This is a genomic window from Spirosoma knui, from assembly GCF_054780635.1.
This window is the reverse complement of record NZ_BAAGVY010000008.1, coordinates 1-56,228: the sequence shown is the minus strand read 5'-3', so window position 1 is coordinate 56,228 and position 56,228 is coordinate 1. Positions and strand designations below refer to the sequence as shown.

General features: G+C 51.5%; 56 protein-coding genes. 27 read left to right on the top strand and 29 right to left on the bottom strand.

The genetic code is table 11. The features are described from left to right. Positions 1–75: 75 nt before the first annotated feature. From moaC to ACYVIY_RS16965, 3 genes are read left to right on the top strand one after another with little or no spacing between them, the layout of a single operon-like run. Entirely contained in the window at positions 76–546 is a 471-nt protein-coding gene (moaC, locus tag ACYVIY_RS16975) for a cyclic pyranopterin monophosphate synthase MoaC (RefSeq protein WP_460977570.1), read from the top strand. After that, positions 539–1,111: a molybdenum cofactor guanylyltransferase gene (mobA, locus tag ACYVIY_RS16970; protein ID WP_460977569.1), complete on the top strand. Its 573-nt coding sequence runs from the start codon at positions 539–541 to the stop codon at positions 1,109–1,111. Before moaC ends, mobA begins: the two co-directional genes overlap by 8 nt. Positions 1,112–1,152: 41 nt before the next feature. Next, positions 1,153–1,755: a DUF6992 family protein gene (locus ACYVIY_RS16965; protein ID WP_460977568.1), complete on the top strand. Its 603-nt coding sequence runs from the start codon at positions 1,153–1,155 to the stop codon at positions 1,753–1,755. Positions 1,756–1,789: 34 nt separating this feature from the next. Here ACYVIY_RS16965 and ACYVIY_RS16960 read toward each other — a convergent pair whose 3' ends face one another. Further along, complete coding sequence (locus ACYVIY_RS16960; protein WP_460977567.1) at positions 1,790–2,224, bottom strand: YybH family protein; 435 nt, start codon at positions 2,222–2,224, stop codon at positions 1,790–1,792. A 195-nt stretch (positions 2,225–2,419) separates the two neighbouring features. On the opposite strand from ACYVIY_RS16960, the gene ACYVIY_RS16955 reads away from it, so the two are divergent. The 3 genes from ACYVIY_RS16955 (at position 2,420) to ACYVIY_RS16945 (ending at position 4,444) form a co-directional block, all read left to right on the top strand. After that, positions 2,420–3,205, top strand: coding sequence for a nucleotidyltransferase domain-containing protein (locus ACYVIY_RS16955; protein ID WP_460977566.1), 786 nt, complete (start codon positions 2,420–2,422; stop codon positions 3,203–3,205). Positions 3,206–3,235: 30 nt separating this feature from the next. Further along, positions 3,236–3,712, top strand: a complete 477-nt coding sequence (locus tag ACYVIY_RS16950) for a nucleoside deaminase (RefSeq protein ID WP_460977565.1) — start codon at positions 3,236–3,238, stop codon at positions 3,710–3,712. Between the two features lie 69 nt (positions 3,713–3,781). After that, positions 3,782–4,444, top strand: a complete 663-nt coding sequence (locus ACYVIY_RS16945) for a thiamine diphosphokinase (RefSeq protein WP_460977564.1) — start codon at positions 3,782–3,784, stop codon at positions 4,442–4,444. 57 nt (positions 4,445–4,501) lie between these two features. Here the strand turns inward: ACYVIY_RS16945 and ACYVIY_RS16940 are convergent, their stop codons facing one another. Beyond that, positions 4,502–4,927 carry a globin domain-containing protein gene (locus ACYVIY_RS16940; protein ID WP_460977563.1) on the bottom strand — a complete coding sequence of 142 codons (426 nt, stop codon included), beginning with the start codon at positions 4,925–4,927 and terminating at the stop codon, positions 4,502–4,504. Positions 4,928–5,182: 255 nt separating this feature from the next. On the opposite strand from ACYVIY_RS16940, the gene ACYVIY_RS16935 reads away from it, so the two are divergent. Continuing rightward, on the top strand, positions 5,183–5,959 hold the full coding sequence (locus tag ACYVIY_RS16935) for a LytR/AlgR family response regulator transcription factor (protein WP_460977562.1): 777 nt from the start codon (positions 5,183–5,185) through the stop codon (positions 5,957–5,959). After that, complete coding sequence (locus ACYVIY_RS16930; protein ID WP_460977561.1) at positions 5,944–8,991, top strand: ligand-binding sensor domain-containing protein; 3,048 nt, start codon at positions 5,944–5,946, stop codon at positions 8,989–8,991. Before ACYVIY_RS16935 ends, ACYVIY_RS16930 begins: the two co-directional genes overlap by 16 nt. Positions 8,992–9,081: 90 nt before the next feature. On the opposite strand, the gene ACYVIY_RS16925 is transcribed toward ACYVIY_RS16930, so the two are convergent. Continuing rightward, on the bottom strand, positions 9,082–9,381 hold the full coding sequence (locus ACYVIY_RS16925; protein ID WP_460977560.1) for a hypothetical protein: 300 nt from the start codon (positions 9,379–9,381) through the stop codon (positions 9,082–9,084). Positions 9,382–9,471: 90 nt separating this feature from the next. Continuing rightward, entirely contained in the window at positions 9,472–9,963 is a 492-nt protein-coding gene (locus ACYVIY_RS16920; protein WP_460977559.1) for a DUF3592 domain-containing protein, read from the bottom strand. A 376-nt stretch (positions 9,964–10,339) separates the two neighbouring features. Here ACYVIY_RS16920 and ACYVIY_RS16915 point away from each other — a divergent pair, with 376 nt between their 5' ends. Both ACYVIY_RS16915 and ACYVIY_RS16910 read left to right on the top strand, forming a co-directional pair. Continuing rightward, on the top strand, positions 10,340–10,858 hold the full coding sequence (locus tag ACYVIY_RS16915; protein ID WP_460977558.1) for a hypothetical protein: 519 nt from the start codon (positions 10,340–10,342) through the stop codon (positions 10,856–10,858). Between the two features lie 25 nt (positions 10,859–10,883). After that, on the top strand, positions 10,884–11,213 hold the full coding sequence (locus ACYVIY_RS16910; RefSeq protein WP_460977557.1) for a hypothetical protein: 330 nt from the start codon (positions 10,884–10,886) through the stop codon (positions 11,211–11,213). 44 nt (positions 11,214–11,257) lie between these two features. Here the strand turns inward: ACYVIY_RS16910 and ACYVIY_RS16905 are convergent, their stop codons facing one another. The 3 genes from ACYVIY_RS16905 to ACYVIY_RS16895 all read right to left on the bottom strand — a co-directional run bounded on the left by ACYVIY_RS16905 (position 11,258) and on the right by ACYVIY_RS16895 (position 17,308). Continuing rightward, a complete protein-coding gene (locus tag ACYVIY_RS16905) occupies positions 11,258–12,343 on the bottom strand; it encodes an acyltransferase family protein (protein ID WP_460977556.1) in 1,086 nt (361 codons plus the stop codon). Next, on the bottom strand, positions 12,343–16,335 hold the full coding sequence (porU2, locus tag ACYVIY_RS16900; protein WP_460977555.1) for a putative type IX secretion system sortase PorU2: 3,993 nt from the start codon (positions 16,333–16,335) through the stop codon (positions 12,343–12,345). The genes ACYVIY_RS16905 and porU2 overlap by 1 nt, the downstream gene beginning before the upstream one ends. A 106-nt stretch (positions 16,336–16,441) precedes the next feature. Continuing rightward, positions 16,442–17,308 (bottom strand): tetratricopeptide repeat protein, encoded by an 867-nt coding sequence (locus ACYVIY_RS16895; RefSeq protein ID WP_460977554.1) that lies wholly within the window; start codon positions 17,306–17,308, stop codon positions 16,442–16,444. A gap of 250 nt (positions 17,309–17,558) precedes the next feature. Here ACYVIY_RS16895 and ACYVIY_RS16890 point away from each other — a divergent pair, with 250 nt between their 5' ends. Continuing rightward, positions 17,559–17,963 (top strand): PadR family transcriptional regulator, encoded by a 405-nt coding sequence (locus ACYVIY_RS16890; RefSeq protein WP_460977553.1) that lies wholly within the window; start codon positions 17,559–17,561, stop codon positions 17,961–17,963. 22 nt (positions 17,964–17,985) lie between these two features. Continuing rightward, positions 17,986–20,511, top strand: a complete 2,526-nt coding sequence (locus ACYVIY_RS16885) for a PspC domain-containing protein (RefSeq protein WP_460977552.1) — start codon at positions 17,986–17,988, stop codon at positions 20,509–20,511. A gap of 81 nt (positions 20,512–20,592) precedes the next feature. Here ACYVIY_RS16885 and ACYVIY_RS16880 read toward each other — a convergent pair whose 3' ends face one another. From ACYVIY_RS16880 to ACYVIY_RS16860, 5 genes are all read right to left on the bottom strand, one after another. Continuing rightward, positions 20,593–20,811: a hypothetical protein gene (locus ACYVIY_RS16880; RefSeq protein ID WP_460977551.1), complete on the bottom strand. Its 219-nt coding sequence runs from the start codon at positions 20,809–20,811 to the stop codon at positions 20,593–20,595. 184 nt (positions 20,812–20,995) lie between these two features. Then, positions 20,996–22,063 (bottom strand): AI-2E family transporter, encoded by a 1,068-nt coding sequence (locus tag ACYVIY_RS16875; RefSeq protein WP_460977550.1) that lies wholly within the window; start codon positions 22,061–22,063, stop codon positions 20,996–20,998. A 95-nt stretch (positions 22,064–22,158) separates the two neighbouring features. Beyond that, on the bottom strand, positions 22,159–23,544 hold the full coding sequence (locus tag ACYVIY_RS16870) for an L-serine ammonia-lyase (RefSeq protein WP_460977549.1): 1,386 nt from the start codon (positions 23,542–23,544) through the stop codon (positions 22,159–22,161). 129 nt (positions 23,545–23,673) lie between these two features. Continuing rightward, the gene (locus tag ACYVIY_RS16865) at positions 23,674–24,453 is read right to left on the bottom strand and encodes an oxygenase MpaB family protein (RefSeq protein ID WP_460977548.1); all 780 of its coding nucleotides are present in this window, start codon (positions 24,451–24,453) and stop codon (positions 23,674–23,676) included. A gap of 73 nt (positions 24,454–24,526) precedes the next feature. Continuing rightward, the gene (locus tag ACYVIY_RS16860; RefSeq protein ID WP_460977547.1) at positions 24,527–25,219 is read right to left on the bottom strand and encodes an OmpA family protein; all 693 of its coding nucleotides are present in this window, start codon (positions 25,217–25,219) and stop codon (positions 24,527–24,529) included. 261 nt (positions 25,220–25,480) lie between these two features. On the opposite strand from ACYVIY_RS16860, the gene ACYVIY_RS16855 reads away from it, so the two are divergent. The 4 genes from ACYVIY_RS16855 to ACYVIY_RS16840 all read left to right on the top strand — a co-directional run bounded on the left by ACYVIY_RS16855 (position 25,481) and on the right by ACYVIY_RS16840 (position 29,789). After that, a complete protein-coding gene (locus tag ACYVIY_RS16855) occupies positions 25,481–26,158 on the top strand; it encodes a response regulator (protein WP_460977786.1) in 678 nt (225 codons plus the stop codon). Beyond that, positions 26,158–27,540 carry a sensor histidine kinase gene (locus ACYVIY_RS16850; RefSeq protein WP_460977546.1) on the top strand — a complete coding sequence of 461 codons (1,383 nt, stop codon included), beginning with the start codon at positions 26,158–26,160 and terminating at the stop codon, positions 27,538–27,540. The genes ACYVIY_RS16855 and ACYVIY_RS16850 overlap by 1 nt, the downstream gene beginning before the upstream one ends. A 75-nt stretch (positions 27,541–27,615) precedes the next feature. After that, positions 27,616–28,569: a hypothetical protein gene (locus tag ACYVIY_RS16845; protein ID WP_460977545.1), complete on the top strand. Its 954-nt coding sequence runs from the start codon at positions 27,616–27,618 to the stop codon at positions 28,567–28,569. A 32-nt stretch (positions 28,570–28,601) separates the two neighbouring features. Beyond that, positions 28,602–29,789: an endonuclease/exonuclease/phosphatase family protein gene (locus tag ACYVIY_RS16840; protein ID WP_460977544.1), complete on the top strand. Its 1,188-nt coding sequence runs from the start codon at positions 28,602–28,604 to the stop codon at positions 29,787–29,789. A gap of 71 nt (positions 29,790–29,860) precedes the next feature. Here ACYVIY_RS16840 and ACYVIY_RS16835 read toward each other — a convergent pair whose 3' ends face one another. Beyond that, positions 29,861–30,220 (bottom strand): iron chaperone, encoded by a 360-nt coding sequence (locus ACYVIY_RS16835; RefSeq protein WP_460977543.1) that lies wholly within the window; start codon positions 30,218–30,220, stop codon positions 29,861–29,863. 50 nt (positions 30,221–30,270) lie between these two features. Further along, positions 30,271–30,678, bottom strand: coding sequence for an OsmC family protein (locus tag ACYVIY_RS16830; RefSeq protein ID WP_460977542.1), 408 nt, complete (start codon positions 30,676–30,678; stop codon positions 30,271–30,273). 271 nt (positions 30,679–30,949) lie between these two features. Between ACYVIY_RS16830 and ACYVIY_RS16825 the strand changes: the two genes are divergently transcribed. From ACYVIY_RS16825 to ACYVIY_RS16815, 3 genes are all read left to right on the top strand, one after another. Continuing rightward, positions 30,950–31,453 carry an RNA polymerase sigma factor gene (locus ACYVIY_RS16825; protein ID WP_460977541.1) on the top strand — a complete coding sequence of 168 codons (504 nt, stop codon included), beginning with the start codon at positions 30,950–30,952 and terminating at the stop codon, positions 31,451–31,453. Positions 31,454–31,455: 2 nt separating this feature from the next. Next, positions 31,456–32,109 carry a hypothetical protein gene (locus ACYVIY_RS16820; RefSeq protein ID WP_460977540.1) on the top strand — a complete coding sequence of 218 codons (654 nt, stop codon included), beginning with the start codon at positions 31,456–31,458 and terminating at the stop codon, positions 32,107–32,109. A 162-nt stretch (positions 32,110–32,271) separates the two neighbouring features. After that, the gene (locus ACYVIY_RS16815) at positions 32,272–33,480 is read left to right on the top strand and encodes an acyl-CoA dehydrogenase family protein (protein WP_460977539.1); all 1,209 of its coding nucleotides are present in this window, start codon (positions 32,272–32,274) and stop codon (positions 33,478–33,480) included. A gap of 24 nt (positions 33,481–33,504) precedes the next feature. Here the strand turns inward: ACYVIY_RS16815 and ACYVIY_RS16810 are convergent, their stop codons facing one another. From ACYVIY_RS16810 to ACYVIY_RS16800, 3 genes are all read right to left on the bottom strand, one after another. Continuing rightward, the gene (locus ACYVIY_RS16810) at positions 33,505–33,894 is read right to left on the bottom strand and encodes a VOC family protein (RefSeq protein ID WP_460977538.1); all 390 of its coding nucleotides are present in this window, start codon (positions 33,892–33,894) and stop codon (positions 33,505–33,507) included. A gap of 14 nt (positions 33,895–33,908) precedes the next feature. Then, positions 33,909–34,352, bottom strand: coding sequence for a DUF3224 domain-containing protein (locus tag ACYVIY_RS16805; RefSeq protein ID WP_460977537.1), 444 nt, complete (start codon positions 34,350–34,352; stop codon positions 33,909–33,911). A 104-nt stretch (positions 34,353–34,456) separates the two neighbouring features. After that, positions 34,457–35,419 carry a helix-turn-helix transcriptional regulator gene (locus tag ACYVIY_RS16800; protein WP_460977536.1) on the bottom strand — a complete coding sequence of 321 codons (963 nt, stop codon included), beginning with the start codon at positions 35,417–35,419 and terminating at the stop codon, positions 34,457–34,459. A 94-nt stretch (positions 35,420–35,513) separates the two neighbouring features. On the opposite strand from ACYVIY_RS16800, the gene ACYVIY_RS16795 reads away from it, so the two are divergent. Further along, entirely contained in the window at positions 35,514–35,825 is a 312-nt protein-coding gene (locus tag ACYVIY_RS16795) for a GNAT family N-acetyltransferase (protein ID WP_460977535.1), read from the top strand. Between the two features lie 24 nt (positions 35,826–35,849). Here the strand turns inward: ACYVIY_RS16795 and ACYVIY_RS16790 are convergent, their stop codons facing one another. The 4 genes from ACYVIY_RS16790 to ACYVIY_RS16775 form a co-directional block, all read right to left on the bottom strand. After that, positions 35,850–36,296, bottom strand: coding sequence for a VOC family protein (locus ACYVIY_RS16790; RefSeq protein WP_460977534.1), 447 nt, complete (start codon positions 36,294–36,296; stop codon positions 35,850–35,852). 67 nt (positions 36,297–36,363) lie between these two features. After that, positions 36,364–37,191 (bottom strand): subclass B1 metallo-beta-lactamase, encoded by an 828-nt coding sequence (bla, locus tag ACYVIY_RS16785; RefSeq protein WP_460977533.1) that lies wholly within the window; start codon positions 37,189–37,191, stop codon positions 36,364–36,366. Next, complete coding sequence (locus ACYVIY_RS16780; protein WP_460977532.1) at positions 37,178–37,993, bottom strand: DUF3667 domain-containing protein; 816 nt, start codon at positions 37,991–37,993, stop codon at positions 37,178–37,180. Before ACYVIY_RS16780 ends, bla begins: the two co-directional genes overlap by 14 nt. A 262-nt stretch (positions 37,994–38,255) precedes the next feature. Then, the gene (locus ACYVIY_RS16775; RefSeq protein WP_460977531.1) at positions 38,256–38,504 is read right to left on the bottom strand and encodes a redox-active disulfide protein 2; all 249 of its coding nucleotides are present in this window, start codon (positions 38,502–38,504) and stop codon (positions 38,256–38,258) included. 510 nt (positions 38,505–39,014) lie between these two features. On the opposite strand from ACYVIY_RS16775, the gene ACYVIY_RS16770 reads away from it, so the two are divergent. After that, on the top strand, positions 39,015–40,067 hold the full coding sequence (locus ACYVIY_RS16770; RefSeq protein ID WP_460977530.1) for an LLM class flavin-dependent oxidoreductase: 1,053 nt from the start codon (positions 39,015–39,017) through the stop codon (positions 40,065–40,067). Positions 40,068–40,154: 87 nt separating this feature from the next. Here ACYVIY_RS16770 and cobA read toward each other — a convergent pair whose 3' ends face one another. From cobA to ACYVIY_RS16755, 3 genes are all read right to left on the bottom strand, one after another. Further along, positions 40,155–40,913 carry a uroporphyrinogen-III C-methyltransferase gene (gene cobA / locus ACYVIY_RS16765; RefSeq protein ID WP_460977529.1) on the bottom strand — a complete coding sequence of 253 codons (759 nt, stop codon included), beginning with the start codon at positions 40,911–40,913 and terminating at the stop codon, positions 40,155–40,157. A gap of 66 nt (positions 40,914–40,979) precedes the next feature. Further along, complete coding sequence (locus ACYVIY_RS16760; protein WP_460977528.1) at positions 40,980–43,133, bottom strand: nitrite reductase; 2,154 nt, start codon at positions 43,131–43,133, stop codon at positions 40,980–40,982. Positions 43,134–43,327: 194 nt separating this feature from the next. Next, on the bottom strand, positions 43,328–43,576 hold the full coding sequence (locus ACYVIY_RS16755; protein WP_460977527.1) for a hypothetical protein: 249 nt from the start codon (positions 43,574–43,576) through the stop codon (positions 43,328–43,330). Positions 43,577–43,667: 91 nt separating this feature from the next. Here ACYVIY_RS16755 and ACYVIY_RS16750 point away from each other — a divergent pair, with 91 nt between their 5' ends. Next, positions 43,668–44,693: a tetratricopeptide repeat protein gene (locus ACYVIY_RS16750; RefSeq protein ID WP_460977785.1), complete on the top strand. Its 1,026-nt coding sequence runs from the start codon at positions 43,668–43,670 to the stop codon at positions 44,691–44,693. Between the two features lie 64 nt (positions 44,694–44,757). On the opposite strand, the gene ACYVIY_RS16745 is transcribed toward ACYVIY_RS16750, so the two are convergent. From ACYVIY_RS16745 to menD, 3 genes are all read right to left on the bottom strand, one after another. Then, positions 44,758–45,795 (bottom strand): alpha/beta hydrolase family protein, encoded by a 1,038-nt coding sequence (locus ACYVIY_RS16745; protein ID WP_460977526.1) that lies wholly within the window; start codon positions 45,793–45,795, stop codon positions 44,758–44,760. A 68-nt stretch (positions 45,796–45,863) separates the two neighbouring features. Continuing rightward, entirely contained in the window at positions 45,864–46,433 is a 570-nt protein-coding gene (locus tag ACYVIY_RS16740) for a Crp/Fnr family transcriptional regulator (RefSeq protein ID WP_460977525.1), read from the bottom strand. A gap of 69 nt (positions 46,434–46,502) precedes the next feature. Next, positions 46,503–48,239 carry a 2-succinyl-5-enolpyruvyl-6-hydroxy-3-cyclohexene-1-carboxylic-acid synthase gene (menD, locus tag ACYVIY_RS16735; protein ID WP_460977784.1) on the bottom strand — a complete coding sequence of 579 codons (1,737 nt, stop codon included), beginning with the start codon at positions 48,237–48,239 and terminating at the stop codon, positions 46,503–46,505. Positions 48,240–48,409: 170 nt separating this feature from the next. Between menD and ACYVIY_RS16730 the strand changes: the two genes are divergently transcribed. From ACYVIY_RS16730 to trmB, 3 genes are read left to right on the top strand one after another with little or no spacing between them, the layout of a single operon-like run. Next, positions 48,410–49,354, top strand: a complete 945-nt coding sequence (locus ACYVIY_RS16730; RefSeq protein ID WP_460977524.1) for an energy transducer TonB — start codon at positions 48,410–48,412, stop codon at positions 49,352–49,354. Beyond that, entirely contained in the window at positions 49,354–50,640 is a 1,287-nt protein-coding gene (locus ACYVIY_RS16725; protein WP_460977523.1) for a bifunctional folylpolyglutamate synthase/dihydrofolate synthase, read from the top strand. The genes ACYVIY_RS16730 and ACYVIY_RS16725 overlap by 1 nt, the downstream gene beginning before the upstream one ends. Positions 50,641–50,642: 2 nt before the next feature. After that, positions 50,643–51,305 (top strand): tRNA (guanosine(46)-N7)-methyltransferase TrmB, encoded by a 663-nt coding sequence (gene trmB / locus ACYVIY_RS16720; protein WP_460977522.1) that lies wholly within the window; start codon positions 50,643–50,645, stop codon positions 51,303–51,305. Between the two features lie 91 nt (positions 51,306–51,396). On the opposite strand, the gene gap is transcribed toward trmB, so the two are convergent. After that, complete coding sequence (gene gap / locus ACYVIY_RS16715) at positions 51,397–52,389, bottom strand: type I glyceraldehyde-3-phosphate dehydrogenase (protein ID WP_460977521.1); 993 nt, start codon at positions 52,387–52,389, stop codon at positions 51,397–51,399. A gap of 1,099 nt (positions 52,390–53,488) precedes the next feature. Between gap and ACYVIY_RS16710 the strand changes: the two genes are divergently transcribed. Both ACYVIY_RS16710 and ACYVIY_RS16705 read left to right on the top strand, forming a co-directional pair. Next, positions 53,489–54,304: a 2,3,4,5-tetrahydropyridine-2,6-dicarboxylate N-succinyltransferase gene (locus ACYVIY_RS16710; protein WP_460977520.1), complete on the top strand. Its 816-nt coding sequence runs from the start codon at positions 53,489–53,491 to the stop codon at positions 54,302–54,304. Between the two features lie 170 nt (positions 54,305–54,474). After that, positions 54,475–54,942, top strand: coding sequence for a helix-turn-helix transcriptional regulator (locus tag ACYVIY_RS16705; RefSeq protein ID WP_460977519.1), 468 nt, complete (start codon positions 54,475–54,477; stop codon positions 54,940–54,942). A gap of 1,026 nt (positions 54,943–55,968) precedes the next feature. Here the strand turns inward: ACYVIY_RS16705 and ACYVIY_RS16700 are convergent. Further along, positions 55,969–56,228: integrase core domain-containing protein (locus ACYVIY_RS16700; RefSeq protein ID WP_460977518.1), on the bottom strand; the 260-nt coding region annotated here is incomplete at its 5' end.

Here is a 56,228-nt window from a genome sequence, read left to right as displayed (position 1 = left end):
GAACACTAAATAATGCCCGTGAAGTTACATCTTTGCCGTCAGGCACGTATATGTCTCTTCGTTAATACTGATTTTATGAGCTTTTCCCATCTGAATGCCGAAGGTAATCCCGCGATGGTCGATGTAGGCGGTAAAACCGTTACGCGCCGGACTGCCCGCGCCCAGTCTGTGGTGGCACTAGGCCCCGAGATTTCCCGCCACCTGACTGGCAACGATATCCAAACCAAAAAAGGACCGGTGTTTCAGACCGCTATCATTGCCGGTACGATGGCGGCCAAGCGCACCGACGAGTTGATCCCGCTTTGTCATTCGCTGGGGTTAGACAACTGCCAGATTACCATCAGACTGGACGGAACGGATGCTGTGATCGATTGTCTGGTGTCGACCGAAGGCAAAACAGGCGTCGAGATGGAGGCTCTGGTGGGCGCGTCGGTGGCTGCGTTAACCATTTACGACATGTGCAAAGCGTTCTCGCACGACATCGTTATCCGCGAAACGAAACTGATGGAGAAGACCGGGGGTAAACGCGATTTTCGCCGTGACTAAGCCCAATGGACTAATTCTGATCGGTGGGCGCAGTTCCCGGATGGGGCAGGATAAGGCTATGTTGCACTACCACGGCAAACCCCAGCGCGACTACCTCATTGATCTGCTAAGCCCGTACTGCGAACGGGTGTACTGGTCGGTGAATGCCGATCAGGCGCGTGAACTCGTTGGTGCCGAACAACCCTGTATTGTGGACGGGTTTGACGTAGCGAGTCCGCTCAACGGCATCCTGTCGGCCTTTCAGCAAGCACCCGAGCAGGCCTGGCTGGTTGTTGCCTGCGATATGCCCCTGTTGACCAGTCAATCGCTCGATGCACTGGTCGCTGGCCGCAATCCGGCAAAGCTGGCTACGGTATTTTACGACTCCGACGGGCGGGAACCCGAGCCTCTGCTTGGTGTTTACGAACCTCAATTCTGGCCTATAATGCAAGCGGCCGTCGCTCGGGGTGAATACTCACCGCGTCGACTTTTGCAACGTAATGACGTTCAGATGCTCAATGTGCCGGATAGGCGCGAACTGGCCAACGTAAATGACCCCCAAACGCGGGCGCGGCTAGGCTTGTGAAACATCCGAACGGAACAGGAGGTTGAGCCTCTATGATCACGATGAATCCCTTCCGACGGATGCTGCTGACAGCCGGGTCAGTACTGCTGGGCAGTGCTACGTTGGCGCAGCGTGCAACCCCAGCCGCCGACCTACGCCAATTCAGTGAGCAGCGGATACGACACCAGAAAACGCTGGGCCTGACATTGGGCTCTTACGCCCTGGTCAATATTGGCGTAGGAGCCATTGCCGCTGGGCAGACAACGGGCGAGACGAAGTATTTTCACCGCATGAACCTCTATTGGAACCTGGTCAACCTCGGCATTGCGGGCCTGGGGCTGCTCGGTTCGCGAAAGTCGGCTGACGAAACGTTAAGTCAGGCGGTTCGGCAGCACGAGAATTTTAAGCAGGTGCTGCTCGTAAATGCGGGCCTGGATGTGGCCTACGTCTTGGGCGGTGCCTATTTGCAGGAACGGGCGAAAAACAGCCCCGCCCAGGCCGATCAGTTGCGCGGCTATGGGAAGTCGATCATGCTGCAGGGTGGCTTTTTGCTGGCCTTCGACCTGGTCAATTATTTTATTGTCAAGAATCGGGGCGACAAGCAGGAAATGCAGCTGATCAGCGCGTCGCCGATGGGTTTGGGCGTAGCGATTCCTATAAAGTAGTACTTGACCAGATTGTAGTGCTGATCAATACCAACTAGGAGTGGTCGAAGATCATTCGCCAGCCGTCTTCGGTCTTCTCCCAGACCGTAGTGAACCAGCCGGTCCGGTCGGGTTTGTTGGCGCCACTGAGTACAAACTGACCCGTAACCAACGCGTTGCGTTTGCCCAGCATCCGCACATTGACGTGTTCGTAACGGAGCTGCTGTAGGGGACGCCCTGTTTTCCAGAAGCCGTTCTTCATCGTGTTTTCGATGACCTCCACACCCCCTCTTGGCCCGTTGGGACCCATTTCCTGCGCATCGGGCGTGTACGCGCCCAGGTACTGCTCTAATTTTCCTTTGTTCCAGCCCGCCGAGGTTGAGTCGAGGGCCTGCCGAATCTGTACTTCATCCGGGCTGGGCTTCGGTTTCGCCAGCAGGATTGTCGACACAAATAGCAACAACGTAGCAAGGGTATACAGTCGAATCATATGAAACCGGGTAAGAATTGTTAGAATAGGAGGTAAGCTACCATTTTTTGCGAATTCCTGAGTACTCGTTCGGGCAGAATTATCCACTGGTTTACGTATGCTGAACCAAACAGCGTATTCCCGAAAATCGCCTGAACGGCTGAACTAATTTCAAAACCGGGCCGTTCTGCGATAATTTACTAATCGCAACCAGCCATGCCGTCTCATCTTTTACCGTTCCAATCGTTCCTTGATCAAGTCATTAACACCATACAACATGATCCCCAAACCATTGGTCTCGCAGCCGGTGGGTCGTGGGCTTCGGCCGAACTGGATGCGTATTCAGACCTCGATCTTGTCGTCGTGACTACGGCTAAAATTGCACCTGACCTCGACCGGATGCGGGCGTATGCTGACCGGCTGGGAACGATGCTGGCTTCGTTTCGGGGTGACCACGTGGGGGAGCCGCGTCTGCTTATTGCCCTCTACGGACCACCGGTCCTGCATGTCGATATCAAGTTTCTGACCCTCGATGAATTTTTTCACCGGGTCGAAAATCCCGTTATTCTCTGGGAACGGGCGGGGCAGCTGACCGCCGTTTTAGATCAATCCACCGCTCATTACCCGGGCTTTGACTATCAGACAACCGAGGATCGCTTCTGGATCTGGATGCATTATGCCTTATTGAAGATTGGCCGCGGTGAGTATTTTGAAGCGCTGGATTTTATCTCGTTCGTGCGAAGTATGGTGATTGGACCGATGCTCCAGCTTAGTCAGGGAGCCCTGCCCAGGGGCGTGCGTCGGATCGAAACCGTACTCGATGCGGACCGACTGAACCGGTTACGGAAAACGGTGGCTACACCGGACCGGGACTCCCTGATGGCGAGCCTGACCGAAATCGGTCAGCTATACGAAGAGTTGCGCGATACGCTCGCACCAGCGACATTGCAGAAAAACACCGACGCCCAGCTAGCCGTTAATGCATACAGAGCTACGCTTTAAGCGTTGATAACAGATTACAGAAGTTAATTCATGCTACATCAGGACGAACACTTTTTGCGCGAGGCCATCCGACTGGCCCGCGAAGGTATTAACACCGGACAGGGCGGCCCATTTGGCGCCGTGATAGTTCGCGGAGGTGAAATTGTCGGGCGGGGGTGTAACCAGGTAACGTCTACCAACGACCCAACCGCTCATGCCGAAGTGGTGGCCATTCGGGATGCCTGCCGTAACCTCAATACGTTTCAATTAACCGATTGCACGCTCTATGCGTCCTGCGAACCCTGCCCTATGTGCCTCGGTGCCATCTACTGGGCGCGTCCGGGACGTATCGTGTACGGTGCTTTTCATACCGATGCAGCCGAAGCCGGTTTCGATGATCAGTTCATCTACGAAGAGCTTGATAGGCCCCGCGAACAGCGACATATTCCCATGCAGCAACTGTTACGCGACGAAGCCGATGCGGTTTTTCAGGAGTGGATCGCCATGGAGAATCGGAAACACTACTAACCGGATACGTACTACGTGTTTGCTTGCATCGTGTGTTCTTACATCGCTTAACTGGCTACTAGCCAATCTATGTCCTCTCATCATATTGTCCGCGACAAGCAGGAGCCTGCTTTATTGATTGCCAACGGCGAAGCCTGCGACCCTGAACTGCTGGGTCAATTACTGGAATGGAGCCCGTTTGTGGTTGTGCTCGACAGCGCCGTCTGGCGGGTTCTCGACTTGGGTATAAAGCTAGACGTCCTGCTCGGTGATTTCGACGGGAGCCTGGACCTGGATAACATCCGGGCGCAGCAGTACCCGTTGGAGATCGTTCATACGCCTGACCAGAACAAGACCGACCTGGAAAAAGGAATTGAGTTCCTGATCAGCCGGGGATTCCCAGCTGTGAATATTGTCTGGGCCACGGGTCGACGGGCCGATCACAGCCTGACGAACATGACCAACCTTGTCCGGTACAAAGACCAGATTCGGCTGGTTATGCTCGACGACTATTCCAGGATTTTTCCGCTGGTTGGTCGTTTTGAAAAGTGGTACGAAGCTGGTACGCCCATTTCACTCATTCCGGTAGGCACCGTAACGGGGCTGCATACCAGCGGACTCAAATACAACCTGACCAACGATACGCTCACGCTGGGCTACCGCACCGGCAACAGCAACGAAGTCGCAGCGGATGGGTTCGTTCGCATCTCGGCCGAAGAAGGCGATCTGCTCATTATGGAGTGCTGGGACTAACCAACACACTACATTGTTTTAGGGTGTTAGGGTGTATTTGTTGAAATGGCAGTGAGGCTAGGCGTCAGCTTTCGTCGCTGACAGCATCAACTGAGTAAGCGCCTGGTAGCAGCAGTGCCAGGCGGTTTTGGCTTCGGTCGTCCAGTCCTTACCCAGGCCGCGTTCGAGGGTCCACAGCAGGGCGTCGCCTACAGCATCGTAGTGGCTGGGCCTGACTCCGTAAGTAGCATGCCGCTGGCCTAACGTCTGAACGTTCGCCAGCATGGTTGCCGGTTGCTCAATTCCGACTACGATGGCGTTGAGCATCGCCACGAACTTCTGATATTGGGCATCCATTGGACCCGTGAACAGGCGACGTAGGTTGGGATTCTGAATGAACAGGTATTCGTAGAATACTTCGCCCAGAAGCGCTGGATCAATATGACGTAGTAATCGCCAGGTTCGTTTGATGAGTGCAATTTGTTCGATTGTTAATGAATTCATAGGTTAGATGCTTATCGCGTTCGACAAGACGAAGCACTTTATTCTGGCCCGCATTTACTAAAATTTTGCGGTGAATCGTCAAATTCGGACTGTCAATCGTCGGGGGACACGTACCGGTTGCGTGGCTTCAATTCGAATATTCTGCGATTCGTGACCGGTTCTGCGTCGTTGGCGGCCTACTTCGAGCCGTTGACAATGACTTTTTTGCCTGAACCCCTTAAAATCGGAAGCTTTACCCCGTTGACGCTTCGTACCATGAATGCACTCATTATTGAAGACGAAAAACTGGTAGCTCAGGAACTGATTGCCAGCATCGCTGAAGTTGATTCCAGCGTAAAGATTATTGGCACCGTGGGGAGCGTAAAAACCGCCCTGCGTTGGTTTGCCGATAACGCCGAGCCAGACGTTATTTTCGCCGATATTCAACTGTCGGACGGCGTTAGCTTCGATATTTTTGAGAAATACCAGCTGTCCTGCCCTGTTATTTTTACTACTGCGTACAACGAGTACGCGATTCGGGCTTTTAAAACCAACGGCATTGATTATCTGCTTAAACCCGTCGACTGGGATGAACTCAAACGCGCCATTGAAAAGGCCCGTACGCTAACCCAAACCCAGGGGAAGGTCGCCATTGACGTGCGCAAGCTGATGGAGGTGATCAGCCACTCGCCATCGGCGGTTAAGCCTACATACAAAGAGTATTTCCTAGGCACGTTACGTAATAGTCTGGTACCGGTTAAGGCAACTGACATTGCGTATATTGTTCGCGATCAGCTTATTTTCATGGTTACGTTGACCGGTGAGCGGTACATTATCGACTACGATTCGCTGGACGAAATCGAAGCCCTGCTCGACCCTACTCAATTCTACCGGGCTACCCGGCATTGTCTGGTGAGTTTACAGGCAGTACAGAGTCTCAAAGGGTTAGCTAATTTAAAACTTCACCTGAGTTTAAAAGCACCGAACCACCAATTTACCGTCGAAATCAGCCGGGATAAGGCCCCTTCGTTCAAGAAATGGCTGGAAAAATGAGTGGGCAATCACTCGGGCGGATGCTGATTCTGCTGGCGTTTCTGAGCGGGTTCGGCCGGGGGATGGCTCAGCAGCGATCCGCTCAGTTCGAATTCCGGCATATTCAGGAGAATGATGGGCTGTCGTTTAACCTGATTAACTGTTTTCTTCAGGATCGCGATGGCTTTCTTTGGGTCGGTACGTTCGACGGGCTGAACCGCTACGATGGTGGACACTTTATCACCTTCAAGCACCAACGGAATAATCCCAACTCGCTGCTGCATAATACCGTACACGACTTATGCGAAGATGGCGAGGGCAATATCTGGATGGCCGTCGAAAACGGAATCTGCTGTTACGTAAAAGCAACGGGGCAATTCCGGAATATCGTCCAGGTTGATAAGCGACCGCTGGGGTTCTGCAACAATGTGCTCGCCGACCGGAACGGCGATGTGTGGTTCACCAGCTACCTGATGGGCTTGTACCGGTACCAGACCAAAACCGGAATCATTACCTGTGTGTCGCAGACCCGGCAAAACATGCCCCTGACCGTTGCCAGCCGAATCTCCAAAAACGGGCTGGTTCAGGACCCCATCCGAAACGGGCTGTGGATGGCCGATCGGAGTGGGTTGCAGTACATCGATGTGGATCACCTGACCTTTCAGAACCACCGGAACAACCCGCAGCAGTTGCCCATTCTTCAGGATCATTACACTTCTGCCCTGGCCCTAGACGGTGAACGATTGATTTTTGCCGACAATACCGACCAGCAGATTATTACGTATGACCTCCGTACGCGGCAGATCGTTCGTCAATACAGGCCGGTGACCCAATCGAAACGGGATGTGTTTGACATCGCCACCATCTTCGTAGACCGGCAGCATAATTTGTGGACCAGCTCATGGAACTACATCGTATTTCATATCGAAACCAGCACCGGTCGGATGACGCAGCTCCGGCACGATGGGGCGCAGGCTACGTCGATTGCCGCCGATTTCTTCTGGGCGGGCTGGCAACAGCACGACGGCTCCATCTGGCTCGGCACCGTCAACGGCATATCGTGTACCAACCCCGAGCAGGCGTTTTACGATGTATATGATCTGGGGGCTTTGTTTCCTCCGCTGAATGACGAACGCGGTATTGTGCAGATTCTGGAAGATTCGGATCGGTCGTGGTGGCTCGGTACGTCGATTCGCGGGTTACTGCATTACGTCTCCCGAACGAATCAGCTGACCGTTTATAAGCTGCCCGATGCAACGGCTAAGTACCCCTACGGTCTGCCGGTGGTGGGACTGGTTGAATACAAAGACGATTTGTACGTAGGTACTCAGAACGCCCTGTTCCGCTTCAATAAGCAGACTAAAACGTTTACCAATATTCCGCTGCCGCCCGGCACGAACCCGAATTGGCGCAGCTTTTTACGGCAGCAGAACCGGCTTTGGGTATCGGGAAAAGGCAAACAGGTGCTTTGCTACGACCTCGATACGGGGCTATGGACTTCGTATTCCATCCGCTCCACGTCCGACGATCCACGGTTTGCGGTGCGCTATGCACTTGTCGATCGGCAGGATAATGTATGGCTCGAACTGTATCCGGAAGGATTTGCCCGTTTTTCAACGAAGCAGAAAGCGTTTTTACTGGAAGGTCAGCCTGAGCATGCTGATTCCGAACGTGAAATCGCGTCGTTTACGCAGGACCGGAACGGGTATTTCTGGCTGGCAACCAACGGCTATGGATTAATACGGTATGACCCCGTTTGGAAACGCTATCGCAACTGGACAGAGAGCGAAGGGCTAGGCTATGATCATTGCTGGGCGGCTTTACCCGATCGGTTCGGAAATGTCTGGGTGGGCGCTTACAATAAATTTTCGGTGTTTACGCCCGCTAAAAACCGGTTCTTCAATTTCTCTCTTCCGTTCAGCGAAGCGAATCTGGAATACATTAACATCCTTGCTCCGCTACGTAATGGTCATATTCTGGCGGCTCTGAAAGGATACATGATCGAATTTAAACCCGAAAAGCTAATTCCGAAAGAAAATCGCGAGCGCGTGCTAATCAACAGCCTTACGTTGCCCGATACGACACAACTGTTGCAGGGCACGTCACCGTCGGTGCGGTTGAAAAGCACTGACAACGCGTTTACGATTCAGTATTCGGTTTTGTCGCCTTTGAACCAGCGGCCGTACCGGTACGCCTATAAACTCGAAGGGTATGACGATGCGTGGATCGACGTGGGTGCGCAGACAGTCGCTGCATACGGTCGGCTTCCGGGTGGCGACTACACTTTTTCGGTCAAGGCGGTGGCGGCAAACGGCCTTGAAACGCTGGTGAGTACCGTGGCTATACACATCGATACACCTTTTTACCGAACGGATGGATTCTGGACACTGGTCATTATGATTGGGCTGGGATTGTTCCTGGGTTTTATTCGGTACCGGGCCGATCAGACGGCGAAACTGCATAATCTACAGGTGCAGGCTTCGCGGCTGGAGCGCGATAAAACGGAAATTCAGTACCAGAACCTGATTAACCATTTGAATCCGCACTTCCTGTTCAACAGCCTGACATCGCTAAATAGCCTCATCATCACCAATCCCCGTCAGGCCTCGCAGTTTCTGCGGAAGTTATCGGTCATTTACCGCTATATCCTTCAGAATAAGGACAAAGAATTGGTCAGCCTGACGGAAGAACTGAATTTTGTGCAGCATTACATCGACCTGCAAACCGCCCGCTTCAACGAGGGGATTCAGTTTATCATTGATGTGGCCGAGACCGACCTGGACTGCCGTATTGTGCCCGTAACGATTCAGAATCTGCTCGAAAACGCCATTAAACATAACGTCATTACCGACGAGAGCCCGCTTGTTATCCGCATTTTTACGGATGCTAAGCAGTTGTGCGTAGCCAATACGTTGCAGCGCAAGAGCTTCGTCGAATCGTCGAATAAGCAGGGACTGGCCAGCCTTCGGTCCTTGTACCAGTACCTGAGTCAGCACGATATTGAAATTGTCGAAACCGACACCGAGTTTATTGTAAAAGTCCCCTTGCTCTAACTAAAGTGCCTAGCGTCAGCAATAGGCACTAGCAAACTAAATCCTAACCATACAAAGTATCAATTGTCCAACCGAGGTAACCCCGCGTGATTAGCGCCAGCTGACTTTGTCCTTATCCTGTAGCATCACTGATACCAGCAACAAAAAACAAGTAGTCACGATTAGCACCGCCGTCGCCGGAACGGAAGCCAGAGAAAGGGCTAACGCCTGATACTGGTAAGCAAAGCACAGGTAACTACCAGCCGAACCCAGGGCGAGCCCGCTCAGGATCAGAAACCAGGTGCAGAAATAGGCGCTACTGGTTACACTACGTAACCCATTCAGGAAAAAACAGAAGGCGGCCAAAAAAGCCAAGCCATTAATAGCCCATAAGCTATGGATAAGAGTCATGAGTGAAGAGGAAGTTAACCGCAAACCAGGTTCGCGACGAAACCTAATGAACGACGCAAAAGTCGTATCCAGTTGCGCAGCGTACGGCAGCTAGTAATGGGTGGGCAGCTTCTGCCACGATCCATTAGCATAGGTGTAAGCCGCACTATCTACGAACGTTAAGCCAAAAAAAGCAATCAGAGCAAGGGCACCGATAGACGTGAGCACCAGCGGAACGAGCCAGAGCGCCACGAACTCAATGATTTCAGCATCCTGCCGATTGTCCAGATTGTAACGGATTGTTACGTCCTGCCCTTTTTGATACGCTGGTGAGGAGGAGCCAACCGAAGACGTAAACGTAACCGTTTGGCCGTCCGTAGTCTGGTAGCGAACGGTGGGATAGTATATCGTCCGCGGACGGTTGCGATCCCGGTCGAACGTATCGATGGAGCGCTTGCTGGCGAAGCTAACGACTTTGCCGGTAACTTCGGCGGTATTAGCCAGCCACCGCCGGGTGTTCCGGTAACTGATGTAGCCGCCCAGCAACATACCGATGCTAATAACGCTGAAAATCAAGCCAAGTTTGGTTGCGAAAGGGTCCATTGGAGAGAACAAGTTTGATGCGTTGGGTTTGATGGGTACAAAAAAATGACTTCGGTTAGCCAGGTGCCAAAATTTATAAATTGAATCGTGGGTATTCGTCGCTGAATCGTCGGTTGCGGGAAACGAACGGCGACAAATCGGCCTGGTACTGGCACCGAAAACAGGATGAGCCTATACAGACGGAGAGAAGCCTGAGAAGTAACGGTTCAGCGGCCTGTAACAGCCACTTATCAGGAACGGTCGGCGATTCGTGGTGAAATCTTTGGCGGGAGGGAGATAGAGCAAACACCTTTGCCGTATCACGGACTGAGTCTGATTGAACAAATCGGTTGAAGCGAGTGACAACACACGAACCCTGCGTACAGTAAACAACACAATGAACCTGTCCTCTTTGTCAATTCTTTTAACAGTGGGTCTACTGATGGCCACATGCCAGTCCGCGAACCACCCATCCGAAACGGCTCCGCACTTGTCTCAACGGATCGATACGCTGGCAATTACCGAAGACCAGCTCCGGGCGGGCCACCCAATCAAAGCGGCTCAACTGCCCATAACCCTGGAAGATGCTGCCGGAATTGCCGGTTCTGCAGTTTTTACTTACAAAGCTGATACGTTGGCAACTACGGAAACCGCATACGCTCTGCTTGTCGGGCGACTCTACGCCGAAGAAAGCATCGGCTGGCTGGTGACCATCGACCGCGCCAGTGGGCGGCAACTCGATAAACGCATCGCTTATTACACCAATGCCGAAGGTATGACCGAAACCGAAAGTAAATGGTTGTCCGCCGAACAGCGGCTACTCGTTCAAACGGGTACGTATGATGATGCCGGTCAGTATAAGCGAACGACGATTCACTATCAGTTTACGCCTGACGGGATGCTCTTGCCGCGTTGAACTGTTATCCCACCGATTCATTCCGATGCTAGACGAACTATTCTCACCCGATCGAACCTATAAGGTGGTTTTGAGCAGTTACGAAGTGCGCATGAGCCACTGGATCGACCAGCCCTATCTGATGCGGGTTGACGACGGGGCCTGCCTGTTTGCGCTTGACGGCGCTCCTTGGTCCGCTTCCGAGGTGCAATGGCTCGATGAGACAACCGTCCAGATGAATCTGCGTAAATACCCTGGTCACATAGCCTGTACAGTACGGCTGGAAACTTCCGACGACTGGGGGACCGCCCAAACCTCAGGCGACTCGTTCTCGGGTTCGCTGGCGCAAGTGAGCAATTGGGTTCTGAATCTGTAATAAAACGCATTGTAAAGCGATCGATTCGGTAATGGAGAATAGGGCTAGTCAATTCTCCGGCGAAGTCGTTGGTGAAGCGGCTTTTCAAGCGTTACGTAAAGTAAATGGGCAATCAGGAGCAGGCAACCAAAGAGCAGCCAATTGCTGGTAAGGCCCAGCTTTTGCAGCAGTTTAGGAATCACGCCCAGATGGATGAGGTAAAAGGCGTACGAACTGCGGCCCAGCGCCTGCATGAAGGGCGTCGTCAGTACGTAACGGATTGACGATTTCTCTTGTAGGAGGCCAAGCAGAAATAGGGAAATGCCCACGGGTAGAAGATATGTATAAACGATTAGCTCACTCCAGAAAAGCCCCGTCGGGTTAGTCGTCAGCGTACCGATGTTCGCCTGCCAGAGTATACAACCGCTTATGATGCCTATCCCCATTCCCGTAGCATACCGAATCCCTTGGAGTGCGTGGCTCTGCCAGCGTTGGGCCAGCCACATGCCTGCTATAAACTCGAAAGAGCGGCCGAAAAACAGATAAAACGATACGAAAGAGAGACTCTCAAACAGGCCATAGTATTGTAGCTGCCCAAGAGTAGCCCAAAGTACCAGTCCGGCAGCGGTGAGAACTGCAACCGGTAGCCAGGCCCGCCAGCGACGTAGCGCCATCCACAAAGCAGGGGCTGCGGCATAAAAACACACCTCAACGGTTAAGCTCCAGCTCTGGGCAAGGCCACTGAACAGAAAGTCGGCAAAGAAGCCTTTTAACAGTGTTAGATTCAGCACGAACGCGAACCCGCTTATGGATTGCCCACACAAGGCGTTGATAACCAGTGTGAGCACGAGCAGCACTGCGTACAGGGGATAAATGCGAGCGAGACGGTTTTGCGCGTACGTTCGCCATGACCATCTGGCCCGGTCAGCATCCAGACCTGCGTACTGGTAGTACATCAGGAAACCGCTGAGCACAAAAAATACAGACACGCCAACGTACCCCTGCCCAATCAGCCGATTCGCGAACGTAGCGGCTGGGGCCGGGTTGTAATGATGCAGGAAAACCAGGAAAGCCGCTACCGCCCGTAAGCCCGTCAGTGCAGGTAGGTAACGGTTGGTTGTCAGCAGAGGAGTTGATGGTTCCGCGATCATCACCGCATCAGAAGAAGTCGACCACTCCGTTGGTTACGTTCGGCCACATCTCCCGGCCAGTTCTGGTCTTCCTTGCCAACGGTGAGCCGATACAGATACACACCCGACGGCAGTGGCGCTCCGGATTCAGCGCAGCCGTCCCAGTTCCACACGTTCAGCCCAATACGCCCCGATTTGTGCAGTTGTCTCACTACCTGACCGGCCAGGTTCGTAATGGTCAATGCCAATGTAGCTGGGGCCTGAGCGCCGGTAAGCTGAATCGTAACGAATGTCTGGTCAGAAAAAGGATTGGGATACGCGGTTAGATTAGTCAGACTTGGTTCCTGGATAACCCGAAAGCGCACCTGATACGGGATGGCCGAATTACCGACAGCGTCGCGCGCTGTCATCAACACCTGGTATAAGCCTTCCGAAAGGGGAGGTAAGGGATACCGAATTCGAAAAGCTTTGTCTGATCCGGAAGGCTGAATCTTGGCCGGACGCCAGTTCAGTCGCTCGAACGGCTGACTCAGACCGGGCCGTTGCAGAAACAGGTTCAATCCAACCGTGTCCTGCCGGATGAGGGAGCGGTTATCGTCAGCGAGAAGAATGTCCAGCACCGGTTGGGCGGATACCGTGGCCCCATCGTCGATACGTTCTCCATCAATAGCCAATTCGAGCAGCGGCCCCACCTGATCGGGTTGTACGGCCAAAGAGAAATTGCCTGTATTGTTGTGAAACGAATATTCGGGTTGTAAGCCAGGATTCACCGTTAGCACGATTCGATTGAGGCCGGGTAGCGCCTGGGTAGCAATGTGGGTAACGAACGCTAACGTATCGTAGGGAGCGGGTGCGCGGAGACGCCACTCCTTCGTTTGGGGCGCTGGTAAGGACGCTGCGTAAATCGTTTGCCTGACCGTGACCGAATCGGCAAACGGGTAAGCGCTAAGATTCGTAAAACGGACAGGAATGGCGACCGTATCGCCCTGCTTAATAGCATGGGGTAACGTACCACTTGTCAGAACGTGACCTTCGGGTAAGCCGCCTGTTGCACCTGCTGGCGCGTAGGTAAACGTACTGGCTGACCAGGCTTTCGACTCGTCAGCGGGTGAGAGCACTCCTGTTGAATCGGCCAAACGAACCCGCCAGTAGTACGTGATATTGGGATTGGGTAGTAAATGAGCTGGATAACTGATCAGGTTTTCCGCCGTAATACGTTGATGAATCCGGAACGGGCTGGAAAAGCGGTCAGTGGTGTCGAGTTCAAGGTCAAACGCATACCGTCCCGGTTGGGTAAACTCCGCACTGAGCCGAAGTGAAGTTGTACTGATTCCGCTGCCCGGTGCGGGGTAGAGTAATATAGGTTTCTGACCGGCTACCAATACGTCGACCAAGGCATGGTTATTGTCCCGTTGCTGTTCTGGAATGAGCGCGTTTGCGTTGAGGGTCAGTTCAAACCGGTTGAGTCCTTCGGTGTTGTGCTGGTTAGGTAGGGTCACGGTCAGCGTATCGCGGTAGGCAACGGCATTTGGAAGGATAAGATCGAACACGCCAACTTTCTGGGTATTGGCAAACCGACGAATTCGAACGGGTAGCGGCTCGTTTCGGTATTGTCCGCTATTCTGCACCACAAACCGAATCTGCACCGAATCGCTTTGGGCACGTAACGGCTGTCCGTCTGATCCGCTCACAACAAGCGAGTTCGATAGAATGGTATAATCCGGGGTTTCGAACGGAAACGGCCGGACGGCCGGGTCGCCCTGCAACACCATCTGCTGGCAGTTCGCCAGATTCCAGCCATCGGGCGTCTGCGCCAGAACGCGACGTATCGTTTCCTGCTGGAGCTGGCCAATCGACCGGCTTAGCTGGGCACTGTCGGCCAGAAGCTGGTAAAACGTTCTGCTGTACTGGTTCAGGTGGTCAACGTAACCCAGGTGGCTATGCGCGAGGGCGGCAATGGCTCCCCGATTCGGGGCTAATACCCAGTCGGTTGTCAGCGTTGGTCGACCAAAAAAGAAGTTGCCGATCGCACAGCCGTTGATTAGCAGCACCGGATACTTGCCCTTATTCTGGTAGCCAAGGGCATCGTTCGTACAAAAACCAATGTCCAGGTCGGTTACGTCAAGTCCGGAATGACCGAAGAACGTCATCAGTCCCACGCCTTCGTTAATCGGCTGGACGACATTGATCGGCTCGACCGAATTATCGGTCTGTTTCGACAGGGTTGTAACCTGCGCGCCCAGCGAAGGAGCGAGGGCCTGGTGTTTGTACCCATCTACCAGGCTTCGGAACATAACAGTCTGGTCAGACGTAGCGCCCCCGCTCAGGTGCAGCACGCTCTTGCGCCAGAGTGCGTTAGGCTGTGCTTCGTACTCTTTCACTTTATTAAGGTAATGGATGACCTCCTGCGGAGTACTGGCGTTGATACGGCCCGTAGGAATGGCCGGTACGTTCTCCGGCTGACCAGCCAGACCCGCGGTAAACGCTATGTCGGAGCCGGGAAACCCGGCCGTCATCACCATATCAAGCGTAGCCTGCTCCGGATTACGTCGAATGCCGGGCGTACTGCGACTGCGACCGATGAGCAAGAGATACTGAGGGGAGCCCTGCCGCAGCATCTGGTCCGCAAAGCGTCGGATGGCCAATGGGTGGCGTTCGCCGAAGCTGTACTGATCGATTAGCTGCTGCATGGTAACCGTCAACGTATCGTGGGCGCCACCCGCGGGGGATGCCCGGTAGGCGGCATAATCACGAATGGCATTGGCTCCTAACAGGGCTTCGTGGGTGACAATCAGATACGTGGGTTTACGGTCCCGCCAATCCGGAAAGGTAACCGGGCGAATGCCAAGGACAGATTTAGGTTGACTGGCGCTAAAAATTAGGCGAGGGATACTTGTTTCACGAACAATTATCTGTGTCAATCCCGTTGGTGATACTAAAGCGCTAAGCCGAATAGGATTTGTAGGGTCCGTAATATCCCAGAAACGGGTGTCGGTGGGAGCGGAGGTTAGGTCCAGTCGTGACCGTCCGCTTGCAGTAGGAGCCAGTTGGAACGTTTGCGGTTTATTGCCATCAAGGCTGAGGTGCTGAGGATAGCGTAGTCGCATAAACGATACGGAGTACCGGTCAACCGTTGCGTTGTGGCCCCGCGAAACCAGAGATACCGTTAGCTGACCGTCGGGGCCAACATCGCTCCAGCGAATACGTAGCTGAAGGCGGGCGTTGTCGTACGTCGAAAAAAAAGTTGAATCGGCCAGCCGCTGCTGACCGGGACTTGGCCCAACCCAACATTCGACCCGGTGGTTTGTGTTGTCGCGTCCCGCCAGTAAGATGGTGAGTTCAGGCGTTGCGCCGTTTGTATACGCCTGACGTAAAGCAAACGTATGGACGTAGGGTTTGTCTTTCTGCTGAACGGGGCCGGTGTAGCCTTCCCCGGCTTCGTAGTGACTGAACTCAATCTTGGGCGGAATACCAGCGGGATAGCCGGGGTAGTTGTCGGTAAACAACCGCATGTCTTCTGCCCAATAATATGGCTCAGGGGTTAAGCTGGCGTAGCTCGTGTCGCTATAGGTTGCCATGCGTTTACCGGGTGTACCATCGAGTCGCCAGGTCAGGAAAAAGGCCGTAGTGTCGCAGAATAGATTATAATACGGATGCGGTTGCGCCCCAGTTGGGCGGTACAGCAAAGAGTCCTGAGCACCGTCATTACCCCGGCCGTAAAACTCCAGAAAATCGCCGGCATCAAACCGACGATCCGCTTCGCCTGCCACGAAAATAGCCTGCTCAATGCCCCGGTGAAATAGCTGCACCGTTGTTGGATCAACGGTTCTGATTGGAAAACCGGCTCGTTCCAATTCGGTTGCCGTGATGCGATAGAGGCCCGCTTCGGCAACGGGGAGTTTAAAATACGTCTGGTTGTAGTTAATCCAGTCGTTGCCAGCCGATAAAGGCTGCGCCAAAAGACTGCGGACACAGACAGTCAACAAGAATAGAACAAGAAAAGCACGAAGCATACGGTAGGGCAATACGCGCTAAAAATACGCAATTGCTCCTATCCTTTCGCATAATTTGTAAACACGAGGTTACTTAGTTTGCATCGGGTCAGGCTGGTACGCCCGGTTAGCGTTGCGCTCGTTTTAAAACACTGCCTATCAGGCTCCCCGCAAAGGTCAGCCCGATGGAGCCAAACAAACTAAAGATTTCGACTTCGCGGTGGGTGTTCAGCGGGCTCGGCCCGACCAGAACGTAATAGCCGATAAGTATCGATAACGCCTGGAGTATAGCCAGCGACCAGCCTTTGCGCGGCTCCGCAAAGCCGATCCCCATGGCGGAACTGGCCGCCCAGAGATAAGGCCAGTGAATGACATCACTCTTTTTGATAATCAATAGCAAAATCGCACTAGTGAGCAGCGTGAGCCCAGCGTTAAGGACTAACCGGCGGTCAAAGAACTGCTTTGGTACTTCGGGCTTTACTAAACGTTGCTGAGCTTTCAACTCCGTAATCTGTTCGGCTTTCGCAAAGTCCTGCTGCGCTTCGGCGGGTCGACCGAGCTGCTCCCGCGTCAGACCGCGCCATTGGTAAGGCTCGGCCGTATCGCCGTGGGCGAAGAAAATAGCTTTGTCGAAGTCCTGAAACGCAGCCGAAAAATTGTGTTGATCGAAATGAATTTTTCCGGTGTCTAGATGCAACTCGGCTACCGAGTCGTCATAACTTTTTCCTCGTTCCAGATCGGCCAGCGCAGCCGGTTCGTCGCCTAAGGCGCGGTAGCAGCGGGCCCGGTACAGATAAGCTACGGCCGACTTGGGCTGTGCCTCAATTTCATTGGAGAAATAGGTAAGCGCTTTAACGTAGTCCTCAGTTTCGTACAGCGTAATTCCTTCCCGTAAGCGATCAGCTTCTTTTTCGGCATTCGTTCGCTGATCCGCGTAATAGCGCAGATAAATTAGATAACCGATAAAGGCCGATAATGCCGTTAATTCCAGCATACACGTTGACGCAAGCTTTCTTAAAATCCAGGACAAAAGTAGTTCAACGCGACGTAACAACGGCAGGCGTTACCCGAAAACGATTCTGGCGGGTAAAATACAACTCCATCTTTTTCGGGTAGCGATTACCATTCATCCTCGCTTTTTATCCGTTGATACATTATTTATATGTATTTCGACCAAGTACCTTGCATCGCATAGTACCTTATTGTACCTTTGAAACAAGAAATTAACGAAACCCCGTACACCAATGAATATCGAAAACGCTCAGGTGCAGATGCGGAAGGGCATTCTGGAATTCTGCATCCTGCATATCATATCGCGGGGCGAGGTCTATGCCTCCGATATGCTAGACGAGCTAACCTCCGCCCGGATTATGGTTGTGGAAGGCACGCTTTATCCTCTGCTTACCCGTCTCAAAAATGCCGGCCTGCTTGACTACAAGTGGGTCGAGTCAACGTCCGGTCCCCCACGTAAATACTATATTCTGACGGAGCTTGGCCGCAACTCGCTGGATGCCCTCAACGAAACTTGGCAGGAATTGTCCGAATCCGTAAATTCCATCGTCACTCGGGTGAATCAGCACAAAAAGCCGACCAATGGCACAACCGCTGCGCCTACCACTGATTTCACGAACCCTTCAGCCAACGCTTAACCTATTCTCTTTTCCGATCGCCATGAAAAAGACCATAAGCATCAATATTAGTGGAGTCATCTTCCACATCGAAGAGGATGGCTACGACAAGCTCCGAAATTACCTGACGTCGGTTCAGCAGTACTTTTCGACCTACGAAGACAGTCAGGAGATCATTACCGACATCGAAAATCGCATTGCCGAAAAGCTGCTTAATAAGTTGAAAGTGGCCGAAAAACAAGCGGTTTCCCTGGAAGACGTGAACGAATTGGTAGCCGCTATGGGGACTGTCGACGACTTTGAAGCCGTTGAGGAAGAAGAAGTGCTTGTCGCTGGTGGGGGTCGTAACTCCGCCTTCGGCGAAGGGCAGGCAACAGGCGGTAAAAGCTTTACCAATCCGACGAATCCAGGTCAGGCGGCCGATCCATCGGCGCAATCACAGACGGCTGCGGCTTATCCGCGTCGGCTCGTTCGCGACCTGCAACGGAAGACGCTGGGTGGGGTAGCAGCCGGGCTGGCGCATTACTTCAATATGGACGTAGTGTGGGTACGGCTGATCTTTGTGTTCCTGTTTTTCGCCATGCCGCCTGTGGGTCATGAATTTGGCGCGGGTGTATCCGGCATTACATTGTTGCTTTACATTGCCATGTGGATTGCTCTGCCGGGCGTTAATTACATTGAAGAGGACAAAACGGTTAAGAAGTTCTTCCGGAATCCCGAAGATAAAGTGCTTGGGGGCGTAGCCTCGGGTATTGCCGCCTACTTTGGCGTTGATACGGGCATCATCCGCCTGTTGTTCGTGCTGGGCATCGTGTTCTTCGGCGTAGGCTTCTTGCTGTATATCGTATTGTGGATGATTGCGCCACAGGCCAATACGCTCACCGAAAAGATGGAGATGCAAGGTCGGCCCATTACGTTGTCGAACATTGAATCGAGCATCAAGCAGAACCTGAACATCAACGAATCGCCCAATAACGAAAGCACGCTGACGCGTATCCTGCTGTTTCCTTTTCGAGCCATTGCCACGATCATCGGCGGGCTGGGCAGCGCCCTGGGGCCCTTCTTAACCGGAGTTGTTTCCCTGATCCGGGTGTTGGCGGGGATTATGTTACTGGTCATGGGCTTTGCGTTTATGATTGCCTGTTTAGCGGTTCTGGTCGCTTTTCTTGGCTTTGAATCCGGGGCTCATTTAGGGAACTTACCCATTAGGATGATCCGTGACGACATCTCTCTGCCCATGATTCTGTCGGCGGGTGCCGTTGGTATTCTCCCCGCTTTTGGTCTGGCTATCTTGGGCGTGATGCTCATCACCACCCGTAACGTGCTAAGCAGCCGTACGGCCTTAACGCTGGCCGGGGTTTGGCTCGTAAGCCTAGTTATTTTTCTGGGAACGACCGCTCCGTTGATCAATAGTTTTCAGCGTCGGGGTACGGTTGAAGAAACAAAGGTCCTGAACGTACCGGCGGCTGTTGCCACCTTTGCCATCAACGATGTTGAAGATGAATATGATGACTGGGACATTCGGCCTTCCATTGAGCTAAAAGGCTACGAGGGTTCGACCCTTAACCTGGTTCAGCACTTCCGGGCGCAGGGTAGCAGCCGTGCCGAAGCGCAGGCCAACGCCCGTCAGCTTAAATACACCTACGCTACGAAAGACTCAACCATTCGCTTCAACAATCGGGTTGAGTTACTGCCGACAGCCCGCTTCCGGGCGCAGGATCTGGATATGGATCTGATGGTTCCCTACGAAAAGCCGTTCCGGATGACCAAAGACTTTGCGCTTTATGTTCGTAATGTGTTCGGCGAACGGGAGTTAGACCGGATGGAAGCCAGTATCTGGAAGTTTACCAGAGCCGATGGGCTGGTCTGCATCAATTACCCCCGCGAGAAAGATCGCGATGGTAACAGCGAAGACAACGACGTAACGGACCTGACCGACGACGTGCAAAATGCGGTAGCCAGCGAGCTGGGCGACGATTTTGATGACATTGGCGATCATACCCGGCAGTTCAACGTCAGCGAGTTCTCGAAAGTCGACGTTGGTGGCGCCTTCGTAGTGCGTTTCCGGAAAGGCACTACGTATAAGGTGGTGGCCGACGGCCGCGAGGAAGACCTTGATGATATCGACGTGAAAGTGAAAGGGAATACGCTGGACGTATCGGTCGACCGGAAAGGCTTGTTCGACTGGGGTAACCGCAACCGCGTGGGGCTGACCATTACCGTGCCGTCTATCGATGAACTGAAGCTATCGGGTGCCTCCAAGGCCAGTCTGGCCGGGTTTGGGAACTTCAACAAACTCGATGTGGAACTGAGTGGAGCGTGCCGGGCCGTCCTCGATGGGGAGGTAAACGATCTGGCGCTCGATTTGTCGGGAGCCTCAAATGCCCTGTTACGTGGCCATGCCCAGAAACTCGACGTTAACCTGAGCGGAGCCAGCAAGCTTGAAGCAACGGATATGCGGGTCGATCGGGCGTCGGTTGATGCCAGCGGAGCCAGTCACGCCAACTTAGGCCAGGTTGGATCGCTCGATTCCGAAACGTCAGGTGCCAGCAAAGTAACGCGCCAGTAAAACAATACGTATTTGATGTAAAGCCAGTGGGCTCCGAGGTAAACCCCGGAGCCCACTGGCTTTAAAGGTCTAGGGCATGACTTATTTGTTACGACAGCTAACCAGCGTAGTTTCCGGATTGGCTTGCTTGTCTTTGACGTATCGATCCATTTCGGCTTTATTACAAAACTCGGTTGTGGTTCGGCCCGCCCGAGATGGGTTTGTCGAGTAAACGTCACAAACGTAGCAGGAAGAGTTATTCTGGGTCTGTTGACAGGCCGTTAGAGCCAGCAAGCCAATGAAAATAGAAACGCGTTTCATACTCTATGAGGTTGTCTAGCCGCTAAATAAGCTTGTCGCCGAAACAACCTCAATCGTACTGATCACGCACTGTCTTAATCCGTCCCTGGATTGAGAAAAGAGAAGTATGAACGGGGTGTTAGGTTCCCATCAATTGGATGATTGTTGTTTCACATACCCTCGTCGTCGAAGCCTATAACACGTATTACGTCTTGTGAGCCGCCGTTTCTTCAACCCGGGCTTCATCCTTGGCCACTTCTTCGCGCTGGACTTTATTCTCGCGCTCGAATACCTGTATCAGTACGATGAAATAGGAGAGGAGAAGCGGGCCGATCACCAACCCCAGAATGCCAAAAATAGGTACGCCCAGCACAATACCGGCCAGCGTGATCAACGGGTGAATATCACCCATGCGTTTGGCCAGCATGATCCGCAGCAGGTTGTCGATATTGATAATCACAATAACGCCCACCACCAAAATGCCAATGCCCTGCCCGGTATCGCCCTGCGACAGCTTAATCAAACCCGCTGGGCCCCAGACAAGTGGGGTGCCGAGAATGGGAATAAATGCCAGAAAAAACCCCACAACGCCCCAGAATGGCGCATCGGGTACGCCGAAAATCCAGAGCGTAACGCCCGTCAGCACCCCCTGCACCAGACTGACCAGCGCCTGTCCCAGCACATTGGCGTTCACGTTGTTTTTCAGCGATTCGCCCAGCTCTTTCTGCGTATCCCGCTTGAACGGCAGGTATTTCTGGAGTCCCCGCTGAAAGGCATCCTGCTGCACAAACATGAAATACAGCGTGAAGAGCATTAAACCAATAATCACGATAAAATCAAGCGCACCGCCAGCCAGCGAAGGCAACAGCCGACTGGCATAGCTCGCTCCCTGCTGAACGATCTGGCGGACGTTCTGCGGACTCGTCACCTTAAATCCGGTCAGGTCTTCGGCTTTGTGAATCAGGTTGAGAATGTCATCAGCGTTCTGGCTGTAATACTGAATCCGGCCGATGAGCAGCAAGCTGAGGGTCAGAAACGGCAGAATAATAACGATGACCGAAAAAATGATCAGCAGCGTCGTCACTAGTGACCGGTTCCACTTTCGTTTGATGGCCAGGGCCGTGAACCAGGGTCGGAACACGACATATAGAATTCCGGCTCCCAGAAACGCCGAAGCGTAACCGCGCAGTCCGGCAATAATGAATCCTGCTATAACGATCAGGCTCGTAATTAGCAGAATGCGCTGTTGCTTGGGCGTGTATATGTTGGTCATGACGGTAAGCACTCGTGGAGGCACCGGTATATTTCGGCCCTCTCATTAGTGCTTAACACATCTTTATCCGCCAATTGTTTGAGATTCTTTCGCAATCAGCATTCCGTCGCACTCAGGGCCAGACCGGCCTCCGACGTTTCTTTGTATTTGGTCGACATATCCCGGCCGGTGGCTTTCATCACCTTGATCACTGCGTCGAGCGATATTTTCTGGAACGAAGCCGCCCCGGACGTAGCCAGCAGAAACGCATTGTACGCTTTTACGGCCCCCATCGCATTCCGTTCGATGCACGGAATCTGGACGAAGCCCCCAATGGGATCGCAGGTCATACCCAAATGATGCTCAATGGCGATTTCGGCGGCCGCTTCAATGGTGCCGATAGCCCCGACGGGCTGGCTACAGCGGGTCAAAAAAGCCGCGCCCATGGCCGAAGCCGTGCCAATCTCGCCCATACAGCCCATTTCGGCCCCCGAAATGCTGGCATTGTGCTTCACCAGAAAGCCCACGGCGGCCGCTGCCAGCATTCCCGAACGTAACGTTGCGCGGTCGTAATGAAAGTGATTACGGGCAAGATACGTCAGGCCCGGAATTACGCCCGATGCACCCGACGTAGGCGCGGTGACTACGATGCCTCCGGCGGCATTTTCTTCCGAAGCGGCCAGACAGTAGGCATTCAGAAAAATCAGGAAGCTGTCGGAACTGTTCGCCAGGCTCTTCGCCTGCTGATACAGCACCGGCGCTTTTCGACTCAATTTGATTGAACCCGGAAGCAACCCTTTTTGCCGGAGACCTCGCCGAACGGCCTTGTGCATGAAATCCAGCAGCTGATCGATCCGTTGGTGGACTTCAGTTCGACTTTTGCCGGTCAGGGCCATCTCATTCGCCAGCATCAACTGGTCGAGCGTCAATTGGTGGGTGGACAACTGCGCCTTCAGCTCGGTCATGGTGCTGTATGGATACGGCAACTGAACCGCTGCGGAGGGTGTTTCGGCTTCACCTTTCCGGATGATGAAGCCACCGCCAATCGAGTAGTATTCTTCGGAGAACAGTACCTCATCACCGGCGCTTAGTTGCAACACCATCGTGTTGGCGTAGGGCGAGTCGTAGCGTTTTCGCTGAAAGTGAATATGCTGAGAGCCAACCGATATGGTGCGATCGCCAACGGGCACCGGATACGTAACGGCCGGGTCTTTCAGCAGCGCCAGCAAGGCATCGGGGTCAGTCGTTTCGGGTTGCCATCCGAGCAGACCCGCCACAACGGCGCGGTCGGTACCGTGCCCTTTGCCGGTTGCACTGAGCGAACCGTATAAATGGATATGAATGGCGTCTGCCTGCTGAACCAGATCGGGTGGGAGGCTGGCGAGCCGCTGCCGAAAGTCATAAGCGGCCTTCATGGGGCCAATGGTATGCGAACTCGACGGACCCGGCCCGACCTTGAACAGGTCGAAAACAGACGTAGTAATTGGATTCGTAACAGTCATGTTGATGAAGAATATCCGTGAAGGGTTTTGGCAATATACAACCGATAACGTGTCAGTCAGCAGGCAATCTCCTGTCGCCCGACATGCTATCGGTTGGGTGTTTCTACGATAAAATGCAATGATAATGGCTTAGCGTCTGTCGAGTGCCCGAATCTGATTCAAATACTCCGTGGGTAACAGGATTCGCTGGATGGCCGAGCGTAGCTTCAGCGCATTCAGCACTTTATACAAACCAATGGAGTAGGATAGGGCAGGCTTTTGGGGTAAATCCAGCAGGCGACTAACTTCCGTTGGCACCAGAATAGCCTGTGACTGACGAAGTAAATCGTATCGCCAGCCACCCAGTTGCTCCCGGTACCGCTGGAACAGTTTGTCGGTGTAGGCACTCCGGACCAGATCACGCTTCAGGTGCGCCTGCCGGTCCGTCTGCCAGTCGTCGAACGTAGTGGGTAAATTCGGTATACCCATGCCCGCACCTACCGCCCGAAACGTATCGAAAACTTCCTGACGCTCGACCGGGGTGAGCGGACGGTGCAGGGTTTCGTAAGCGCGCTGCGAGTAATCGATCAGCATGTACAGCACATCCCGGTAGGCCCAGTCGGGGATCTGGTACCCGCGTTTCTGTTCAACCCCGCCGTGAATGGCGCTCATGCGGGCAATGGCCTGACGGGCGCTGGCTTCGGACGCAAACACGATTTCTTGCGCGTATCGTACCGTCGAAAACAAGCGCGCGATGGGGTCGGCGGGCAGCTTGCCCGTAAAGAACAGCCAGTCTACGGCCCGGTTCAAGGCAAACTCAGCCGCTGAACCGGCAAAAATCAGTAGAATTACGTCGGCATCTCCCCAAATCTGGCGGACAATGGAATCGGGCCGGACAAAATAGGGTTTTGGGCGTTCACTCGTCGTCATCGGGTGGGCGTAAGGTTATCTTCTTACGTAACAACGATAAACCGCAATAAATAACCCGTCGCTGACTAATTTTTTAGATGGCCAGCACCACAAATTCGACCCGCCGGTTTTTTCGTTTGTTTTCCTCCGAATCGTTCGGAGCCGCCGGTCGCTTATCGCCGTAGCCGTTGTAGCGCAGACGATTTTCTGAGATACCGTTGCGGATCAGGTACGTAGTGATCACCTTCGCCCGGTTCTCGGACAACAACTGATTGAGCCGCCGATCGCCAACGTTGTCAGTATGCCCCGCAATCTCAATGACCAGTTTCGGGGTAGTTGCCAGCGTTTTGATCAGCTTGTTTAGTTGCGGATACGACTCATTCCGTAATACGTAGCTGCTTTGGTCGAAATACACGTTATCGAGTCGAAAGGACTGATTTACCTGTAAGTTTCGGAACACGCTGTCGGCTTTGGGGTCTTCTTTTTCCAGCCGCACGATGTATTCATAATCCGCGCAGGTATCGCAGGAAACAACCATTATCTCTTCACTCTCGTAATAGCCGCTTCGTTTCGTCACCACCGTCAGCGTATCGGTGCGGTTAAGGACGAACGTAAACGGTTTGTTCAGCAGACTCTTACCGGCAAACTTTTTGGCCGCCAGCTTCGCTTCAACGCTGAACTCGGCGGAGACCTCGGCCGAGGTCTGATCGTCAACCGCTTTTAGCGAAAACACCGTATGCTGCGTTTTTGCCATTGGTTTTACGGTCTGACCGTATATGGTAGGCATATAAAGCAGTAAAAAGAAAAGAAAAAGCCTTGCGCGCATGGGTAAAACGAATCGAATGGGTTAGGATGACCGCTGCAAAAAAAATGCCGGTTTCCGCCCCCAGTTGCTGGACGAGCGCAGATCGAGCCGGACAAATGGAAACTCGGTTTACTACCAGGCGTAGCTGACGTTTGTTAGTTTTGCGCCCGGCTGCGAAAAATACGTACCAGTGGCCATAAGCAACCGTTTTTAAGACATTCGGGTTGAAGAATAGGCGATATGATGAAAATCCTGATTATTGAAGACGAGGTTAAAACAGTTCAGAGCATCCGGCAGGGGCTGGAAGAACACCAGTGGGAGGTCGACGTAGCGTATGACGGAACGATGGGGTTTCAACTGGCCACCCGATCTTCGTACGCGTTGATTATATCCGATATTATTTTGCCCGGCATCCACGGCCTGGAACTTTGCCGGAAGCTCCGCGAAGCCGGCGTATCGACCCCGATTCTACTGTTAACAGCCCTGGGTACCACCGACGACAAGATTGTGGGGCTCGACGCCGGGGCCGACGATTACCTGGCCAAACCGTTCGAATTCGGTGAACTGATGGCGCGGGTGCGGGCGCTGACGCGCCGGAACAGCAGTGTGACGCTTACTGCCAATCTGCTCAAAATAGCCGATCTGGAACTTGACCCGTACACGAAAAAGGTCGTGCGGGCGGGCAAGGAGATCTCGCTGACGGCTAAGGAGTTTCAGTTGCTCGAATACTTTCTGCGCCATCAGGGCCGGGTCATTTCCAAGGTTGAACTGGCCGAAAAGCTCTGGGACCTGACGTTTGATACCGGAACTAATGTTATTGAAGTGTACATCAATTTCCTGCGTAAAAAAATTGACAAGGATTTCGAGCCCAAATTGCTACACACCCAGATCGGCATGGGCTATGTCGTAAAATTGTTGTAATGATCAACATCCGTACCCGGCTCACCTACCAGTTTGCCCTGCTGGTCACCTTAATCCTGGTTCTGTTTTCGCTCGGGGTTTATTTTTTCAGTAAGCTATACGTTGAAAAACGGTTTTTCAAGCGCCTGGAAGATCGTGCCGTTACCACGACAACGCTTTTGTTCGATCTGAAGCAGACGGACAGCACCGTGTTGCGATTGATTGACGCGGGCAATAAAGAGCCCCTGCTAAATGAACATATTTCGGTTTACAACGAGAAAAGTAAGGCGTTTCTGTTCTCGACCAACCCCGCCAACGCGCCTTTCCATCAGCAGTTTATTCCGCAGCTCGATTCGGCCGCGCAGACCCTGTACCTAACCCGAAGCGACTACCAGATTGTTGCGATTCAGTTGGCACGAGGGAGCGGCAGTAACTGGGTCATCGTCAGCGGGATCGATCAGGTGGGGCATGATGCGCTCAGTGATCTGAAAAAGATTTTGATCGTGATGATTCTGGCGGCTATCCTGCTGCTCGGCGTTTCGGGCTGGCTGTTTGCGGATCAGGCCCTGGCACCCATGTCGGGGATTGTGCAGCAGGTAAACACGATTTTTCCGGCAAATGTGCAGAAGCGGGTGCAGCATCCGAACCGTTCCGACGAAATTGGTGTGCTCGTCGCTACGTTCAACCAACTGCTCGATCGCATTGAACAGGCCCTGAACACCCAGAAAATGTTTATCGCCAACGTATCGCACGAGTTGAAGAACCCGCTGACCAAGATCAATTCGCAGATTGACGTCGCCCTCATTCAACCTCGTAACCCGGATGTATACGAGCGAACCCTGCGCTCGTTGCGGGAAGATACCCGGACGCTGACCCAGCTCACCAACACCCTGTTGGAACTGGCCAATACGTCTATTCAAACCAAAAACATGCCTTTTGAGCCCGTCAGGATGGATGAGCTGCTCTGGGAAACGAAAACCCAGTTGCAGGAATGGAACGAAACGTATCAGATCCGACTCACATTCACCGATTTTCCTGATGATGAAGACGCTTTGATCACGCGGGGAAACCGGGCGGCATTGAAGGTCGTGCTCATGAATCTGATCGACAATGCCTGTAAATTTTCGCCCGCCCGAACGGCTACAGTTGACTTTCGGGCGAAAGAAGGAACGATTCATGTTGTCGTGTTCAACGAAGGGAGCCAGATTCCCGAAGCGGATCTGCCCCACATTTTTCAGCCCTTCTTTCGGAGTAATGCCACGGCTCAGTCGAGCAAAGGGCACGGGGTTGGGCTTGCGGTGGTGGCGCAGGTGACTCAGCTGCACGGGGGCGACATAGTCGTTCAGTCTACTTCCGCAGGGACCACCTTTACGTTAACCTTGTCGAGCGAAAGCTCATTTTAAGCTAAATTTAAAGTCAGGTTAAGTCCCCCTTAAGTTCATTATCGTTGTTTTGCGGAACCACCACTTGTAAACGAAATGATAGAAGCCAATGTGACAACTAGTAAGCAGGGCATATTGAGCATGACAATCGGGGCGCTGGTGGGTATACTGGCCTTGTTGTCGTACCTGTTTATTGGCTCACGTAATGAAACCCTGGAAGTGCAGAAGCTGCTGACGGCGAAAGTTGAGCAGTTCGCAACGACCCAGGCGAAGCTCGATTCCATTTCGGGCGTGCTGGACGAGAAAATCGTTGAAGTACGGAAGCTCGGCGGCAGCATCACAGAGCTGGAACGCATCAAGCGACAACTGGAGAGTGACAAAAAGAAACTCAAATACGACCTTACTTTTTCCATTCAGCAGTACGACTTCAAGATCAGGGATTATACCAATTTCCTGACGAAGAGCGAAGCGGATATCCGCAAGCTTAGCGCCGAAAACGGTTCGCTGCTGAGCCGCACCCGGGCGCTTGAAGCAGAGAAGAAAACGATTCTAACCGAAAACGAAGGGTTAAAGAACGAGCGGGCCGCACTGGCCCAGGCCGTGGTCGACTACTCGCTGCAGAATGCTGACCTGAAAACAAAGGTGACGCTGGCTTCGGCCATGAAAGCGGTTAATGTGGAAGTTACCGCCCTGGCACCGAACGGCAAAGAACGGCGCGGGGGCACCTACAAAGCCTCGCGGATCGACCGGCTGAAAATCAATTTCATCATGCCCTCGAATCCGGTGGCGCAGAAAAACAACAAAGATATTTACGTACGCATCCTCGACGCCAACGGGGCGGTGATCAGCGATACCGGCATTGGCGGGGTTCTGCTGATTGACGGACGCGAAATCGGCTACAGTACGCACCAGACGGTGCCTTTCGAGAATAATGACCAGCGGGTGGAAATCTTCTTCCGCCGGGACGCCCAGTACAAGCCGGGGTCCTATCTGGTTGAACTGTATGCCGAAGGCTTCCAGATTGGCGGGGGCAGCTTCGAGGTTAAATAAGCGGTTCGTTCCGCTCAACCCATCCACTACTTATGCTGAGTTATAAAAAGCTGAAGAAGGCGGTATGCCCTGTGAGTCAGGCTGTACTGAACGGATTCGTGGTCGGCATCCGGCTCACGATTCAGAAGTACCGGCGGTTTCCGGTTGCCTACACCGCCCTCGGCTATCTGTTTTTCACGATGGCGTTTTGTTACTACCCCGTTAATGGGCATTGGCTGACCGGCTTTGTGATGATGACCCTGCCACTGGCCATGATTTTTGGACTGGCAGCCTGTGTGTATTTGTTTTATCAGCAGCAGCGGATGGTGGCCATGGCCGGGCTGATTTGGGTGCTGTTTGCGGTTGTGGTGGTGAAACGGTTGGTGGGCAGGCACGCGGGCGAACTTGACGTCAGTCAGGCACCCACGCTGAATGTACTTAGTTTTAATAGTGAAACCTTTCCGGTCAGCGCTCAGGCCCATTTCGATGCGGCTCAGCTCAAAGCCGATATTGCCTGCTTCCAGGAATATTCCCCTAACCCGGCTCTCGAAAGCCAGTACAGAGCTAAAGTGCAAAAGCTAACCTGCTTCGATCGAAACCGCGAAATCGGGCTGGCTCTCTTCTCGAACTACCCCATTGTCAGGCAGTATGGCCGGATCTGGAATCGGCCGAATGCCCCAAATATTAACGGATTTCTCTGCGCAGATATCGCTTACGGGGCCGATACGATCCGGATCGTCAATGTGCATTTATGGTCGATGGGCGTCCGGACGAACCAGGTGCTGGACGCGATAAAATCGGGGCAGGCTGGCCGGTTTGCGGTCGAGTTGGTTGATACGTTCCGGCGGTTGAAAGAAGGGTTTCAGTACCGGTCTGAACAGCTCCAGGAAGTGGAATCCTACGTAGCGGGCAGCCGGTATCCGGTCATCATCTGCGGTGATTTTAACGAGACCCCCGTTGGGTATTCGTACGGAAAGCTGAGCCAGAATTTTAAAAATGCGTTCGAAGAAGCGGGGCAGGGGCTGGGGTTCACATTGAACCGTCATCCGTACTGCGTCAGGATCGATCAGCAGTTTTTCAGCGCTGACTGGCACATCAAAACCTGCCAGACCTTGTCCGGCGTTTCATTCTCCGATCACTTTCCGGTCGTGGCGCAGTACGTGCTAAAAAAGGTCTTGAATGAGTCCCCGGTGACCCTGGCGCAGAATAAACTACCCGCTCAGCTGACCGCTCCGAACTAACAGCATGATAATAAAACCGAAAGTTAAAGGGCTGTTCAGCAGGGAATTACTGGGGAGCTTTATGTCTTCGCCTACACGTGCGCTGAATTCTGAGCAACCCGGTACTTTACGATCCTGGCGATTAAACCCAGTGGCATAGGCTGGTCGATGGGAAACTGAACGGAGCCCTTTCCGCCTTTATAATGCGCCAACTCTTCTTTAAACGCGTCTATGGCCGTGGGAATCGAATAAAATCCGATATGGTGTTTGAAAGCCGCGAAATGAACCAAATTACCGTTCAGGGTGAATGTGGGCATGGCGTAGCTAATGGTTTCGGCTGCGTCCGGCGCTGCGTTCCGAATACACGCCCGAACCTGCTGCAACAGCGCCTGAATGTCGGGGGAGAAACCCGCAATGTATTCGTCGATGGTAGTAGGTTTTGTTGAGATCATCTGAAAATGAGTTAGGTAAAAGAAGGGCGTAGTGGCCTACAGACGTACTGCTACGGCTGATGAGACTGTAAGGATACGAATATACCCTGGCGTAACGTATTGTGAATTTCGGCGACCGTATCGACGTAATGAATAAGGTCCTGAACGTCGTCTTCCGGGCAGTCAGACTGAATCTTGACGGTATAGCTGATGCGGGAAGCGGGCTCACCCTCCTGACCAAACTCACCCGTCACCGTTACGTCCACCGACTCGATGGGCATGTTCCGTCGCGCAGCCTCCCGGTACACATCATTGCAGAAACAAGTCGCCAGCGACAGAAACAGCAGTTCCCCGCCATTGATCGATGACCCATGCCCAACGGCTTTCGCTGGGATCGTTATGCGCTTTGCGTTGCCATTCGTTTCGACTGTTACGTCGTTTTCCCCCAGACTATTTTGAACTGTAGCAGTTACAATCATTCGTCTATCCGTTGTAATCATTAAAAGCTGTACTGGATTGACTTTTACTTAGGTAAGATGCTGTTAATCAGTAATACTACGTACGGGTTGGCTTTGCTGGCCCTATTAATGATAAGCGAACTGCCGATGCCTGATCAAAAAAAATCTAGTTAAGCTGTGATTCTACAGGCCTTCGGACGAATAATTGGTAACTACGCTGCTGATCGGTCATACCCCCGACTGGAAAGGCCGCAACAGGCAATTAGCGAACGAACCCTTAATCCGTATTCCCTTGGCTAAACAGGACCAGTTTCTTTCGGTCATAGATCTGAATAAGGGCATCATCTATAAAGTTGCCCAGGCCTACTGCAAAAACGCGGAAGATCGGAAAGATTTGATTCAGGAAATCATGGTGCAGTTGTGGCAATCGTTCGACCGCTATAACGAACAGTTCAGGTACTCAACCTGGATCTACCGGATTGCGCTGAACGTAGCGATATCCTTTTATCGGAAGGATACGCGCCGGAAGACGATTGCCGGGCCAATCCCACCCGGTGATCTGCTTGAGTTACATACGGATGAATCCGACGATACGGAAAGCGACATCAGCCTCTTGCAAAAATTCCTGGGCGAGCTTAAGGAGCTGGACAAGGCCTTGATGCTGCTGTATCTAGAGGGAAAAAGTTACCAGCAGATCGCCGAGATTCTGGGCCTTTCTTCGTCGAACGTAGCCACGAAACTAGGACGGATTAAGGAACAGCTAAAACGTAAATTCTTCGCTTTAAAACCACAATAGACATGGAAGACAACGACATGCGCATGCTCTGGAAATCATATGACAAGCGGCTGGAAGAAAGCCTGACACTGAACCGCCGGAATGCGGAGGCCATAACCCGTATGCAGGTTCGGTCGCTGATCGCATCGATGAAGCCCACCAAGATGCTGGCGGTATTGGTGGGTCTGGTCTGGGTTGCGTTGGTAGATGGGTTGCTGATCGTACTCCCCGCCACGGCCAGCCCGTTTTTTCTGGTATCGGCTGGTATTCAGGTTTTGCTGACCAAATTGGCCATTGGTATCTACCTGTATCAACTGGTGCTGATTCATCAGGTCGACAGTCATCAGCCGGTTCTTGTTACCCAGGAAAAGATTGCCCGCCTGAAATCATCAACGATTTGGGTTGCCCGCTTTCTGTTGCTTCAACTGCCGGTGTGGACCACGTTTTACTGGAGTGAACGCATGTTCGAAACTGGCACTCCATTCGTGCTGCTCATTCAGGTTCTAGTAACGGGTGGGTTTACGTACCTGGCCGTCTGGCTTTTCTATAACATCCGGTACGAAAACCGCCATAAAAAATGGTTCGGGTGGCTTTTCGGCGGAAACGAATGGAGCCCAATGATGAAGTCGATGGATCTGTTGAACCAGGTGAACGACTATAAACAAGAGATGTGGTAGATCTCGTTAACCTGTAATTCCTTACTGCCCCTGTTCGCTACGTAGCCTCAGCACAGGAAACGAGCCGTTAAAAATGAATTGCCTGCTACGTTGGATTGAGATTTTATGAGCCAAAAAACGCCAATTCGGCCAACAAGCCGACTGATCTGAAGTTTACTCTGTATGCAAGCCGCTACGATAACCTCACCTCGCAACAAAGTAGACTCGTATGAGTCGCCGGACTTTTACTGTCTCGATGATCTGCTCACCGCCGAGCATAAACTCGTTCGGTCGGCCGTACGTGATTTTGTGAAGCGCGAGATCACGCCCATTGTGGAAGACTACGCCCAGCAGGCTGAGTTTCCCCGGCACCTTGTTCCTAAATTCGGTCAGATTGGCGTGTTTGGCGCTACGGTCCCGACGGAATACGGTGGGGGAGGTCTCGACCAGATTTCGTACGGGCTGATGACGCAGGAAATCGAGCGGGGCGATTCGGGCCTGCGTTCCTGCGTGTCGGTGCAGAGTTCGCTGGTGATGTACCCCATCTTGGCCTTCGGCACGGAAGAGCAGAAGCGAAAATACCTGCCCCGTCTGGCCAAGGGCGAACTTCTGGGCTGCTTCGGCCTGACCGAGCCAAACCACGGCTCCGACCCCGGAAGCATGGAAACCAACTTCATCGAACGAAGCGATTATTACCTGCTCAACGGTTCCAAGCTTTGGATTACTAACGCGCCGGTCGCCGACATCGCCATTGTGTGGGCTAAAAACGACCAGGGAAAAATTCGTGGGTTGATTGTTGAACGCGGTATGGAAGGATTTTCCACGCCCGAAATCACTAACAAATGGTCGTTACGGGCGAGTGCAACGGGTGAGCTGGTGTTTCAGGATGTTCGGGTGCCCAAAGAAAATCTGCTGCCCGATGCCTTGGGGCTGAAAAGTGCGTTGAAGTGCCTCGACCAGGCCCGGTACGGAATCAGCTGGGGGGCTTTGGGTGCGGCTATGGAATGTTACGAAGTAGCCCGGCGCTACGCCCTGGAACGGATTCAGTTCAACAAACCGATTGCCAGTTTTCAGCTGGTGCAAAAAAAGCTGGCCGAAATGCTGACCGACATTACGCAGGCGCAACTGCTTTGCTGGCGACTGGGTATGCTCAAGAACGAAGATAAAGCCACGAATGCGCAGATTTCGCTGGCCAAGCGGAACAATGTCGAGATGGCGTTACGTATCGCCCGCGAAGCTCGTCAGATTCTGGCCGGGATGGGCATCACCGGCGATTATCCCGTCATGCGTCATCTGATGAATCTTGAATCGGTGAGCACCTATGAAGGTACTCACGACATTCATCTGCTGATACTCGGCGCTGAAATCACTGGCATTCCAGCCTATAAGTAATGCCGATAACGGGCGATTCTGCGTCTAACTCTGCTCAACTTCTGTCGGCGCGTAGGTGACTATATCAATTCCGACGCCGTTCGGGTCGATGAGGCTGAAATGGCGGTCGCCCCACGGCTCATTACGTATTTCCAGGGTGATCGGAACGCCTAGCGCCCGAATGCGGTCATATTCCTGATCTACGTTGGGCACCTCAATGGTTAAATAGATGCCTTTTCCAGCGAAGGCTGGTTGAAACAAGGGCTGTTGGGTTGGGTGGTCTGGTAAAAGAAAACTGAGTTCTGCCTGATGGTCTGGCGTGTGAAGTAAGACGTAAAACTCGTTCTCGAACGTAATACCAAAGCCTAAAACGTCGCAGTAGAACTGTTTACTCTCGGTCAAACGGCTGGTTATGATGCCTGCATTCAGTTTCATAAGCGATAAGAAAGTTAGTCGAGTGGAGCGGGTAGTTCGCAGGTGAGGGTGACGGTTGCCTGGCGGTTTGTTACGCCCATCCATTCGCCCTGACCAACCAGGTTCGTAAAGTCTCCGGTGCCGCTGCCGGGCACAATGGTTAGCTGCCCCGTGGCAGTGCCGTACTCATATGTACCAACGCCCTGGACAACGAAACTGCCGGAACGATCACCGATTTGGCCGATAACGCGGTCGGTACTGACGAAGCTGCTCGAGCCGTCACTGTGGTACGTAATAAGATATTCGGCCCAGCTCTCGCCGTTAAGGTCACCTTCGAGCCGGCTACGTACCGATGCCCGGACAAGCGCTGGGCCCCCAATTATTTCGTCGTACGGAACCTCCTGCCAGCTTTCGATGATACGTAGTACATGGATCAATTGCTTGGTCGGGGTCGGCTGAGCGGAAACCTGGGTAGGCATGACCTTGATCGGTTAATAGGGAACTATATCCGAAAGGTCGACGCTGGCCGTGACAACAGTATGTCAGCAGAGGAAAGGAAAAATTCCCGAATCGGGGCTCGAGCTTAGGGCAGAACCGATGGCTCCAGCAAATAATGGTCACGCAGCTCTTCTGTGAGGTTCTGCACCAGGCCAATGAGCATGTCGGGCTGCTCGATCGTTACCGTTTTGCCATACATAAGCAACCACCGGGCCAGCCCCTGAATATAGGGAGTCAGAAAGTTCATGCGGACGTAATCGCCCGTTATCTCTTCGCTCTGAAACCCGTAGTGAACCCGTTGCTGCTGTATGTAGGGACATACTTTTTTCTCAAAAACAACTGTTACCGCGATCGACGGCATATCGTTCCCCATTCGGTCGAGGTACTGTTGTAGCGTCAGGCGTTCGTGACGCGCAAATCGCTGGCCGGTGTTAACGAGTTCGCGAATGCGGTCGATCCGAAAGTCGCGGTAATCCTGTCGGGTGTGGCAGAAGGCAATCAGGTGCCAGGCCATGCCGTAGTGGTAGAGGCCAATAGGCTCAACATCACGCTGGGTTTCGGCCTCACTGTAGGCCGAATAGTAGTGAAGGCGCATCACCTGATGCTGCCCGATAGCATGTTGAATATCTTTCAGTAAACTGTTCGCGTACACCGGTTGCCCAGCCGGTGCCGATACGTCCATATTGGGAGCCAGATCGTCCAGATATTCCTGGTCCGTTCGTTTTAAGACCGACTTTATTTTGAACAAAGCCGACTCAAATTCGAGCCGTACGGACTCGTCGGCCCACTTTTCGATGAGTTTCCCCCCCAGCAGCAACGCACTGGCTTCGGTGTTCGTAAACATGACTGGGGGCAGGTGATAGTCGGTCAGGAAGTAGCCGACGCCCGCTTCAGCACCAATCGGCACCCCGGCGGTTTCGAGCGACCGAACGTCGCGGTAGACCGTGCGCAGGCTGATGCCAAACCGATCGGCAAGCTCCTGAGCCCGAACCACACGTTTGGTTTGCAGGTGAATCAGAATGGCGGTCAGGCGATCAAGGCGGTTCATAATGGGACGGGACAATTTTAGGACGAAAATAAACCGGATCGATGAACAAGTCGGCCTGTTTTGGGGTAAAGTCTTTACACAATCCGAAAACCGTATGAATCTGGCTGACGCACCCGTTACCGACAATCCGCATAAGCACCGCTTTGAATTAAAAACCGGCGATAAACTCTCCGTGGTCGAATACCAGCACGTCGATGTTGAAACGCTGGCCTTAACCCATACCGAGGTAGACCCGAGCCTTGAAGGTCAGGGCGTTGGGTCGCATCTGGTCAAGGGCGTATTGGAATATGCCGAACGGAACGCGTTGAAAATCGTCCCGCTTTGTCCGTTTGTGTCAGTGTATCTCAAACGCCACCCCGACTGGAATCGGGTGGTGTCAACAGCCTACAACGTCGATGATTTTTAAACAAGGGTAATAGTCCGGCAGTGGCTAATCCGGCGCGGAAAGATCGGTACGTTGCCCGGATTCAGCGGTCGGCTCGTCGCGTAATGTAGAGGTTTCGAACAGGGTGAATTGCATGCCCGCCGGGTCTTGCAGGCGTTGCACCCGGCTCCAGGGGGCCTGTGTTACGTCGGCCAGCTTTATAGCACCGGCTTGAACCAGTTCCTCACCCGCGCTTGCGATGGCGTCGCCAACCTTGAAGGCCAACCGCACCGGCCCCGCGACTCGTCGGCCCACTTCAATCTCATCGATGGTAGCCGCGTGGCGGCTATCAATCAATTCCAGCGAAGCCCGACCGGCGTCCAGAATAATGCCCTTTCCGGTTGGTTCGTCCCACTCTTTTGACGTGTCCAGCCCCAGGGCATCCCGATAAAAGGTCAGGATTTTATCCAGGTTCTCGACCGTCAGAATAATTCGCAGTTCTGTTGATTTCATGGGTTTAGGCGTTGATTGCTAAGGGTAGTGGGGCGTTCCGTTTGCCAGTATAGAAAGGAATGTAAGGTCAGCGTTTGGCAGCCGCGTGCTTTTCCAGCAGTCTCAGCGTGTGTTCGAGCGATTGGGTATCGCCCCAGCTCTCGTGACCCGGTACCACCACGTTTGCCGTGCCAAATTCCTTTATCACGCGCCGAACGGAGTTTCCCCATTCGTTGAGGTTTGCATCGGCTACATTTCCCATGCCGAAAGCTGCTACGCTCTTCACAAAACAGCCCCCGTGTAAAATCCGCTGATTGGGCAGCCAGACAACAATATTGTCGCTGGTATGGCCTTCGCCCGGAAAATAACAACGGATCGGTACGTCGCCAATGGTGAATGTAGTGTCGGCCGGCAGGATACCATCGGGGGCCTGGTAGCCTAACGTAACGGACTTCCGGGCGGTCAACGGCGTACTGACAACCCGTATGCCCGCTTTACGAAGCTCGCTGATGCCACCTACCCGGTCTTCGTGGGCATGCGTGACGATACAAAGCCGAACGGGCTGATGCAGACTATCGGCAACCCATTGCAGCAGCTGCCGGGTATTATCAGTATTGCCATCGCTATCCCAGCCCGTATCGACCAGCACGACACCCTCCTTAGTCCTAATGATCAGTCCGTTCGAGGGAACTGCCGTTTGCTGATAGATGCCATACGTAACATGCACCCATACCTGATCCGTAAGCGGGGTAACGGTCAGTTTAGGTTTAGGGGCAGGCTGGGCATGAGAAATCCCGTACCCAAAGAAGCAGATAATGAAAACAATCAGGAAGCGCATGATAAGGAGATAGACAATGATCCGTTCGTGGCTCAATAAAGACGAACCGAGTGATAATCCGCAATTAGAGTAAGGCAAACGTTACTTCAAACACAATCGTCTTGTACACCAAATGAACCATCATCGTATGCAGGAACGTGAACAGCAAACCTTTACCAATTGAAATCCACCACTTTTCCCGAAATACATTATAGAATATACGGGACGTATACAGCCAGAACACAACAGCCAGTATGCTACTGACGATACGTTCGTCGGATTGCCAATGAACCAGCCTGAGAAATGAAACAAACAAAATCGGAAAAAGCAGATATAAAGCAAGCAGATAGAAGCTATTGATTTCGGTGGCTAAGATAAAGTTGTCGAACAGCCATCTTTTCTTATAAAAGTACAGCAGATAAATAATGGGTACCGACAGAGGAATCAGCAGGAATAGTAATAGTTTGGATGTACTCTGTGATTTCTGATGAAATTTTTCGGTTAACTGTTCTTCGGTTATCGCATCGGTTTTTAATTTCGTTTCGATCTGCTTTGTGATAAATCGCCCGGATACGTCGAGTCGTTTATAGTATTTCATATCCATATTCAGGCCGGAAAACAGCGGGAAAATAAGGTACACGACAACAATGAGCAGGTAAAACGAAATAGGTTTATAGTATTTCAGACGAATACCATTGCTATAGTCCGTTGCTAATCGGCCCGGACGGAAAAATATCGCTTTAAGCGTAGTGAAAAACTTTCCTTCGAAATGAGTTATAAAATGGAATGGCTCTTCCAGGAGGTGCTTTATTGATTTGTCTTTATCTGTATACCTTTTTTGCCCACAATTGTAGCAAAAACGACCTTCAAAATTGGTTGCGCAGTTGGTACAGGTTGTCATTGTCTGAAGCTTCCAGTGACGTTATCGTATCGTAGTAAACAAATCGGTGGTACCCAAAATAGCAACAAGCTGCAGAGTAGCCCCCTATGGTATCAGGCAAAAATTATCCATCAGGCGTTCGTTCTTTAGTTCGTGAAGCAGCCAGTGCCTAACGGATGATGTGAGCACACAAGATAAACAAACCAGCGTAATACGCTTTCGGTAACCAGAATTTTTGTACGTATTGCAACTCATTGTCCAGGTCGCGTTGACACTCAGCTTTTTACTTCCGGCTTCTGGAACTGAGTTCTTTCTTTATTTCCTTCAAACTATTGGCGTTTACGAGTACAATGGGTAGCAGAGCGAACGGAATGATGATAAAGGCGTTAAATCCCCGCTTGAGGGTGAACGCAATCCCAATAATCAGCAATACGAGCAGCGCTCCAATGAGCACACCTACCAATATTTTTATCGACTTCTCAAGTTGAAGCAGGGCGTCGTTATTCATGTCCTTCAATCTGGTGCTCTTCATCGGATTCGTGTAAGTCAGAAGTAAAGTTTGCAAGCTAATTCATTTAGCTGGTCACCGTTGGCTATAAATTTCCGTATTTTCTCAACTCAGAAGGTCAATTTGCTACACCAAACCCGAAAATACAAACCTGACTTACCAACCTCAGGCCTCTACCATTGTTAGCTGACTTTCAATCAATGATGATACAGGGGACGATAGGCTAGCCATTAGCGGTTTATAGGATTCAGCGGCCGCCATTCATGGGTTGAACTGGTGTTGGGGACGACCGTTGGGTCATTCGCCCCCACATTATTTTCTGTTCATTGATCCAGTGGTGTGTTGATACGTAGTAGGTGGTTCGATATAAAACATTCGATTTCGTTCTAACTTGTTACGTAACTGTATTTAGCTGACGGCCAGGTAAGAAGCTCATTGGTAGGCGGCTTTCCAGAAAAAGTGAGATTGTTGAACTTACCGCAACGTTTTTTCCCTGTTTATACGTTATGTGAAAAAGATGTAGCTACATCAATTATGGAAATTGGCATCACCACCTTCGTAGAGAACACGCCTGATCTGGCTACGGGCAAACTGCTTAGCCCACACCAGCGGATGATGAACCTGATGGAAGAGATCGAACTGGCCGATCAGCTCGGTCTTGACGTTTTTTCGATCGGCGAACATCACCGCCCTGATTTCATTGTCTCATCGCCGGCGGTTGTTTTAGCGGCCGCAGCGGTCAAAACCAAACGGATTCGGTTATCCAGTGCCGTAACCGTGCTAAGTTCCGACGATCCGGTTCGGGTGTTCCAGGATTTTGCTCATGTCGATCTGCTGTCGAAAGGCCGGGCTGAGATCATGGCGGGCCGGGGCTCGTTCATTGAGTCGTTTCCGCTGTTTGGTAACGACCTCCAGGACTATAACACCCTGTTCGCCGAGAAGCTGGACTTATTGACCAAGTTAAATAAAAGTGAGAAAATAACCTGGCAGGGGCATCACCGGCCTTCTATCGATAATCGGGGTGTTTATCCAAGGCCGTATCAGCCGGAATTGCCCATCTGGGTAGCCGTAGGCGGAACACCGGAGTCGGTCGTTCGGGCCGCTAGTTACGGGTTGCCAATGGCGCTGGCGATCATCGGCGGTATGCCCGAACGATTTGTTCCATTCACGAACCTGTATAAAGACAGCTGGGTTAAAGCAGGCCATGAACCGGCTAAACTTCAACTGGGTATCAACTCGCACGGCTACATTGCCGATAATTCGCAGCGGGCGGCCGATGAGTTTTACGGCCCATACGCCTACCTAATGAGTCAGATTGGCCGGGAGCGGGGCTGGTCGGCGATGTCCCGGGGGCAGTACGATCTCATGCGTTCGCCGGAAGGGTCGTTGCTCGTCGGTAGTCCGCAGCAGGTTATTGAGAAGATTCTCTGGGAGTATGAATTATTCGGCAATACCCGCTTTCTGTTTCACATCAGTGTGGGTACGTTACCTCATGCGAACGTACTGCACGCCATCGAACTGCTGGGGACTGTAGTAGCTCCGGCCGTTAAAAAAGCCGTTGGAAGCGTTGCCCCGGTAGTACAGTAGGTGGGCGTCAGCAGTGGTCTTAAAAAAACAGGCGGCCTTGTGGCCGCCTGTTGCATTATTCATTCAGGTGTATTCAATAAGCACTTATTAATGCTTGTCGTTCGTGCCCGCTGCTGCCAGTAGCTCCCGGTACGTAGAGTTTGGTAGTCCGGCTACCTCGCCAATAACGATGACGGCGGGATTGCCTACCCCCGCGGCTTCGACCTGCTCCACAATCGTTGACACCCGTCCGAGCACAACCCGTTCGTCGGCGGTGGTCCCGTTCTGGATAATGGCCGCAGGTGTATCGGCTTTCCCGACCTGAGCGAAGAGCGTCGTTATCTCCGTCAGCTTATGCATCCCCATCAGGATCACGACAGTCGCCGATGATTGAGCGGCCAGTTGTAAGTCCTTCGATAGTTGACCGGCTTTCGTTGTCCCCGTCACCACCCAGAAGCTTTCCGAAACGCCCCGCGAGGTAAGTGGTATGCCCGCCGAGGCCGGCACGGCGTAACTGCTTGATATGCCCGGAATAACGATGGTTTCAATGCCGTACTGCCGCGCGTATTCCTGCTCTTCGTAGCCGCGGCCGAACACAAACGAGTCGCCCCCTTTCAGCCGCACCACATGCCCGTACTGTTGGGCGTAGTGCACAATGAGCGGATTGATGTCTTCCTGCATGCAGGAATAGGCACCCCGGCGCTTTCCTACGTATACTTTCAGGGCCTCGGGACGGCAATAGTCCAGCAGTTCGGGCGCAACCAGCGCATCGTACATGACGACGTCAGCCTGTTGCAGGGCCCGAATTCCTTTAACTGTGATCAGGTCCGGATCTCCCGGACCGGCCCCTACGAGCGTAAGTTTCATTCGTTAATGAGAGAAAAAAGGAACGAGTGAGACTTTAGATGACAAACCACTCGTTCCCTCTTGCGATTAGCTATCCTGCGCCTGCGTTAACTCGTGCAGATGCGGAACGCCTTCCAGTTCGATCTGCAAATCCCGGTAAGCCTGGATGCCCCGTAAAAACGCTTCTGCCTGTGCGTTGAAGTCGCGGGCAAAGGCTTCTGAAGGCTCCAGCTTGTTAATGCTGAACACCAGCGACTTGAACGCACCTTCAGTCTGGTGGAAATTCGACTCGCCCGCGAACGTTTTGTCAAAGTCGCTCACAATGCCGTGCTGGGTGTTGGTCGGTACGTCGCGGCTCATCAGTCCGGCTTTCGCACCCGTGATGAACACGTTGTACGAATGGTAGAGCGCGTCGGCCCACCGGCCATCGCTTAACGCTTCCTGCGCCCAGCCCAATTTCTCGCTTGCTTCGGTCAGGGTAGTCGCAACCAGGTCGATGAGGACACTGGCGCATTCCCCAATTCCCACCTCCGTTACGTATTGTTCGGTATGATCCCAGTCGATGTAATCACTGTCCTGTATCGTTTTTAGATCGGCCAGCGGTTTCAGTAACTGGTAAAAGTAGTTTTTACCCTGCCGGGCGTAGTAGTCGCTATAATATTCGCCGTCGAAGGCATTCGTTTCGAAATCGCGCAGCAGGAACCGCAACGACTCCGGACCGCGTTTCGACGGGATTTTGATGACTTTATCGGCAATTAACCCTTCGCCCTTGCCGTTGAAACCACCACCGAGCAACACCTGTAGGGCCGGTAAAACATAAGCCCCATTTTTCAGCGAAGAACCGTGGTAACCGATGTTTGCTACGGAGTGCTGGCCGCAGCCGTTCATGCAGCCCGAAATTTTGATCTTGATGTCGTCGTTGAATACTAGATCCGGAAATTCGTCCCGCATCATGGTTTCCAGCGCCCGCGTAATGCCGTAACTGCTCGAAATGGCGAGGTTACAGGTATCCGTACCGGGGCAGGTTGTAATGTCGGCTGTCGTGTCGAAGCCGGGTTCGGCCAGCCCCAGGCTGTCGAGGGCTTCGAACACGGCGGGTAAATTCTCTGGTCGAATGAACCGCAGCAGATATCCCTGGTTGACCGTTACCCGAATGTCGTCGGCTGCGTACTGCTTTACGATCTGGGCCAGCGCACGGGCGGTATCCGAGTGCATATCGCCCAATAACACCCGAAGCTGAACGGCGTACCAGCCCGCCTGTTTCTGCTCGAATACGTTAGTTTTTCGCCAGGTCTGGTACTTTGGCAACCCTTCAATCGCAGCCCGGTCGGTTAAGTGGGCGATGAAATCGGTGGCCAGTGCCGCCGGATCAACTTCGCTGGTGGGGGTGGGTACCGTAAACTGCTGAACCCGCAGGGCTGGCCGTTCTTCGGCAACCCGCCGGAGCAGTTCTTCCAGACCGATGTCGTTGAGGAGATACTTCATGCGGGCCTTGTGGCGTTTCACCCGTTCCCCGTAACGGTCGAACACCCGGATGACTCCTTCAATAAAAGGAACAACCTGATCTTCTCCCAAAAACTCAAAGGCCGTCTGGGCCGGAAAGGGTTGAGCCCCCAGACCACCGCCCAGCATGACCTTAAAGCCACGCTTGCCATCCTGAATGCGGGCTACGAGCCCGACGTCATGCATGTAGCCGTAGGCCGAGTCTTTTTCGCTGGATGATAAGGATATCTTAAACTTACGCCCCATATCCTGACAGATTGGGTTGCGCAGGAAGTAATCAAAAATGGCGTAGGCGTAAGGCGTAATGTCGAACGGCTCCTCGGGGTCGACACCGGCCCGGGCGGATCCCGTTACGTTCCGAACCGTATTACCGCAGGCTTCCTTCAACGTAATGCCAGCGTCTTCCAGGTCGGCCCAGAGTTGGGGTGAGTCGGCCAGTTTTACAAAGTGGAGTTGAATATCCTGCCGGGTCGTTGCGTGCAGATTGCCGGTTGTGTACCTATCGGAAAGATCGGCGATGCGAATTAGCTGATCAGCCGTGATGCGTCCGTGCGGCAGTTTAATCCGGATCATTTGTACGCCCGGCTGCCGCTGGCCGTAGACACCACGGGTCAGTCGAAATTTGCGAAACGCTTCCTCAGGAATGTCGCCGGAGCGAAAGGAGCTAATCCTGCGTTCTAAATCCAGAATGTCGCGACGGGCCGCTTCACTTACTCGGTCTGTGAGTTGGATAGACATAAGGTATATAGTCTATAGAAATAATCAACTAATTCATTAAAACGAAACGCCGGTTCATTCCGGCGTTGAGTATCGTTTCTTTGTACAAGTATAAAGGGTTTCGCCGTTCGTAAAGTTCGGAGCTAGCCCAACTTCTGGTTATGGTCGATAGCAATTCGTTATACAACCGCGGGGTTCACCCGGATAACAAGCAATCAGAACAGGTTGTTCCGTTCGCCAGCGGCCTGCCAGTCAAGATCCATATCCTGAAAGCGTTGCGCTACCCGACGCAGGAACGTCTCGTCGAGCATAGTTGATACATCTTCGGGGGCGGTCAGGTCCAGCTCACTGACCTTATACGTCTGTTCATACGGACCGGCTTCAATTTTGACGATATATTTGCCGTTCCAGGCGTACAGGCCGATTCGGAACTGAGGGTGGGGGATATCCTGAACAAAACGCATGGGACAAGTAACTTAGTAGTAACTGGAACGAATGAAAAACGAGTTGAGGTCGCGTACGACAAAGGTACGGATTACCTGGATGCAGTGGCGAATGGCTGCGTTTGCGTTGCTTTGGTTGGGCTGCTTTTATTTTCTGATCGGCTGTGGGGATAAGACGGCGGATGAAGCGGCTCAGTTTTTTCTGCGCGGTAACGTTCAACTGCAAAAACGGGAGTACCGGGAGGCCATCCGGTATTACTCAGAGGCCATTGCGAAGAAACCGGATTTTGCCGATGCCTATAATAATCGGGGGTTAGCTAAATTTCGGAACGACGACAATGAAGGCGCGCTGGCGGATTACACCAAAGCACTTGACCTGGACCCCGACTTCGCGACGGCCTATTTCAACCGGGCAGAAGTCCGGCTAGAAACGGGCGATGCCGCCGGAAGCTTAGCTGATCTTCAGCGAATCGAAAAAACGTACCGGGATTCCACCTTTTACCAAACCCGGCTGGGCGATGCGTATGTTCGGCTCAACAACCCGGCGCAGGCCCAGACCGCCTATGACCGGGCCTTGCAGCTTAACCCCAACAACGTCGAAGCGCTCACCAACCGGGGTGCCCTTTATTTTAGCCAGAAAGCCTACAATCAGGCGGAACAGGATATTCAAAAAGCGTTACAACTGAACCCGAAGCAGGACGCGGCTCTGAACAACCAGAGTCTGCTGCTGGCCCAACGGAAAAAATACGCTGAGGCTCTGTCGTTCGTTGACCGGGCTTTGGCCGCGCAGACCGGTCAGCCGTACTACCTGAACAATAAAGCGTATCTGCTGCTAATGCTCAACCGTCCCGCCGAGGCCCTGCCTCTGGTTGAGGAGTCGTTACGTCGCGACGGGCAGAATGCTTGGGCGCATCGAACTCTGGGGTTGTATTACTTAAACCAGAAACAACCGGCAAAGGCGCTTTCCGAATTTCGGGAGGTTGAAACGCTGGATGCTTCCGTCGATGCCCTCTATTATTATATAGGTACGGCCGAATCACAGGCCGGGAATAAGGCGACCGCCTGCGAGGCCTGGCGACGGGGAGAGTCGGCTGGGGACACCCAGGCAGCTGAGGCCCGAAAAGGGCAGTGTCCGTAAAGGGGATTACACGCGTTTAAACAGGTATAGCTACCCCATTTTGCGGGGTCAATAGTACACAGAGTTAGTGGTCAGACAGTTTTTCCCGGAAAAACAGTTCGGTTAAACGAATAACTTCAGCGTGGACCTTATGACGATCTACGGTTTGATCATCGGTAAAATAAGTCGGGTCGGACTTTTTGACGTCCTCGATGGCTTCATTCAGCATTACGTAGTGACCGGTTTTACCACCAAATTCGAAGTAACTGGAACCTGAAATGAGCGTATGGTAATGGTAGGCATTCGTTTGTACGGGCGCTATGCGATCACTTTGGGAGCCGATAATATACATAGGTCTCTGAACAGCCTTCATCTGTTCTTTGTGGACAAACCCCTGACCGAGTGCAGGTGAGATTGCCACACATGCACGAATTCGATCATCTTGTAGGGAAGGTATTTTCTGCATAGCGGCTTGCAGAGTTGGGTCATCGAGGTATTGGTCCAGGCCCGGAAGCTCGGGAATATCAATTTCGTGACGCCCCTTCGTTTTATAGTAAGTAAGTAGGGCTGCATGATCGAGCACAGCCCCGGCCAGAGCGATGACCGTGTAACCTCCATACGAAAATCCAGCCGCGCCTATGCGTTGCGAATCAATCACCCTACTGAACGGGGTATTGGTCAACAATGCGCTCAGCGCAAACCGAATGTCCAGCGGGCGCTCCCAGAACTTAAGAAATTGGAGGGGCACTTTGTTATCATAGGTATTTCCCCAATGATCGACAGCGGCTACCATAAAGCCTTTCTGAACCAGCCCCTGCGCTAACCACTCCATGGTCAATCGGCCACCCCCTATACCGTGTGATAATAGGATCAGCGGCAGTTTGCGGTCAGGCAATTGCCCGTTACGTACCGTATGTTGACGAATGAAGGGAGAAAATAGCTTGTCACTCGCTTTCAACGTGTCGTCGGTTGGATACCATACTTCCGTCACCACCGGGCGGTGACGGCTCTGATCCATGAACGTAACGGTTTGCTGACCGATTTGGGTAGATGATAGGTGACGGGCAACGCTAAGCTGCGGCACTAGCAGCCAATAAAGGATAATGATTCGTAAATGGTACATGGTGTATCGACTTGTTGCCACAAAGCAAGCCGCTCAACACGGAAAAAAGATTGACAAAAATCAACAAATTACCGTTTTGCCTTTAATCGGCTCAACGTTTCCTGGGAAATACCCAGATAATCGGCGATGATTTTAGCCGGCAACCGTTGAATAATCTCTGGATTGGTTTGCTGAAGCGTATCATACCGAGCTTTAGCGTCTAGTGAAATAAAGTGTTCAATACGTTGAATGGACTCAATGTAATCAAGTTCGAGTCCAATTCGATCCATGGTTTCCCAACCTGGTATACGCTGATAAAGCGCCTGTCGATCCTCATAACTGAGCATAAGCAATTCGGATGGTTCCGGGCTTTGTACGGAAGCTATCGAAGGCTGGCGAAGAACAAAGCTGGGGAAAGCCGTTCCGAAACGGCCTTCCAAAACCAGAAAACGGGTTGATTCGTTTCCCTGGTCATCGGTCAAAAATACGCGCAGACATCCTTTTACGACGAAATAAACATAGCGAGCTACACTGCCCTTCGGGACGAGGATCTCATTCCGCTTCGTCCGTTTGGATTTGAAGTAGCTGCTAACGATTAATTCCTGTTCAGGGGAGAGGACAAGTTTATCGGCCAGAAAAGTTTGCAGGGCAGGATGCATAAAACGAGGTAGATGACCAATCTGGTACTAAGTAGGCGAACAACTATAACGAACGTTATAGTTGTTCGCCTACTTGCGGTTAATAGCTGATTTGTAAGCTATGAATTGAGTTTGGTTATCGTGTTTATCGGTGTTGATCTCCAGCATCTTTGCTTCATTACCCGGTTTGAAAAAATCGGGGAGGAGGGCCTGGAGCTGTTCCGGCGTTGTACAGTCTCTATAGGCTAGCTTGGCATCAGCCGCGGTGTTGCGGGCGGTGTAGCCGTGGGGTGTTTCAAAATACGTTTCCAGCTCGGGCTGTCGACCGGGGCCATCGATCAGCCGAAAAATATGCCCGCTGTCGTTATTTAGTAATACAATACGCAGGTTAGGGGGGATGGGAGCCGACCAGAGCGCGTTCCGGTCGTAGAAAAAGGCGACGTCGCCGATAAGGACCGTAACGAGCTGATCGGTGGCGAGGGCTGCGCCCAGGGCAGTGCTTAAACAACCATCGATGCCACTCACTCCCCGGTTCGCAAACACCCGGATCTGCTGGCGTTCGTCGACTCCGCACAGGTTCGCGTACCGCACCGGCATGCTGTTCGCCAGATGCAGAGTGGACTGGTCGGGTAGGGCATCGAGGACCAAGTGTACGGCCGACCAATCGGTTAAAGGCTGACTTGGCTGGGTGAGGGTTTGCTGAACGAGCCGGGCGGCCTGATGATCGAACGTCTGCCAGCGATGGAGGTAGTCACTGGACTCATCGTCTTCATCGCCCTGCAGAAACCGTTGATAATCGACGTCCGCAAACAGCTTTTCCAGGAAAGCCAGCGGTTCGGCCGGAATCAGGGTCGTCAGGCTCTGGAACGAATCATTGATTCGGTCAATGGCTGGCTGAATGTGCCAGTGTCGGCGCGCCGGATAGTTCCGGAAGAACGTTTTGAGGTTTCGGGTCAGAAAGGAGTTGCCCAGGGTGATGAGTAGATCAGGCTGGAGCGATTTTCCGGTGGTCTCGTCAATCCCGGCCAGGAACGTATCGGTATGGGTAATAAAGCTGTCGTTGTGGTGGAGGTTACTAACAATCTCACCAACCACCGGGACGCCGAACTCATCACTGATTTTTCGCAGGATGGTGGCCAGCGATGGATCGTTGGGAAGTTGGCCAACGGCAATCAGAATGCGTTCCTGACCATCCCACTCGTTGAGCAAATTATGCCAGGCTTCGGCCGGAAGCGTAGGCGGGGCCGGTACGGTTTCTATAATCCGTACCGGTCCATAGGTGAACGTATCGTCGGGCGCTGGATAAAACGGCTCGCGCAGTGGTACGTTAATATGCACCGGTCCGGGTGGGTGGGCTTGGCTTAGGTTAATGGCTTCATTCAGGGAACGCTCGATGAACCACCGCGCATCAGCATGGGTGTAGTCGGCTGGCAGGTCATATGCCCGCTTAACGTGTGAGCCGAACAGACCGGGCTGGTCAATCGTCTGCCCATCCTGCTGATGCAGCCACTCGTGCGGACGGTCGGCGGTTAACAGAATCAGGGGCACCTGCTGGAAGTAGGCTTCGACAACGGCAGGTGCCAGATTATACACGGCACTACCCGACGTACAGATAAGCACTACCGGTCTTTGGCTCTGCTGGGCGATACCGAGGGCAGTAAAACCCGCCGATCGTTCATCGGCCACTACCCGAACGCGCAGGCGAGGGTGGCGGGCAACGGCCAGGGTGAGGGGAGCCGAGCGGGAGCCGGGCGAAACAATGACCTGATTAATTCCTTTTTGGGCGAGAAGTTCAGCGATGTCGACGATGGGTTGCAGAACAGGCATGATGCGGTGAAACGGGTTGCGGATGCAAACATAACCAGGAACGGGATGGTCTACCCCGCCCGCTGTCGAGGTTTTTCTGTTACTTTGCTCAAGCGGTAAGGCTAAGCCTTTGCTTCGGTTCATAAACGAAGCGGACGCCTTCTGCGTTATACCAACGAAAACATCTCTTTATGGACCGTATTACCTTCGAAAACGAGAAAGAAATCCGGCTAAAATCGTTTGCGGGCGCCTTGACGATAAACGTCCTGCTCGTACTGGTGCTGCTGTTCGTGCACTTGTCGCAAACGATTCCCAATCCGCCCCCCATTCAATTTGTGGAGGTGAATTTTGGGACGGATGCCCGCGGCAGCGGCAAAATTCAGACGTATAATAAAGCGTCGGATTCGCCGAATCCCGTGGATGTGAAACCGTCGGAAAACCGCCCGAACCCCAAAGAAAACACGACACCCCGGCTGGAGCGAACGCGCGCCACGCCAACGCCTAAGGTCGAGGATGCTAAGCCAGCCAAGACATCGACCGAAAAACCAATCATTACCAGTAAGGCCGAAAGTCCGGTTACAACTCCCGAGCGGCCCGAACCCAAACGGGTCGAAGCGCCTAAACCCACGGCACCCGTTGAACGTACTGCGCCACCGGTACCGGCTAAAAAAGTCGAAACGGTGAATAATGATGCCTTATTTAAAAAATCATCGGGTGGGGGCGGGTCGAACGGAACAGTTGGAAAGGCTTCGGGTACGGGAGGAAACAACAACGGTGATGATGCCGATGGGGTAGGTGATAAAGGAAATCCGAACGGTAAGATCGATGCGAAAAGCTTATACGGTACACCGGGTGGTGCTTCATCGGGCGTAGCGTTCGATGTATCCGGCTGGTCGCTGGCCAGCCGCCCGAATGTCAATGATGATTCCGATGAAACCGGTAGGATTGTCTTTCGCATCACCGTCGACGGCGATGGGGAGATCGTTCGGGTCCAGCAGCAGCAATCGACAGTAAGTCCTTCGGTGGCCGAGGTATACCGAAAAGCCGTGCAGCGGCTGCGCTTGCGACCCAAAGGCGGAGCCACACCCCCTACGTCGACCGGAACCATTACGTTTATTATTAAGGCCCGAGATTAATGCAGTATTCGGAAGCGATCGACTATCTCTACAGTCGGCTCCCCGTTTTTCATCGAATAGGTCCGAAAGCCCTTAAGCCGGGTTTGACCAATATCCTTGCGTTGTGCGAAGCGCTCGGCAATCCTCACCAGAAATTCCGCAGCATCCACGTAGCGGGGACGAATGGGAAAGGAAGCAGTTCGCACATGCTGGCGGCCATCTACCAGTCTGCCGGTTATCGGGTCGGTTTGTATACGTCACCGCACCTCAAATCCTTTACCGAACGGATTCGTCTGAATGGACAGCCGATTGCCGAGGCAGAAGTGGCGCAATTCGTTGTCGACAACCAGGCGCTGATTGAACGCATTGAGCCTTCGTTTTTTGAAGTGACGGTAGCAATGGCGTTCGACTTTTTTGCTAAACAGTCGGTCGACCTGGCCATTATTGAAGTCGGGCTGGGTGGGCGGCTCGACTCGACCAATATCATTACGCCGGTTGCCTCGCTCATTACAAATATTGGATTCGATCACACCGATATCCTGGGTGACACCTTGCCCCAGATTGCGGCTGAAAAAGCAGGAATCATTAAAGCACAGGTGCCCGTTATCATCAGCGAAACCCAGCCAGAAACCCAACCTGTTTTTCTTACAGCAGCCGACTCGTTAAACGCGCCTATCCTCTTCGCCGATCAACAGTATCAGGTTCAGGACAACGGCATCGTGTCCGGACGTCGGCAGGTTACCGTATTGGGCGGGAAAAAATCTGCAATCGATTTTTCGCTGGATCTGCCGGGCGTTTATCAGTTATGTAACGTAGCGGGCGTACTGGAAACCGTCGAGGTTTTGCAGTTTCTCTTGCCGGTTCCGGCGGATGCCCAGCAAGTGGCACTGGCAAACGTAACGACTCTAACCGGTTTGAAAGGGCGTTTCCAAACCATCCGGGAGCACCCGCTTGTGATTGCCGACACCGCTCACAATCGCCCCGGTTTACAAGCTTTGTTTGAAACTGTACAGACGTTACCTGTCAATCAATTGCGAATCGTGGTTGGGTTTGTTGCCGATAAGGACCGAAGGAATTTACTTGATGTATTGCCGCAGCACGCTACATTTTACTTTTGTGAAGCACACACACCTCGCTCATTGTCGGCGGTTCAATTGAAGGCTGAAGCTACCGAGTTAAATAGAGTAGGCAACTCGTATACAAATGTAAATGACGCACTTCAAGCTGCTATTAGTCAATCAGTTCCAGAAGATGTGATCATCATCACTGGAAGTAATTATATCGTTGCCGAATTAATCAATTTATAACCGTGACTCGTAGAAAACAGCAATTCTTTCTGCAAAATGCAGAGAGCCAAAATGTAATTGAAGTTGGTAAACCGCAGTATAAAACTATTCGAGGGAATTGGCGTACTGAGTATTTTAACAACGACAATCCAATCGTCGTTGAACTCGCGTGTGGTAAGGGCGAGTATACAGTAGGCTTAGCACAAGCGTATCCAGACGTCAATTTTATCGGCGTCGATATCAAGGGAGATCGCATTGCCAGAGGGGCTAAGGCTGCTCAAGCGCTGGGGTTAACTAATGCGGCATTTCTTCGGACAAACATAAATTACCTGACCGAGTTTTTTGGCGAAGGAGAGATCAACGAAATCTGGATAACGTTTCCGGATCCGCAGCCACGTCCTAAACAGGAAAAGCATCGGCTAACACATCCGCGCTTTTTGACGCTTTACAAATCGTTGCTGGTGAAGGCTGGTATCTTACATTTGAAAACAGACAGTCCAGAACTGTTCGCCTACAGTCTGGAAAAAGTAAAGGAGGAGGGCTTTGGAGATTTACAATGGACAACCGACCTCTATAAATCGCCATTGAATGAAATTCACCTTGGTATAAAGACGAAATACGAACAAATGTTCTTTGACAAAGGATTTACAATTAACTATTTACAATGCAAAACGGGTGCGATTTAATATATCGCACCCGTTTACGGCATTATTCACTATTGTTAGTTTAAACTTGTTGATTTGGCTGAGTGACAAGTTTAAACTGCTGATGATAAATTTAAAATAACTTTGTCATTAGGTCAGCAACACGGCTCGAGTAGCCATATTCGTTATCATACCAGCCAACAACTTTGGCGAGCGTGCCATTCACAGTTGTCAGTTTCGAATCAAAAATACAGGAATAAGGATTGCCAATGATGTCAATTGATACAATCTCATCGGTGCTGTATTCTAGGATACCAGCTAACGTCGTTTCCGAAGCCTGCTTGATCGCATTATTAATTTCTTCAACGGATGCTTCCCGTTTTAGAATAACGGTCAGATCGGTTAATGATCCATCTGGAGTAGGAACCCGCATTGCGTTCCCATCCAATTTGCCTTTCAACTGGGGTAGAACCAGACCAACTGCTTTAGCAGCACCGGTTGAGGTAGGAACGATTGACAAGGCGGCCGCCCTAGCCCGACGTAAATCTGAATGGGGAGCGTCCTGTAAGTTCTGATCAGCGGTGTACGCGTGAATGGTGGTCATATACCCTTTTTCGATGCCGAATACGTCATCGAGTACTTTTGCCATTGGAGCCAGGCAGTTCGTAGTGCACGAAGCGTTTGACACAATCGTTTCCTGGCCGGTGAGTGTATCGTCATTTACACCCAGAACCACGGTTGGAATGTTGCCTTTAGCAGGAGCTGAAATAACTACTTTTTTGGCACCAGCCTGTAAGTGCATGCCCGCGCCAGCTTCATCGACAAAGCGGCCGGTGGATTCCAGAACTACGTCGATATTTAGATCTTTCCAAGGCAGATTTTTAGGATCACGCTCGGCGTAAGCTTTAATACGGGTACCGTTTACAGTTAGGCTGTCATTGTCAGACTGAACTTCGCCCGAAAATTTGCCATGAACTGAATCGTATTTAAGAAGGTGTGCTAACGTTGCATTGTCCGTTAGATCGTTTATAGCGACTATCTCAATGTTTTCTTTCTCAAGCAGTCTTCTGAACGACAACCGTCCGATGCGACCGAAGCCATTGATGGCAACGCGAATTTTTTCCATGAACAAGTAATTGGTTTGTTTTCGGCCCAAATATACGTATTTAATAAGGTCTATTAAACATCAATATTAGTAGGGGAGGATTTAGCAACCAGAAGAGAAGTTTTTTAGTAATTTATATGGAGAAGCTAAAATTTTAGTAATAAAATTAGCATTCTTGTTAGTAAAAGCTAAAACATACTGGTAAAATAGGCAGAATGTGCTAATATATTAGCCAAATACTACTATTTTACTAAAAATTCTGTTATTTTTCGATCTTATTACTAATAAATTACTAAAATAGGCATAATTAACTAATCACTTATAATATTAGTATTCTATTACTCTGCATTGATTGTTCTACTGCGTATTTATTCACGCTCCATTTTAAAATGTTAACGCTTTTAGTTTTCGATAAACAGCAGATTCATAGCAGATAATCAAAGCGATTTAAGAGTAATAAAGTAGGGGAGACTATTTTGCTTCATTTATAGCCAGAGCTTATATGTGCTGAGATATCGATTTATAAAGCTTTTTCATTATTTCGACATTAAGAGGAATCCACTAACAAAGTCTTACTTCTATACAATCGGCTTTCAGAGTAACGAAAGCCGATTCGTTTTATCCTGTTGTCTGAGATCCTAGACAGTTTTAATTCTTTCAATTAATCAATACGAATCATTCACTTAATGCTCTACTGGGCCTGAGAGCGACATGTAGCTAAGCCTGTCTACAGAATTGTGGAATGAGCGACACATTACCTTACATAGTCTTCCACAAATATCATGATTTTCTATTGTCTACAATATTTGTATAGATATCATAATCATTAGGCATCATTCTTGTAACAACTATTATTAGGATTGAATAACCACACAATTGCTCTTCATTTTCGGAGCATTTGGTGACTAACATTGAAGCTAGCGTTATTAAGTCGCAACAAAACATTTATAGAAAATCAGTCTTATATTTCAACTATACACGTCTATTTATTACCTTTGAAACAAGTATCAATTACATATAAGTGAGTTATTACGTGCTCAAAATATTATTTTGTTATACTGCCTAAAATAGGTCTTATCAGCTAGTTATATCATTATCTATAAACAATTACTTTACTTAAATGAATAACGAAGTAGAAGCCGTTTGGGCTAATCGTGAACTATTGGCTGATCCCCAATCGATCCAGATTATTCGTACTATAATAGAGCAATTAGATAGGGGAGAGCTTCGGGTAGCAACCCCACCCACTGAAGAGTCAGGAGAATGGACCGTTAATGAGTGGGTAAAAAAAGCCATTCTTCTTTATTTCGTAAGCCAGCAAATGCAAACGGAGGAAGTCGGCATATTTACATTTAATGATAAAATTCCTCTGAAAACAAATTTTGCCGAAGCTAAGGTAAGAGCTGTTCCACCCGCCGTTGCGCGGTATGGTTCCTTCCAGGCAGCAGGTGTAATTCTAATGCCTTCCTATGTAAACATTGGTGCGTACGTTGACGAACGTACTATGGTTGATACTTGGGCGACGGTTGGGAGTTGTGCACAAATTGGTAAAGACGTTCACCTAAGCGGAGGGGTTGGAATTGGTGGAGTTCTCGAACCACCCCAGGCGGCACCAGTCATTATAGAAGACGGTGCATTCATCGGCTCACGGTGTATTGTTGTAGAGGGTGGTCGGATTGGCAAACGCGCCGTATTAGGAGCGGGGGTCACTATTACTGGTTCCTCGAAGATTATTGATGTTACGGGTGCTAATCCGATTGAGTATAAAGGTTACGTTCCTGCTAATTCAGTGGTCATTCCTGGTAGCTATACTAAACAGTTTCCCGCCGGAGAGTTTCACGTTCCTTGTGCAATCATCATCGGCCAGCGTAAATCCTCTACAGATCTGAAAACGTCATTGAACGATGCTTTGCGAGAAAACAATGTGTCTGTTTAGCACTGTAACTAGCTAATTGACTTATACATCATTCAATTTAACACGCCCCGTATAACATTCACATAGTTATACGGGGCGTCTTGTTTACATAGATACATAAACATTTTTAACCAATTTGTGTATATTAGTTATATTTGTGCTATGTACAATGTTAATGCGATTATACGGATATGACTATAAATGACAAGATTAAACAGATTCTGATTGACAAAAACCTGACGCCATCTTATTTCGCTGATGAAATAGGGGTACAGCGATCAAGTATTTCACATATCTTATCCGGCCGTAACCGGCCAAGCTTCGACATTATACAGAAGATAATCCGGCGTTTTCCAGAGCTTGGCTATGAATGGATAATGGAGGAGGAGCCGCAACTCACTAATCAGCCTACTCATATGAACAGACTTGCCGGACACCCTGCTGCGGAACGCTTCAACACATCACCGGCTTCTTATACGGCTCCAGCACCAACGGTCCGTTCGCAACGTAACGAGATACCACCTGTCGCACCGTCCCATCAAGAGATTCAACTAACTCCTCAACCGGTTCCAGTAGCCAATACAGCTGATAAGAAGATAGAACGTATTCTTATCTTTTACACAGATGGATCGTTCCGTGAATATTCTCCGGCTAGCTAATATCCACTAGGATGGTATAAATTACTAGTATAAAATGGCCAGTTTTGTAACCAGTCTTATTATAAATAAGCTTGTAAATTGTATGATACATATCATCTGAACGCTAGTGGTATACGCTACCCAACAAGCTTTAAGATTGCTGTTTATTAAATTGAATTTTTACTTTAAGCCGATTTACAGGGCTAGTAAACATCCTTCTACATTATGCAAAACGCTGTCTAATGGCTTGTATGGGCTTTTTCTGTAGAAAAACAAGCTAACTCCTTGTGAAGCAAGACTTTAATGTTCCACGTGGATAACTTGTGGAAAAGATGTGTATAGCGTAAGGCAAGATGTCAGCTTTTAACATTAGCTGGTGTACGCTACGTATCAAAATGTATGGATTTACTTTAACAGATTCATTGATATAAGAAATCTGGTCTATATAAATTTAATACAAAAGCACACAGATACTAATTCGTCTGGTCAATCAACTTTACTGTTTAATACCAAAAACTCTGTGCGTATTACCCTTATGATTAGTTGATATTTACGTCAACTGTAGAGTATGATTAATCAAGCATCACTCTTCACAATTCGCTCCGAGTAGTAAAAGCAAATCGGGCGTACATTCTCGACTAAAATTATCAATTGATTGACAGACCAACGCAACACCAATTGCTCATTTAGATCATTGAACAATTGCCACGGATTTAGTTGGCCAGAAAGACATAGTCAATTCAGTAAACACTCATATTAACCTATTCCTAACTTTGAGGATGATTCGGCTCTGCGGTAGTCATAATGGCTTTCCTTTGCACTCTTGATACTATATGTAGTCGAATCCATTTCGATCCGATGTCGACTAAAGATAATTTCAACTTGCTCCGTATCTTAGTGTAGTCTGAAATATGAATGACAGTTGGGTAGGTTTACGTTTGCAATCGTAAAAACTGAATTTAGCCGACACTTCTCAATTTCTTCCAAGTCCGAAGATTGACTACAAGTAGCATACAATTTGTATATCCCTAAAATAGCTTGACAGATTTAGGGTCTGTTTTGAGTGACTAAGATAACGTCTTTGAGTAGTACTTTTTGCTTATCCTCAGTTGTGCTCTTACCCCAGCGCTTCTTCAATTGACCTTCCAGTTGGTGAGCCTGCTCAGGAGTGAGATAGTTGCAACTACTGTGTGGTCGTAGCTTATTGTAGCTTTCAATCGCTCGGCTAACGGCAACGTGAGCCTGTTTAAAACTAGGAAAGCCTCGATTCTGTAACATGTCTTCCTTAATGGTGCGGTTCACTCGCT

Excerpts from the sequence above, each read along its gene's own strand:
- ACYVIY_RS16860 (WP_460977547.1), bottom strand. The coding sequence starts at position 25,219 with ATGCCTACCATATACGGTCAGACCGTAAAACCAATGGCAAAAACGCAG.
- ACYVIY_RS16750 (WP_460977785.1), top strand. The coding sequence starts at position 43,668 with ATGGCTGCGTTTGCGTTGCTTTGGTTGGGCTGCTTTTATTTTCTGATC.
- ACYVIY_RS16855 (WP_460977786.1), top strand. The coding sequence starts at position 25,481 with ATGAAAATCCTGATTATTGAAGACGAGGTTAAAACAGTTCAGAGCATC.
- ACYVIY_RS16795 (WP_460977535.1), top strand. The coding sequence starts at position 35,514 with ATGAATCTGGCTGACGCACCCGTTACCGACAATCCGCATAAGCACCGC.
- ACYVIY_RS16915 (WP_460977558.1), top strand. The coding sequence starts at position 10,340 with ATGAACCTGTCCTCTTTGTCAATTCTTTTAACAGTGGGTCTACTGATG.
- ACYVIY_RS16835 (WP_460977543.1), bottom strand. The coding sequence starts at position 30,220 with ATGATCTCAACAAAACCTACTACCATCGACGAATACATTGCGGGTTTC.
- ACYVIY_RS16935 (WP_460977562.1), top strand. The coding sequence starts at position 5,183 with ATGAATGCACTCATTATTGAAGACGAAAAACTGGTAGCTCAGGAACTG.
- ACYVIY_RS16710 (WP_460977520.1), top strand. The coding sequence starts at position 53,489 with ATGAATAACGAAGTAGAAGCCGTTTGGGCTAATCGTGAACTATTGGCT.
- ACYVIY_RS16870 (WP_460977549.1), bottom strand. The coding sequence starts at position 23,544 with ATGACTGTTACGAATCCAATTACTACGTCTGTTTTCGACCTGTTCAAG.
- ACYVIY_RS16775 (WP_460977531.1), bottom strand. The coding sequence starts at position 38,504 with ATGAAGAGCACCAGATTGAAGGACATGAATAACGACGCCCTGCTTCAA.
- ACYVIY_RS16830 (WP_460977542.1), bottom strand. The coding sequence starts at position 30,678 with ATGATTGTAACTGCTACAGTTCAAAATAGTCTGGGGGAAAACGACGTA.
- ACYVIY_RS16705 (WP_460977519.1), top strand. The coding sequence starts at position 54,475 with ATGACTATAAATGACAAGATTAAACAGATTCTGATTGACAAAAACCTG.
- ACYVIY_RS16730 (WP_460977524.1), top strand. The coding sequence starts at position 48,410 with ATGGACCGTATTACCTTCGAAAACGAGAAAGAAATCCGGCTAAAATCG.
- gap (WP_460977521.1), bottom strand. The coding sequence starts at position 52,389 with ATGGAAAAAATTCGCGTTGCCATCAATGGCTTCGGTCGCATCGGACGG.
- ACYVIY_RS16740 (WP_460977525.1), bottom strand. The coding sequence starts at position 46,433 with ATGCATCCTGCCCTGCAAACTTTTCTGGCCGATAAACTTGTCCTCTCC.
- menD (WP_460977784.1), bottom strand. The coding sequence starts at position 48,239 with ATGCCTGTTCTGCAACCCATCGTCGACATCGCTGAACTTCTCGCCCAA.
- ACYVIY_RS16770 (WP_460977530.1), top strand. The coding sequence starts at position 39,015 with ATGGAAATTGGCATCACCACCTTCGTAGAGAACACGCCTGATCTGGCT.
- ACYVIY_RS16815 (WP_460977539.1), top strand. The coding sequence starts at position 32,272 with ATGCAAGCCGCTACGATAACCTCACCTCGCAACAAAGTAGACTCGTAT.
- cobA (WP_460977529.1), bottom strand. The coding sequence starts at position 40,913 with ATGAAACTTACGCTCGTAGGGGCCGGTCCGGGAGATCCGGACCTGATC.
- ACYVIY_RS16800 (WP_460977536.1), bottom strand. The coding sequence starts at position 35,419 with ATGAACCGCCTTGATCGCCTGACCGCCATTCTGATTCACCTGCAAACC.
- ACYVIY_RS16965 (WP_460977568.1), top strand. The coding sequence starts at position 1,153 with ATGAATCCCTTCCGACGGATGCTGCTGACAGCCGGGTCAGTACTGCTG.
- ACYVIY_RS16960 (WP_460977567.1), bottom strand. The coding sequence starts at position 2,224 with ATGATTCGACTGTATACCCTTGCTACGTTGTTGCTATTTGTGTCGACA.
- ACYVIY_RS16930 (WP_460977561.1), top strand. The coding sequence starts at position 5,944 with ATGGCTGGAAAAATGAGTGGGCAATCACTCGGGCGGATGCTGATTCTG.
- ACYVIY_RS16880 (WP_460977551.1), bottom strand. The coding sequence starts at position 20,811 with ATGAAACGCGTTTCTATTTTCATTGGCTTGCTGGCTCTAACGGCCTGT.
- ACYVIY_RS16865 (WP_460977548.1), bottom strand. The coding sequence starts at position 24,453 with ATGACGACGAGTGAACGCCCAAAACCCTATTTTGTCCGGCCCGATTCC.
- ACYVIY_RS16890 (WP_460977553.1), top strand. The coding sequence starts at position 17,559 with ATGAATATCGAAAACGCTCAGGTGCAGATGCGGAAGGGCATTCTGGAA.
- ACYVIY_RS16805 (WP_460977537.1), bottom strand. The coding sequence starts at position 34,352 with ATGCCTACCCAGGTTTCCGCTCAGCCGACCCCGACCAAGCAATTGATC.
- ACYVIY_RS16820 (WP_460977540.1), top strand. The coding sequence starts at position 31,456 with ATGGAAGACAACGACATGCGCATGCTCTGGAAATCATATGACAAGCGG.
- ACYVIY_RS16790 (WP_460977534.1), bottom strand. The coding sequence starts at position 36,296 with ATGAAATCAACAGAACTGCGAATTATTCTGACGGTCGAGAACCTGGAT.
- ACYVIY_RS16745 (WP_460977526.1), bottom strand. The coding sequence starts at position 45,795 with ATGTACCATTTACGAATCATTATCCTTTATTGGCTGCTAGTGCCGCAG.
- ACYVIY_RS16810 (WP_460977538.1), bottom strand. The coding sequence starts at position 33,894 with ATGAAACTGAATGCAGGCATCATAACCAGCCGTTTGACCGAGAGTAAA.
- ACYVIY_RS16845 (WP_460977545.1), top strand. The coding sequence starts at position 27,616 with ATGATAGAAGCCAATGTGACAACTAGTAAGCAGGGCATATTGAGCATG.
- ACYVIY_RS16955 (WP_460977566.1), top strand. The coding sequence starts at position 2,420 with ATGCCGTCTCATCTTTTACCGTTCCAATCGTTCCTTGATCAAGTCATT.
- ACYVIY_RS16755 (WP_460977527.1), bottom strand. The coding sequence starts at position 43,576 with ATGCGTTTTGTTCAGGATATCCCCCACCCTCAGTTCCGAATCGGCCTG.
- ACYVIY_RS16940 (WP_460977563.1), bottom strand. The coding sequence starts at position 4,927 with ATGAATTCATTAACAATCGAACAAATTGCACTCATCAAACGAACCTGG.
- ACYVIY_RS16945 (WP_460977564.1), top strand. The coding sequence starts at position 3,782 with ATGTCCTCTCATCATATTGTCCGCGACAAGCAGGAGCCTGCTTTATTG.
- ACYVIY_RS16840 (WP_460977544.1), top strand. The coding sequence starts at position 28,602 with ATGCTGAGTTATAAAAAGCTGAAGAAGGCGGTATGCCCTGTGAGTCAG.
- ACYVIY_RS16950 (WP_460977565.1), top strand. The coding sequence starts at position 3,236 with ATGCTACATCAGGACGAACACTTTTTGCGCGAGGCCATCCGACTGGCC.
- ACYVIY_RS16760 (WP_460977528.1), bottom strand. The coding sequence starts at position 43,133 with ATGTCTATCCAACTCACAGACCGAGTAAGTGAAGCGGCCCGTCGCGAC.
- moaC (WP_460977570.1), top strand. The coding sequence starts at position 76 with ATGAGCTTTTCCCATCTGAATGCCGAAGGTAATCCCGCGATGGTCGAT.
- porU2 (WP_460977555.1), bottom strand. The coding sequence starts at position 16,335 with ATGCTTCGTGCTTTTCTTGTTCTATTCTTGTTGACTGTCTGTGTCCGC.
- ACYVIY_RS16925 (WP_460977560.1), bottom strand. The coding sequence starts at position 9,381 with ATGACTCTTATCCATAGCTTATGGGCTATTAATGGCTTGGCTTTTTTG.
- ACYVIY_RS16725 (WP_460977523.1), top strand. The coding sequence starts at position 49,354 with ATGCAGTATTCGGAAGCGATCGACTATCTCTACAGTCGGCTCCCCGTT.
- ACYVIY_RS16875 (WP_460977550.1), bottom strand. The coding sequence starts at position 22,063 with ATGACCAACATATACACGCCCAAGCAACAGCGCATTCTGCTAATTACG.
- ACYVIY_RS16920 (WP_460977559.1), bottom strand. The coding sequence starts at position 9,963 with ATGGACCCTTTCGCAACCAAACTTGGCTTGATTTTCAGCGTTATTAGC.
- ACYVIY_RS16885 (WP_460977552.1), top strand. The coding sequence starts at position 17,986 with ATGAAAAAGACCATAAGCATCAATATTAGTGGAGTCATCTTCCACATC.
- ACYVIY_RS16780 (WP_460977532.1), bottom strand. The coding sequence starts at position 37,993 with ATGACAACCTGTACCAACTGCGCAACCAATTTTGAAGGTCGTTTTTGC.
- ACYVIY_RS16905 (WP_460977556.1), bottom strand. The coding sequence starts at position 12,343 with ATGATCGCGGAACCATCAACTCCTCTGCTGACAACCAACCGTTACCTA.
- ACYVIY_RS16850 (WP_460977546.1), top strand. The coding sequence starts at position 26,158 with ATGATCAACATCCGTACCCGGCTCACCTACCAGTTTGCCCTGCTGGTC.
- ACYVIY_RS16910 (WP_460977557.1), top strand. The coding sequence starts at position 10,884 with ATGCTAGACGAACTATTCTCACCCGATCGAACCTATAAGGTGGTTTTG.
- ACYVIY_RS16895 (WP_460977554.1), bottom strand. The coding sequence starts at position 17,308 with ATGCTGGAATTAACGGCATTATCGGCCTTTATCGGTTATCTAATTTAT.